56 protein-coding genes, 1 pseudogene and 1 riboswitch (1 of these 58 only partly in view) are annotated in these 55,946 nt (G+C 56.8%); of the genes and pseudogenes, 31 read left to right on the plus strand and 26 right to left on the minus strand.

What is annotated here, in order from left to right; genetic code table 11:
* Positions 1-1,045, plus strand: the 3' portion of a protein-coding gene (gene ptrB, locus MMW58_RS11090) for an oligopeptidase B (RefSeq protein WP_241723362.1). It extends 1,016 nt beyond the left edge of the window; the window shows 1,045 of its 2,061 coding nt (coding positions 1,017-2,061); the start codon falls outside the window, past its left edge; the stop codon is at positions 1,043-1,045.
* Positions 1,046-1,053: 8 nt separating this feature from the next.
* On the opposite strand, the gene exoX is transcribed toward ptrB, so the two are convergent.
* On the minus strand, positions 1,054-1,713 hold the full coding sequence (gene exoX, locus MMW58_RS11095) for an exodeoxyribonuclease X (protein ID WP_041146220.1): 660 nt from the start codon (positions 1,711-1,713) through the stop codon (positions 1,054-1,056).
* A 78-nt stretch (positions 1,714-1,791) separates the two neighbouring features.
* A complete protein-coding gene (locus MMW58_RS11100) occupies positions 1,792-2,022 on the minus strand; it encodes a DNA polymerase III subunit theta (protein ID WP_133598511.1) in 231 nt (76 codons plus the stop codon).
* A gap of 126 nt (positions 2,023-2,148) precedes the next feature.
* Here MMW58_RS11100 and yobA point away from each other — a divergent pair, with 126 nt between their 5' ends.
* From yobA to MMW58_RS11115, 3 genes are read left to right on the plus strand one after another with little or no spacing between them, the layout of a single operon-like run.
* On the plus strand, positions 2,149-2,523 hold the full coding sequence (gene yobA / locus MMW58_RS11105; RefSeq protein WP_133598509.1) for a CopC domain-containing protein YobA: 375 nt from the start codon (positions 2,149-2,151) through the stop codon (positions 2,521-2,523).
* Positions 2,524-2,526: 3 nt separating this feature from the next.
* Entirely contained in the window at positions 2,527-3,396 is an 870-nt protein-coding gene (gene copD, locus MMW58_RS11110) for a copper homeostasis membrane protein CopD (protein ID WP_159235711.1), read from the plus strand.
* Positions 3,397-3,412: 16 nt separating this feature from the next.
* Positions 3,413-3,751 carry a YebY family protein gene (locus MMW58_RS11115; protein WP_241723363.1) on the plus strand — a complete coding sequence of 113 codons (339 nt, stop codon included), beginning with the start codon at positions 3,413-3,415 and terminating at the stop codon, positions 3,749-3,751.
* A gap of 636 nt (positions 3,752-4,387) precedes the next feature.
* Here MMW58_RS11115 and MMW58_RS11120 read toward each other — a convergent pair.
* Both MMW58_RS11120 and MMW58_RS11125 read right to left on the minus strand, forming a co-directional pair.
* Positions 4,388-4,531 (minus strand): Ecr family regulatory small membrane protein, encoded by a 144-nt coding sequence (locus MMW58_RS11120; RefSeq protein WP_148070661.1) that lies wholly within the window; start codon positions 4,529-4,531, stop codon positions 4,388-4,390.
* A 105-nt stretch (positions 4,532-4,636) separates the two neighbouring features.
* Complete coding sequence (locus MMW58_RS11125; protein ID WP_241723364.1) at positions 4,637-5,596, minus strand: VirK/YbjX family protein; 960 nt, start codon at positions 5,594-5,596, stop codon at positions 4,637-4,639.
* 163 nt (positions 5,597-5,759) lie between these two features.
* Between MMW58_RS11125 and pphA the strand changes: the two genes are divergently transcribed.
* The gene (pphA, locus tag MMW58_RS11130) at positions 5,760-6,413 is read left to right on the plus strand and encodes a protein-serine/threonine phosphatase (RefSeq protein WP_133598495.1); all 654 of its coding nucleotides are present in this window, start codon (positions 5,760-5,762) and stop codon (positions 6,411-6,413) included.
* Here pphA and MMW58_RS11135 read toward each other — a convergent pair.
* The 5 genes from MMW58_RS11135 to yebS all read right to left on the minus strand — a co-directional run bounded on the left by MMW58_RS11135 (position 6,410) and on the right by yebS (position 12,500).
* A complete protein-coding gene (locus MMW58_RS11135) occupies positions 6,410-6,601 on the minus strand; it encodes a YdfD/YebW family protein (protein WP_133598493.1) in 192 nt (63 codons plus the stop codon). The genes pphA and MMW58_RS11135 overlap by 4 nt on opposite strands.
* Before the next feature lie 98 nt (positions 6,602-6,699).
* Positions 6,700-6,939, minus strand: coding sequence for a YebV family protein (locus MMW58_RS11140; RefSeq protein WP_045859185.1), 240 nt, complete (start codon positions 6,937-6,939; stop codon positions 6,700-6,702).
* A gap of 115 nt (positions 6,940-7,054) precedes the next feature.
* The gene (gene rsmF / locus MMW58_RS11145; RefSeq protein ID WP_241723365.1) at positions 7,055-8,488 is read right to left on the minus strand and encodes a 16S rRNA (cytosine(1407)-C(5))-methyltransferase RsmF; all 1,434 of its coding nucleotides are present in this window, start codon (positions 8,486-8,488) and stop codon (positions 7,055-7,057) included.
* Positions 8,489-8,614: 126 nt separating this feature from the next.
* Entirely contained in the window at positions 8,615-11,248 is a 2,634-nt protein-coding gene (locus tag MMW58_RS11150) for a PqiB family protein (protein ID WP_133598489.1), read from the minus strand.
* Positions 11,217-12,500 (minus strand): membrane integrity lipid transport subunit YebS, encoded by a 1,284-nt coding sequence (gene yebS, locus MMW58_RS11155; RefSeq protein WP_133598487.1) that lies wholly within the window; start codon positions 12,498-12,500, stop codon positions 11,217-11,219. Before yebS ends, MMW58_RS11150 begins: the two co-directional genes overlap by 32 nt.
* Positions 12,501-12,632: 132 nt before the next feature.
* Between yebS and MMW58_RS11160 the strand changes: the two genes are divergently transcribed.
* The 4 genes from MMW58_RS11160 (at position 12,633) to htpX (ending at position 17,092) form a co-directional block, all read left to right on the plus strand.
* Positions 12,633-13,130 carry a GAF domain-containing protein gene (locus tag MMW58_RS11160; RefSeq protein WP_133598485.1) on the plus strand — a complete coding sequence of 166 codons (498 nt, stop codon included), beginning with the start codon at positions 12,633-12,635 and terminating at the stop codon, positions 13,128-13,130.
* Positions 13,131-13,227: 97 nt separating this feature from the next.
* The gene (gene proQ / locus MMW58_RS11165) at positions 13,228-13,905 is read left to right on the plus strand and encodes an RNA chaperone ProQ (protein ID WP_041146207.1); all 678 of its coding nucleotides are present in this window, start codon (positions 13,228-13,230) and stop codon (positions 13,903-13,905) included.
* Positions 13,906-13,924: 19 nt separating this feature from the next.
* The gene (gene prc, locus MMW58_RS11170; protein ID WP_133598483.1) at positions 13,925-15,973 is read left to right on the plus strand and encodes a carboxy terminal-processing peptidase; all 2,049 of its coding nucleotides are present in this window, start codon (positions 13,925-13,927) and stop codon (positions 15,971-15,973) included.
* Positions 15,974-16,210: 237 nt separating this feature from the next.
* Entirely contained in the window at positions 16,211-17,092 is an 882-nt protein-coding gene (htpX, locus tag MMW58_RS11175; protein WP_041146205.1) for a protease HtpX, read from the plus strand.
* Between the two features lie 78 nt (positions 17,093-17,170).
* On the opposite strand, the gene MMW58_RS11180 is transcribed toward htpX, so the two are convergent.
* Positions 17,171-18,544 carry an MFS transporter gene (locus MMW58_RS11180; RefSeq protein WP_241723366.1) on the minus strand — a complete coding sequence of 458 codons (1,374 nt, stop codon included), beginning with the start codon at positions 18,542-18,544 and terminating at the stop codon, positions 17,171-17,173.
* 177 nt (positions 18,545-18,721) lie between these two features.
* Here MMW58_RS11180 and kdgR point away from each other — a divergent pair, with 177 nt between their 5' ends.
* Positions 18,722-19,513, plus strand: a complete 792-nt coding sequence (gene kdgR, locus MMW58_RS11185) for a DNA-binding transcriptional regulator KdgR (RefSeq protein WP_045859170.1) — start codon at positions 18,722-18,724, stop codon at positions 19,511-19,513.
* Positions 19,514-19,578: 65 nt separating this feature from the next.
* Here the strand turns inward: kdgR and MMW58_RS11190 are convergent, their stop codons facing one another.
* Complete coding sequence (locus MMW58_RS11190; RefSeq protein ID WP_041146202.1) at positions 19,579-19,818, minus strand: YobH family protein; 240 nt, start codon at positions 19,816-19,818, stop codon at positions 19,579-19,581.
* A 160-nt stretch (positions 19,819-19,978) separates the two neighbouring features.
* On the opposite strand from MMW58_RS11190, the gene mgrB reads away from it, so the two are divergent.
* From mgrB to rlmA, 6 genes and pseudogenes are all read left to right on the plus strand, one after another.
* Entirely contained in the window at positions 19,979-20,122 is a 144-nt protein-coding gene (gene mgrB / locus MMW58_RS11195) for a PhoP/PhoQ regulatory lipoprotein MgrB (RefSeq protein ID WP_041146201.1), read from the plus strand.
* A gap of 74 nt (positions 20,123-20,196) precedes the next feature.
* Positions 20,197-20,487 (plus strand): YebO family protein, encoded by a 291-nt coding sequence (locus MMW58_RS11200; RefSeq protein WP_045859168.1) that lies wholly within the window; start codon positions 20,197-20,199, stop codon positions 20,485-20,487.
* A gap of 634 nt (positions 20,488-21,121) precedes the next feature.
* Positions 21,122-21,266, plus strand: a pseudogene (locus MMW58_RS11205) (DUF2627 domain-containing protein).
* 12 nt (positions 21,267-21,278) lie between these two features.
* Positions 21,279-21,488, plus strand: a complete 210-nt coding sequence (gene cspE / locus MMW58_RS11210; RefSeq protein ID WP_001062678.1) for a transcription antiterminator/RNA stability regulator CspE — start codon at positions 21,279-21,281, stop codon at positions 21,486-21,488.
* Between the two features lie 191 nt (positions 21,489-21,679).
* Positions 21,680-23,425 carry a peptidoglycan glycosyltransferase FtsI gene (gene ftsI / locus MMW58_RS11215; RefSeq protein WP_132511958.1) on the plus strand — a complete coding sequence of 582 codons (1,746 nt, stop codon included), beginning with the start codon at positions 21,680-21,682 and terminating at the stop codon, positions 23,423-23,425.
* A 61-nt stretch (positions 23,426-23,486) separates the two neighbouring features.
* Entirely contained in the window at positions 23,487-24,281 is a 795-nt protein-coding gene (rlmA, locus tag MMW58_RS11220; protein ID WP_133598476.1) for a 23S rRNA (guanine(745)-N(1))-methyltransferase, read from the plus strand.
* A gap of 3 nt (positions 24,282-24,284) precedes the next feature.
* Here the strand turns inward: rlmA and mntP are convergent, their stop codons facing one another.
* The 5 genes from mntP to manX form a co-directional block, all read right to left on the minus strand.
* Positions 24,285-24,851, minus strand: coding sequence for a manganese efflux pump MntP (mntP, locus tag MMW58_RS11225; RefSeq protein WP_133598474.1), 567 nt, complete (start codon positions 24,849-24,851; stop codon positions 24,285-24,287).
* 116 nt (positions 24,852-24,967) lie between these two features.
* Positions 24,968-25,078, minus strand: a riboswitch (yybP-ykoY riboswitch).
* A 199-nt stretch (positions 25,079-25,277) separates the two neighbouring features.
* The gene (locus tag MMW58_RS11230; RefSeq protein WP_123709091.1) at positions 25,278-25,736 is read right to left on the minus strand and encodes a DUF986 family protein; all 459 of its coding nucleotides are present in this window, start codon (positions 25,734-25,736) and stop codon (positions 25,278-25,280) included.
* Between the two features lie 63 nt (positions 25,737-25,799).
* Positions 25,800-26,651: a PTS mannose transporter subunit IID gene (locus MMW58_RS11235; RefSeq protein WP_041146195.1), complete on the minus strand. Its 852-nt coding sequence runs from the start codon at positions 26,649-26,651 to the stop codon at positions 25,800-25,802.
* Between the two features lie 12 nt (positions 26,652-26,663).
* Positions 26,664-27,464: a PTS mannose/fructose/sorbose transporter subunit IIC gene (locus MMW58_RS11240; RefSeq protein ID WP_045859157.1), complete on the minus strand. Its 801-nt coding sequence runs from the start codon at positions 27,462-27,464 to the stop codon at positions 26,664-26,666.
* A 55-nt stretch (positions 27,465-27,519) separates the two neighbouring features.
* Positions 27,520-28,491: a PTS mannose transporter subunit IIAB gene (gene manX / locus MMW58_RS11245; protein ID WP_045859155.1), complete on the minus strand. Its 972-nt coding sequence runs from the start codon at positions 28,489-28,491 to the stop codon at positions 27,520-27,522.
* A gap of 448 nt (positions 28,492-28,939) precedes the next feature.
* Here manX and yoaE point away from each other — a divergent pair, with 448 nt between their 5' ends.
* Entirely contained in the window at positions 28,940-30,499 is a 1,560-nt protein-coding gene (gene yoaE / locus MMW58_RS11250) for a TerC family protein (RefSeq protein ID WP_241723368.1), read from the plus strand.
* Positions 30,500-30,537: 38 nt separating this feature from the next.
* Here the strand turns inward: yoaE and MMW58_RS11255 are convergent, their stop codons facing one another.
* From MMW58_RS11255 to pabB, 4 genes are all read right to left on the minus strand, one after another.
* On the minus strand, positions 30,538-32,115 hold the full coding sequence (locus MMW58_RS11255) for an EAL domain-containing protein (protein ID WP_159235717.1): 1,578 nt from the start codon (positions 32,113-32,115) through the stop codon (positions 30,538-30,540).
* Positions 32,116-32,239: 124 nt separating this feature from the next.
* On the minus strand, positions 32,240-33,604 hold the full coding sequence (gene sdaA / locus MMW58_RS11260) for an L-serine ammonia-lyase (RefSeq protein ID WP_241723716.1): 1,365 nt from the start codon (positions 33,602-33,604) through the stop codon (positions 32,240-32,242).
* A 278-nt stretch (positions 33,605-33,882) separates the two neighbouring features.
* Entirely contained in the window at positions 33,883-34,461 is a 579-nt protein-coding gene (locus MMW58_RS11265) for a CoA pyrophosphatase (RefSeq protein WP_133598466.1), read from the minus strand.
* Between the two features lie 3 nt (positions 34,462-34,464).
* Entirely contained in the window at positions 34,465-35,820 is a 1,356-nt protein-coding gene (gene pabB, locus MMW58_RS11270; protein WP_241723370.1) for an aminodeoxychorismate synthase component 1, read from the minus strand.
* Between the two features lie 87 nt (positions 35,821-35,907).
* Here pabB and MMW58_RS11275 point away from each other — a divergent pair, with 87 nt between their 5' ends.
* The gene (locus tag MMW58_RS11275) at positions 35,908-36,093 is read left to right on the plus strand and encodes a YoaH family protein (protein ID WP_133598462.1); all 186 of its coding nucleotides are present in this window, start codon (positions 35,908-35,910) and stop codon (positions 36,091-36,093) included.
* Positions 36,094-36,211: 118 nt separating this feature from the next.
* Here MMW58_RS11275 and MMW58_RS11280 read toward each other — a convergent pair whose 3' ends face one another.
* Together MMW58_RS11280 and MMW58_RS11285 are read right to left on the minus strand one after the other, a co-directional pair.
* Positions 36,212-38,209, minus strand: a complete 1,998-nt coding sequence (locus MMW58_RS11280; RefSeq protein ID WP_241723372.1) for a heparinase II/III domain-containing protein — start codon at positions 38,207-38,209, stop codon at positions 36,212-36,214.
* Complete coding sequence (locus MMW58_RS11285; RefSeq protein ID WP_241723373.1) at positions 38,209-39,447, minus strand: alginate lyase family protein; 1,239 nt, start codon at positions 39,445-39,447, stop codon at positions 38,209-38,211. The genes MMW58_RS11280 and MMW58_RS11285 overlap by 1 nt, the downstream gene beginning before the upstream one ends.
* A 527-nt stretch (positions 39,448-39,974) precedes the next feature.
* On the opposite strand from MMW58_RS11285, the gene MMW58_RS11290 reads away from it, so the two are divergent.
* From MMW58_RS11290 to MMW58_RS11310, 5 genes are read left to right on the plus strand one after another with little or no spacing between them, the layout of a single operon-like run.
* Complete coding sequence (locus tag MMW58_RS11290) at positions 39,975-41,264, plus strand: ABC transporter substrate-binding protein (RefSeq protein ID WP_241723375.1); 1,290 nt, start codon at positions 39,975-39,977, stop codon at positions 41,262-41,264.
* 11 nt (positions 41,265-41,275) lie between these two features.
* The gene (locus MMW58_RS11295) at positions 41,276-42,217 is read left to right on the plus strand and encodes a carbohydrate ABC transporter permease (RefSeq protein WP_241723377.1); all 942 of its coding nucleotides are present in this window, start codon (positions 41,276-41,278) and stop codon (positions 42,215-42,217) included.
* 9 nt (positions 42,218-42,226) lie between these two features.
* Entirely contained in the window at positions 42,227-43,066 is an 840-nt protein-coding gene (locus tag MMW58_RS11300) for a carbohydrate ABC transporter permease (RefSeq protein ID WP_133598455.1), read from the plus strand.
* 10 nt (positions 43,067-43,076) lie between these two features.
* A complete protein-coding gene (locus MMW58_RS11305) occupies positions 43,077-44,171 on the plus strand; it encodes an ABC transporter ATP-binding protein (RefSeq protein WP_241723380.1) in 1,095 nt (364 codons plus the stop codon).
* Between the two features lie 7 nt (positions 44,172-44,178).
* Positions 44,179-45,321 (plus strand): alginate lyase family protein, encoded by a 1,143-nt coding sequence (locus MMW58_RS11310; RefSeq protein WP_241723717.1) that lies wholly within the window; start codon positions 44,179-44,181, stop codon positions 45,319-45,321.
* A 62-nt stretch (positions 45,322-45,383) separates the two neighbouring features.
* Here the strand turns inward: MMW58_RS11310 and MMW58_RS11315 are convergent, their stop codons facing one another.
* On the minus strand, positions 45,384-45,728 hold the full coding sequence (locus MMW58_RS11315) for a RidA family protein (RefSeq protein ID WP_041146187.1): 345 nt from the start codon (positions 45,726-45,728) through the stop codon (positions 45,384-45,386).
* A 194-nt stretch (positions 45,729-45,922) separates the two neighbouring features.
* On the opposite strand from MMW58_RS11315, the gene MMW58_RS11320 reads away from it, so the two are divergent.
* From MMW58_RS11320 to rnd, 5 genes are all read left to right on the plus strand, one after another.
* Entirely contained in the window at positions 45,923-47,833 is a 1,911-nt protein-coding gene (locus tag MMW58_RS11320; RefSeq protein WP_133598448.1) for an ATP-dependent DNA helicase, read from the plus strand.
* Between the two features lie 67 nt (positions 47,834-47,900).
* A complete protein-coding gene (tsaB, locus tag MMW58_RS11325; protein WP_133598446.1) occupies positions 47,901-48,596 on the plus strand; it encodes a tRNA (adenosine(37)-N6)-threonylcarbamoyltransferase complex dimerization subunit type 1 TsaB in 696 nt (231 codons plus the stop codon).
* Between the two features lie 38 nt (positions 48,597-48,634).
* Entirely contained in the window at positions 48,635-49,237 is a 603-nt protein-coding gene (locus tag MMW58_RS11330; protein ID WP_159235723.1) for a Slp family lipoprotein, read from the plus strand.
* Between the two features lie 219 nt (positions 49,238-49,456).
* Positions 49,457-51,142 carry a long-chain-fatty-acid--CoA ligase FadD gene (fadD, locus tag MMW58_RS11335; protein ID WP_133598442.1) on the plus strand — a complete coding sequence of 562 codons (1,686 nt, stop codon included), beginning with the start codon at positions 49,457-49,459 and terminating at the stop codon, positions 51,140-51,142.
* Between the two features lie 81 nt (positions 51,143-51,223).
* The gene (gene rnd, locus MMW58_RS11340; protein ID WP_166646163.1) at positions 51,224-52,339 is read left to right on the plus strand and encodes a ribonuclease D; all 1,116 of its coding nucleotides are present in this window, start codon (positions 51,224-51,226) and stop codon (positions 52,337-52,339) included.
* 97 nt (positions 52,340-52,436) lie between these two features.
* Here the strand turns inward: rnd and minE are convergent, their stop codons facing one another.
* The 3 genes from minE to minC are packed head-to-tail and all read right to left on the minus strand — an operon-like array spanning position 52,437 to position 54,244.
* Complete coding sequence (gene minE / locus MMW58_RS11345; protein ID WP_041146181.1) at positions 52,437-52,706, minus strand: cell division topological specificity factor MinE; 270 nt, start codon at positions 52,704-52,706, stop codon at positions 52,437-52,439.
* A 3-nt stretch (positions 52,707-52,709) separates the two neighbouring features.
* The gene (minD, locus tag MMW58_RS11350; protein ID WP_041146180.1) at positions 52,710-53,522 is read right to left on the minus strand and encodes a septum site-determining protein MinD; all 813 of its coding nucleotides are present in this window, start codon (positions 53,520-53,522) and stop codon (positions 52,710-52,712) included.
* Between the two features lie 23 nt (positions 53,523-53,545).
* The gene (gene minC, locus MMW58_RS11355) at positions 53,546-54,244 is read right to left on the minus strand and encodes a septum site-determining protein MinC (RefSeq protein WP_159235853.1); all 699 of its coding nucleotides are present in this window, start codon (positions 54,242-54,244) and stop codon (positions 53,546-53,548) included.
* A gap of 126 nt (positions 54,245-54,370) precedes the next feature.
* Between minC and MMW58_RS11360 the strand changes: the two genes are divergently transcribed.
* The 3 genes from MMW58_RS11360 to MMW58_RS11370 all read left to right on the plus strand — a co-directional run bounded on the left by MMW58_RS11360 (position 54,371) and on the right by MMW58_RS11370 (position 55,941).
* Positions 54,371-54,649, plus strand: a complete 279-nt coding sequence (locus MMW58_RS11360) for a YcgL domain-containing protein (protein ID WP_123709073.1) — start codon at positions 54,371-54,373, stop codon at positions 54,647-54,649.
* Positions 54,650-54,741: 92 nt separating this feature from the next.
* On the plus strand, positions 54,742-55,401 hold the full coding sequence (locus MMW58_RS11365) for a fumarylacetoacetate hydrolase family protein (protein WP_045859128.1): 660 nt from the start codon (positions 54,742-54,744) through the stop codon (positions 55,399-55,401).
* 93 nt (positions 55,402-55,494) lie between these two features.
* Positions 55,495-55,941: a YcgN family cysteine cluster protein gene (locus MMW58_RS11370; protein WP_041146176.1), complete on the plus strand. Its 447-nt coding sequence runs from the start codon at positions 55,495-55,497 to the stop codon at positions 55,939-55,941.
* The last annotated feature ends 5 nt before the right edge of the window (positions 55,942-55,946 follow it).

A 55,946-nucleotide genomic window follows, 5' to 3' on the forward strand; every position in this document is an offset into this window, starting at 1 on the left:
CCTGCGGCAGATCAACCGTAAGACCCGGGAAGCGGTGGGGATTGCCTTTGATGACCCGGCCTACGTCACCTGGCTTGCCTATAATCCGGAGCCGGAAACCGCGCGCTTACGCTACGGTTACTCCTCGATGACCACGCCGGATACGCTATTTGAGCTCGATATGGATACCGGTGAACGGCGGGTGCTTAAGCAGCAGGAGGTTAAAGGTTTCGATGCCAGCCATTACCGCAGCGAGCATCTGTGGATCCGGGCCCGCGACGGCGTTGAGGTGCCGGTCTCGCTGGTCTACCGACACGAATATTTCCGCCGCGGCGCCAGCCCGCTGCTGGTCTACGCCTACGGTTCCTACGGCGCCAGCGAGGATGCGGATTTCAGCGCCAGCCGCCTGAGCCTGCTCGACCGCGGCTTCGTTTTCGCCATCGCCCACGTGCGCGGCGGCGGCGAGCTGGGGCAGCAATGGTATGAAGACGGCAAGTTTCTTTGCAAGAACAACACCTTCAACGATTACCTCGACGTCTGCGATGCGCTGCTCAAGCAGGGCTACGGCGATCCGCAGCTGTGCTACGGCATGGGCGGCAGCGCCGGTGGGATGCTAATGGGCGTGGCCATCAACCAGCGCCCGGAGCTGTTTCATGGCGTGGTGGCGCAGGTACCCTTTGTTGACGTGCTCACCACCATGCTCGACGAGTCCATTCCGCTAACGACCGGGGAGTTTGAAGAATGGGGCAACCCGCAGGATGAGACCTATTATCGCTATATGAAGGGCTACAGCCCCTACGATAACGTTACGGCTCAGGCCTATCCGCATATGCTGGTGACCACCGGGCTACACGACTCCCAGGTGCAGTACTGGGAGCCGGCAAAATGGGTCGCGAAGCTGCGTGCGCTGAAGACGAACGATAATCTGCTGCTGCTGTGTACCGATATGGACTCAGGGCACGGCGGGAAATCGGGGCGTTTTAAAAGCTATGAGGGCGTGGCTCTCGAGTACGCGTTTCTGATAGGCCTGGCGCAGGGCACGCTGCCAGGCCAGGCCGACGTCTAGGGGGGCGCTTAGTCCCCGAGATAGTGCTTGAGAGTTAAGCGCAGCTCGGGGCTCATCCGATCCAGATTGTTGAACAGCCAGCGAAGATAGCCCGGATCGTTTTCCGCCACTTCCGCCACCGGCTTGCCGCGATACTTGCCAAAGGTAAAGGTGGTCAACAGCGCCGGACGGCCGGTAATGGTCGCCATATCGTCAGGCGACCAGCCGGAGACGTTGATAATATCAAGCAGCAGCGCGGCGGTGATATAGCAGTCATAGAGCGCGCGGTGGTGATGCAGGCCGGCGGGCGTGGCGACGTTCAGCTTGCGCGACTTATAGAGCCCCATGTTGCTATATTTAATCCCCGGCCACAGGCGGCGCGCCAGCTTCATGGTGCAAATCCAGTCGCCGTGCATCTCCGGCAACACCCGCCGGTCAAAGCTGGCGTTGTGGGCGACGTACCACGGGCTGCCCAAATAGTGCGGGACAATCTCTTCAATCCACGGCTGGTCGGCGACCATCTCTTCGGTGATGTGATGAATGGCCATCGCCTGCGGGCTGATAGGGCGATCGGGGCGGACCAAATGGCTCATCGGATTGGTTATCTGGCCATCGACAATATCGACAGAGGCGATCTCTACGATGCCGCCCTGCAGTCCGCAGGTTTCTGTATCGATTACGCGTAGCATAGCGCGCTCCTGGTCAAAGGGGTCAGCGTAATAGAATGTGCCGGTCTTGCCAACCCGGGTCTCCACGGGAGGGCTGAATTATTTTGTTTTGGGTTCATAGGGCAGGCGCGAGAGTGAAACGGATGCCAGTCGATGGGCGATCAGGCGTTCGCGGAACCAGTCCCGAAGATGAGCAGGCTGCTCTCTTTCGACCAAATCGGCGACCACCGGCATATTATAACGTTCTTTAAAGGCGACGCTGGCCGCCGCAAGATCGACGTTGACCTTGTCCATCTCGTCCTGCGAGATTTTTGCCAGATTATTTTCCATTGGGTTTCTCCTGGATGATGCCGAAAGCTTGCCGAGCGTGACCTAAGACTGATACGCATGGCTCGACTACGCCATTATACAGGGTTATTCTCTGTGCTACATACATAACGAAAAGGAATGACGATTATGCGTATTCTCACCGCAGGCGCGCTGCGCGCTGCCGCTCTTCTCGCCGGTTTGCTGGCCAGCGCCGGAGCTTTGGCCCACGCGCACCTGCAGCAGCAAACTCCCGCCGCGGACTCGACGGTGAACGCCTCGCCGCAGGCGCTGACGCTGAGCTTTTCCGAGGGCATCGAAACCCGCTTCAGCGGCGTGACGCTTAGCGGCCCTCAGCAAAACGCGGTGGCGACCGGCAAGCTGGCGCTTAGCAATGATAATAAAGCGCAGCTGGTGGTCCCGCTGGCGCAGCCCTTAACGCCGGGTGACTATACCGTTGACTGGCACGTGGTCTCCGTCGACGGTCATAAGACCAAAGGGCAGTACCACTTTACCGTTAAATAAACGATGCTCGCGTCACTCTATATCACCCTACGGTTTGTACACTTCGGCTCGCTGATGGTGGCCTTCGGCTGCGTGCTGTACGGCGCGTGGTGGGCGCCATCGACGCTGCGTCGCCTGCTGATGCAGCGATTTTATCCGCTGCTGCGCCATCTGCTGTTGATTAGCGCGCTTTCAGCGCTGCTGATGCTAATGGTGCAGGGCGGCCTGATGGGCGAGGGCTGGCCCGATGTCTGGCAGCCCGCTATCTGGCAGGCCGTCGCCGGCACGCGATTTGGCAGCGTCTGGGTATGGCAAATTCTGCTGGCCTGGGTGACGCTTATCGTCGTCTGGCTTAAGCCGCACCATTCGGCGCGACTGCTGCTGGTGCTGCTTTGCGGCCAGCTGCTTTTACTGGCGGGCGTGGGCCATGCGGCGATGAGCGAAGGCGGGCTGGGGGCGCTGCAGCGCGCCAATCATGCCGTGCATCTGTTCTGCGTCGCCGGCTGGTTTGGCGGGTTGCTGCCGTTTATCTACTGCCTGCGTCTGCTGCAGGGGCGCTGGCGGCAGGCGGCAATTAGCGCCATGATGCGCTTTTCGCGCTACGGGCATCTGGCGGTGGCTGGCACCATTGCCAGCGGCATGGTGAATACGCTGCTGATCCAGGGCGGATTTTTCAGCGCTTCGCCGTGGGGCAGAATGCTGTTGATCAAATGTGCTCTGGTCGCGGGGATGGTGGCAATCGCGCTGGTGAATCGGTATGTTCTGGTACCTCGAATGTCGCTGAACGACGCGCGGGCAGAGCGGCTCATTTTGCGTACCACGCAGGTGGAGATGGCGCTGGGGGCGCTGGCGCTGCTGGCCGTCAGCCTGTTTGCTACCTGGGAACCTTATTGAATTAACTGGTTAAATCATGAAAAAAATTGTTCTGACACTGATGTTACTGGCAAGCTCCGGCGCCGCGTTTGCGGCCCCGCAGGTTATTACCGTTAGCCGCTTTGAAGTCGGTAAGGAGAGCTGGGCGTTTAACCGTGAAGAGGTGATGCTGACCTGTCGCCCGGGAAATGCGCTGTTCGCCATCAACCCCAGCACGCTGGTGCAGTATCCGTTAAATGATATTGCTATCGAGCAGGTTAAGGCCGGTAAAACCAGCGGTCAGCCGATTTCTGTGATCCAGGTCGATGATCCCCAGCATCCGGGGCAAAAAATGAGCCTGGCGCCCTTTATCGAGCGAGCGCAAAAACTGTGCTGATTTTTGGAACTATCTGACTGTATTAAAATGAAAAAACCGCCGTATTCCTGCGACAGGAACGGCGGTTTTTTTATGCGTTTCCGCGATTTTACCGGGAATTATTGGCCCACTTTTGTTGCGGACTGGAAAACCTGACGCGGTAAACTATTCTTATAAGGCAAGGCGACTTAGCCTGCATTAATGCCAACTTTTAGCGCACGGCTCTCTCCCAAGAGCCATTTCCCTGGACCGAATACAGGAATCGTGTTCGGTCTCTTTTTATCTGTATCTTTCAAGCAATTATCCAGGAAGGCCCGAGACGATCCCTCATTTCCCGACGCGACCTTTTCCCCTTATACCACAACAAAAAACGCATTCACATTTCCTTTACAGAAAAACAGCGTGCTGGATAGGCTTTCCACCTCTTGCGTTAGAGGAGATGGCGATCGCGCGTTTTGTGAAAAAGGCTCCCATTCGCCCATGTTCTGGCGACATTCATCGCTCAATAGCGGAGGCGGGTGGGCATAAATTTTTGTAAGATAAATGGAGTAAGGTGCTGTCAACGCGACCAGAGGCTTATTTTTACTTACTTTTATGCCGCGAAAAATGAGGGTGTGAGAAAAAAACGCGCATATAGCGTGTGTAAATAAAGAGGGGTTATTCCGGAGCGACTAAAGAGGGATATAGCCGCGTTTCCAGATAACTGACGAGGGACCAGATTTCGCCGCTGAAAATAAACCACAGGGAAGCCGTCAAAATAATCAGGACGATAGCCAACAGCACTGCTTCTGCTTTACTCATAACTTCAATGGCTACCTGAACGGAAACGAAGAAGTTATGATAGTAACGAAACCGCAGGATAAGATGCAAACGCCGTTGCGAAAACGGCGTTTATTTATTGGCAAGCTACGCCTGCCGGGAGCCGGCGGTGAGGGCGATAACCTCGGCATTCAGATCGTCGAGCAGCTGGAAGCGGCGGCGATACTCAGCCCGTTTTTTGCTGGCAATCTCGTCCAAAGACTTGCGCTCAAGGCGCAGCGGTAAACGCCAGCGCCACGCGCCGTCGGCCTCGCCCTCAATAGACTTCCAGAACTCGTCATAGCTGGCGTGGAAGTGGCGTCCTTTACTTAAGCGATAGCGCAATGCTCTGAAAACGTGGCCGTTATCGCTCACGCCATAAATTGCCTGGATATTGCTTTGCGCCGCCAGCGCCCAGATAAACTCCAGCAGCAGGCGCTTAGGAAACAGGCCGTAGCAGGCGCGGGTAGCCTGTTTGATCACCTCGTGCGGGACGTTGCGCCGCGGCCCCTGCAGCCCGCCGATGGTCAGCTGCCACTGCTCCTGGTCGCGCACCACGCTAAACGTCGCGCTGGCCAGCAGCGTCTGGTTCCCGTCGCGCAGCCAAAGCGTGGTTTCGCCTTCGCGCTCGGCTTTCCCGGCAGAGGAGGCCGACAGCGTAAACCGGGCGTCATCTTTGCCCCGCAGCTCCAGCAGCGGCATCTCCTGCACCGCGGTCATGGCGGCACCCAGCCGGCCGGCGGGTAAGGTATCGATATACTGATAGTGGCTGACGATCGCCGCGGCGCGCTGGCCGGCGTTGAGCCCGCGCCTCAGGTACTGACGATGAACTTTTCCCGGCAGCGTCACCTGAGCGGCGAGCAGCTGGCTGAAGTTGGGCCGCGCCGCGAGATTATCCAGCATGGTCCGGGTTGGCGTATAAAATAATGCGGTTCGCAGCAGGAACTTAAGCCGGTAATTACGCTTTTGCCAGATTGGCGCGGGAATAAGTCTGCCCATCACCAGATCGGTAATTAGATTTGTGTGTGGCTGTAGTACGTAGGCTGAATGCAGGCTATTGTCCGTCACGATGAATACCTCGGCGTTATTTAGCTTCTATTTTAATGAGAGTCAGGCGCGAGATTAATGCCCTGGCGGACTATATTTCCGTTTCGTTTAAATTTTATTGAAGTGTGTTTCAGGGAGGAGAACAGGAGAAATAGTTCGCTATAATTGTGGCAGGAGGATCAATATGTATCAGCATCTTGATGGTTCAGTCTGGCGTAATATTTGGCTCGTCGGAGACCTGCACGGCTGCCTTGCGCTGCTGGCGGCAAAGCTGCGGCTGCTCAGGTTTGACCCGTACCAGGATCTGCTTATCTCCGTGGGAGATCTGATCGATCGCGGGCCGCAAAGCGCGGCAACGCTGGGCCTCCTTGATCGTCGCTGGTTTCGCGCGGTGCGGGGCAACCACGAGCAGATGGCGCTGGAGGCGCAGGAGAGCGGGAAGATGGCGCTGTGGATGCTCAACGGCGGGCGCTGGTATCAGGAGAGTTCGTCGCAGGCGCGGCGGCAGATGGCGCCGCTCTTTGCCCGCTGTCGTCGGCTGCCGTTGATTATTGAGCTCCGCGCCGGCTCGCAGACCCACGTTATTGCCCACGCGGACTATCCGGCGGCGTGCTATCGCTGGCAGCAGCCGGTGGATGCTACCCAGGTCCTGTGGAACCGTCAGCGCCTGACGGACCATCTGGCCGGGCGACACGGGGCGATTGGCGGTGCCGATCATTTCTGGTTTGGCCATACGCCGCTCAGGCAGCGCTACGACGGCGATAACCAGCACTATATTGATACCGGAGCCGTCTTTGGCGGCGAGCTGACCCTCGTGCAGCTGCAGCAGGCAGGCTAGAAATCGCTGTATTCGCTGGCGGGGCGCCAGAAGCCGTCGATAAAGTCTTCTACCGGAAAGCAGCCGCCCTGGCGGATCCGCTGATCGTCCATCGCGACCACGCAGCGTCGTTCGTCGTCGTAAACATCCACGACAATATCCTCGCAGCCGCCGTCCAGGTAACAAATGAACAAAACTAAGGCAAACATCCTGGCCACATGTTCAGGTTAACATGCTAATAAGTATAGGGGAGTTTAGCGAGTGCGGGGGGTAAATAACCCGTCTCAGGCGACGGGTTCTTTTTGAGTCAGGCTACGCGCATGACCCAGGCGTCAGATTGTTGATCGTAGTGCTTACGGTAGAGAACGGAATGTCGGCCATCGAGAATGGCCGGAACGCTGGTGTCAGCATCCCAACCGTCGAGCTGCATACACAAATCCGGATCGGATTTGCAGGGAATGCTTAACGTTCGCTCCCCCTGCTGTTCAGCGTGCAGTTCGGCGTCGTCTATCTCAAACGCGCCGATGCGTATGTTTGTTTTACTCATAAATTCACCCCGTTTGTCTGCTGAATTGTGGTACGACCAGTTAGGGCCGCCATTTTTCAGCGTAGACAATGGGGCGCAAATAGCCAGTGAAAAAGTGCTGTTTTTTTGCGCTCAATCACACCTTGCCGGCAAATAGCTTCCCGTCACGCACCAGTTCGCGGGGATAGCTGTTCTTCAGGCGTGAACCCACTTTTTTCGCCAGACCAAGGGTTGCGCCCTGGTAAGTGACGATCGCTTCGTCCTGCTGCGGCGGGGTTTGCGGGTAAATATCGCGGCCGCGATACCACTCTTCGGCCTCACTCTCCGTCAGCGCAAAAGGCGTCCCGGATGCGGCAAGGGCGATGACCGCCTCGTGCTGCCAGCGGAAGCCCTTGTTGTGCGTTTCCGCCAGCCGGATGCCAATTCGTGAAAAGCGGATCCTGCCAATAAACGCTTCCATGGCCTGCGGGAACAGCCAAATTTCCTTATCGCGCTGCCAGAGGGTATGGCTCTCATCCCAGCGCAGACCCACGGCCGCCGCGGCGTCCGACACGGCGGCGCTTTCCCGGCGCTTCATCGGGATAAACGGAAACTTACCCACCTTGTAGCCCGGCGCCGGCAGCGGTTCAACGGCGGCGGTTTTACGCAGACGGGCAACGAAGAAGCCCTCGCAGTCATAAATCTGCGGGAAGACGTGAAGAAAGCCCTCCGCCGTCAGGGCCTCGCTGGCCTGGGGGAAGAGCGAGCCGAGAGGCAGCGTCTCCACCGCCTGCGGATAGCGCGCCAGCAGCCACTGCACCACGTCCTCATTTTCTTCGCGGTTCAGGGTGCAGGTTGAGTACACCAGCGTGCCGCCCGGTTGCAGGGCGTGAAAGGCGCTATCGATAAGCTCACGCTGGGTTGCCGCGATCTGCTGGTTGCTTTCCGGGGACCAGTTTTTCAAGGCCTCGGGATCCTTGCGCACCACGCCTTCACCGGAGCAGGGGGCGTCGAGCAGGATCGCATCGAAGCTCTCCGGCAGCGCGGCGCCAAATACCCGGCCATCGAAATGCGTTAGCGCAACGTTGCTTATTCCGCAGCGGCTGATATTGGCATGCAGGACCTTGACCCGGCTGGCGGAATATTCGTTGGCGAGGATCCCGCCTTTATTCCCCATCCTGGCGGCGATTTGCGTGGTTTTTGACCCCGGCGCGGCGGCGACATCCATCACCCGCTGCGGCATATCGCCATCGGCAAACAGGGCGGCCACCGGCAGCATTGAGCTGGCTTCCTGAATATAGAAGAGTCCGCTGAGATGCTCGGCGGTGCTGCCTAACGGCAGGGACTCCTCGTCCTCGCGCTCTATCCAAAATCCCTCTGCGCACCACGGCACCGGCGTAAGCTGCCAGCCGTAGGGGGCGACCAGCTGCAGAAAGTCGGCTACGCTGGTTTTCAGCGTGTTAACGCGGATGCTGCGGCGTAGCGGACGTTGGCAGGCGGCAATAAAATCATCGAAAGAGAGATGTGTCGGCATTGCCGCACGCATTTGAGCGAGGAATTTGTCAGGAAAAAAGACAGCGTTTTGAGCCACTGGAGCGCACCACAAGAAAAAAGGGTGCGCAGTTTACCATAAACGCTCCGGCATCGGACACCGGAGCGTTCAGCCAGCGCGGAGCTCAGGCGCCGGGGCGGCGGCTGAGCTCCAACAACCTGCGGGCTAGCGCGGCAGGGCGGTGCCCCATTCGCGCCACTCTTTCGGTTCGCTCTCCAGCAGCAGGAAGTGTTTATCATCCTGCGCTTTTGGCGCCAGCGGCGTGCCCGGCGGGGTGGCAAAGGAGATGCCGCCGCGAATGAACTGATTGAAGGTCCCGGTTTTCACCACTCCGCCAATCAGGCCAAAGTCGAGGTTGTAGCCGGAAGAGAGCCAGAACACCGAGTTGTTACGCACCAGATACTGGTAACGCTTGCTGATACGCAGTTTGACCATCACGCGGTCCGACAGCGATCCCAGCGTCAGCCCGGTGACCGTCCCCACCTCGAGGCCGCGGAACAGCACCGGCGTGCCGATATCCAGCGAACCGGCTTCCGGAACCTCAACCACGATGCTCAGGCCGTCGATATAGCGAGAGTCGCTAATGGTCGTTTCCTGGATTTCGAAGTCGCGGCGCGGCGTGCCCCGACCTGGCTCAACGTTGATATACGGCTGGAAGATGGTATCCAGGTGCTCAACGCCCGCCGCGGAAATTTGCGGGGTGATCACCGAGAATCGGGTGCCTCCGCGGGCGAAGGTATCCACGTACTCCGGGTAGAGCACGGCTTTCGCCTGCACTTCGTTTTTGGCGGTGATCAGGTTCAGCGATTGGATCTGGCCGATGTTAATCCCCAGGTAGCGGATAGGCATGCCGGAGGAGAGTTTTCCCGCATCGAAGGCGTGCAGGGTTATCTGCCCGCCCACCGCGCGGGCGGCGGTCTCTGAAGCGTACAGAATACGTTTATTACCGCTGCGTGCCCGGGCGCTGGTGCCGCTCAGATCGTCAAAGCTGATCGCCCCTTTAAGGGCGCGAGCCAGCGGCGAGGCCTGCACGGTCAGGCCGTTGCCGTCGAGCTGGACCTTCGCGCCGCCTTCCGCCCAGAACACACTATTGCCGGTGAGCAGATGACGATATTCTGGCTGAATGTGCAGATCGATATCAAACGCGTCGCTGCGCGGCCTGACGGAGGTCACCTCGCCAACGGCAAACTTGCGGTAGAGCACCACCGAGCCTTCCTGCACATCCGGCAGCGTTTCCGCCGTGAGGCTCAGGGTGGTGGTCGGGACGTCGCTCAGGCTATTCTCCTGCGCTTTTTCCATATTGGCATACAGCGGATAGCTGGACTGAATCGCCCCTTTGGCGCCTGGAATAATGCGGATACCGCCGTCAACCCATTCGCTGGCGCTGGCGCCAAGCACCTTAATGCCGTCGAGGCCAACCTTAACGTCGAGGCGGCTGTTAACCACAAATTTGCTGTCTCCGTGCACCAGATCGCGATATTCCGGCGTAATGGCCACCTGGAAGGTGACGCCTTTCGCCGTCAGCCTGCGCTCCAGCACCTGGCCGATTTTCACGCCGTGCAGCACCAGCGGCTGTCCGGCGTCAATGCCGAAGCTCTCCGCTGCCGTCAGCGTGATGGCGGCGACGTTGGGCTCCTCCAGCAGCGATTTATCCGCCGGCAGCACCACGAAGTGGCTGCGCGCCTCTCCCTCTCCCGGAACCAGCTCAAAGGTATTGCCGGTCAGCAGGGCGCTGAGGCTTGGGTTATCCAGCGAAATTTTCGGCTTTTTCATCTGAATAAGCGTCTTATCGCGCAGCAGGGTTACGACGCTGGGATCGACGGTCATCTCGCCGGTGACTTTACTCCCCGGCTGGAGGTTGAGCTTAGTCAGCTGTCCGACCTCGAGGCCCTGGTACATCAGCGGCGTAGAGCCGGCTTTCAGCCCCGCGCCGTCGGGTAAATCGAGCGTCACCAGTACGCCGCGCTGGCTGTGGGCCAAATCTTCGTACAGCCCGTACTCATCGTTTTGCTGAGCGACTTTGGAATCGTCGGGGGAATCGAAGGCAATCGCCCCGTTAACCAGGGCCGAAAGGCTTTCCAGCTCCACTTTAGCGCCGCTAATTCCGACGTCGGCCTTGACGCCGGAAACGTTCCAGAAGCGGGTGCCTTTTTTGACCAGATTGGTAAAGCGGCGCTCGATCAGCACGTCAATGGTGACGCCCTGGTTGTTATCGTTGAGCGCATAGTCGTAAACCCGGCCAACGGGAATTTTGCGGAAATAGACCAGCGACCCGCTGGTCAGCGAGCCGAGATCCGCGGCGTGGAGATGAATCATCAGCTCGCCGTTGTTGATACGGTATTTCGGCTGGGTATCGAGGGCGACAAAGTGGTCCTCAGGTTCGCCCCGACCCGGCATCATGCCGATATAGTTCCCGCCGACCAGCGCATCAAGGCCGGAAACGCCCGCCAGGGAAGCTTTCGGCGTGACCAGCCAGAACTGCGTGTCCTTGCGCAGGGCGTCTTTCATATCGCTTTTGACGCTGGCCGATACCTCTATCTTGCTCAGGTCTTTACTCAGCGAGATATTCTGCACCGTGCCCACTTCTACCCCCTGATAGCGGATAGGCGTGCGTCCGGGGACAATCCCGTTAGCCGACTGAAAGTCGATAGTGATCGTCGTCCCGCGATCGCTATAGCTGGTCCAGATCAGCCAGATGGCGATCATCAGCGCGATGACCGGCAGCAGCCAGAATGGCGAGATGCGACGTTTGGTTTTAATTTTGGCTTCAGTCGGCGAAGCGGGCGTTTCCTGACTCATGTGCGTCCCAAAGTAAGCGGCTGTCCAGCCATTCAACAGCAAGGATAGTTAATATTACCGCGGCGCCGAAATATACCGCAGCAGGCCCCATCGTAAAAGCGAGGAGTTGATCGCGGTTTATCAGCGACATGGTTAATGAGATAACGAAAAGATCGAGCATCGACCAGCGGCCAATCCAGGTAATCAGCCGCAGCAGCAGGATGCGGGTGCGCAGTCCCTGTTCGCACCTGAATTGTATGCTGACCAGCAGCGTAAACAACACAATAACTTTGGTAAACGGCACCAGAATACTGGCGATAAACACCACGCCGGCAATGGCGACGTTGCTGTTGGCCAGCGACATAATCCCGGAGAGGATCGTATCGTCCTGGCGCGCGCCGTTAACGTAGATAATCGAGATCGGCAGCAGGTTGGCGGGGAGCAGGAACATCACCGAGGCAATCAGCGCCGCCCAGCTCTTCTGCAGGCTCTGCGGCCGACGGTGGCGTAGCGGCGTATGGCAGCGACGGCAGCGTCCGCGGGAGTCGCGGTGCCCGGTGTAGTGGCAGCCGGTGCACACCTGTAGATTCGGGTCCGGGCGCAGCGCCGGGCGTTCGGGATAGAATCGCTCCCACAGCTCTTCGACGTTCATGTGAATGAGCGTGAGGATGCTGAGCAGCGTCAATGAGACAAAGGCGATAAGCCCGACGCCGGGCTGCAGGAACGCATAATCCTGGACCTTGATCGAGGCCACGCCGATGCCCACCAGGTAGATATCGAGCATCACCCACTCTTTAAGCCGCTCCAGCATCAGCAGCACCGGGCGCAGGTTCATCCCCAGCACGTTGCCTAGCCAAAGATAGGCGATGGAGATAACCAGCAGGGCCGGCGCGCCAATGGCACAAAATAGCACCATCGCCGCCGTCAGCGGATCCCCCTGGTCGGTCATTTGCCAGATGCCCTGTAATACGTTAGCGTCGATACGCACGCCGAGCAGGTGCAAACGCAGTAAAGGCTCCATCCAGGCGAAAGGCATCAGCAGCATCATGGCGATCGCCATACTGCCAAGGCGCGAAAGCGACCAGTCGCGGCCGTCGCGTATTTTGGCGCTGCAGCGTGGGCACCAGGCGCTCTGATTGCGCTTAAGCACCGGCAGGCGAAACAGAATGTCGCACTGCGGGCAGCGGTGATAGTGGGCCTGAGGCAGCGGCGAACCGACCGCATGTACGGTCATCTTTTTCGCTGGCGTGATCTGGGGTGTTTTTAGTGGCATTTATTACGTACGGCAATGAATGTATTTCACTATATTAACCCAGGAATGAATTCATCTTGAGCCTGAACGCATTTAATGCTTATTTTATTAGGCAGTCGGTGTACGAGAGTAAGACAACTAAGTGATTATATAATGAACAAAACAGAATTTTACGCGGATCTGAACCGTGATTTTCAGGCATTAATGGCAGGTGAAACCAGTTTTCTGGCCACGATCTCTAATACCAGCGCGCTGCTGTTTGAGCGGCTGACCGAGGTTAACTGGGCCGGGTTCTACCTACTCGAAGGCGATACGCTGGTGCTGGGGCCCTTCCAGGGCAAGCTGGCCTGCGTGCGAATTCCGGTTGGGCGGGGCGTTTGCGGTTCTGCCGTTTCGCAGAATCGCGTGCAGCGCGTGGAGGATGTTCACGCCTTTGACGGGCATATCGCATGTGATGCCGCCAGCAATTCGGAGATTGTCTTCCCGCTGCGGGTGAACGGTCAGATTATTGGCGTCCTGGATATCGACAGCACCGCGTACGCCCGCTTCACCGCTGAGGATGAACAAGGGCTTACGGAACTGGTAGCGCAGCTGGAAAAACTCATTTCTGCGACCGACTATCAAAAAATATTCACCCACGTCGCAGGATAATCAACGGATAACGTAGCATTTAGCGATGGCGTCATTATAATGGCGCCTGTTCATGCCTGCGGCTTGTTGGCTACGTCCGTTGTAATCAGGAAATTTCATGGAAAATCAACCTAAGTTGAATAGCAGTAAAGAAGTTATCGCATTTCTGGCCGAACGTTTCCCACAGTGCTTCAGCGCTGAAGGTGAAGCTCGCCCCCTGAAAGTCGGTATTTTTCAGGATCTCGTTGAGCGCGTTGGGGGTGAGATGAATCTCAGCAAAACCCAGCTTCGTGCCGCTTTACGTCTTTATACTTCGAGCTGGCGCTATCTGTACGGCGTTAAGCCTGGGGCGATTCGCGTCGACCTCGACGGCAACCCGTGCGGCGAACTGGAAGAGCAGCACGTTGCTCATGCCCGTCAGCAGCTCGAAGAAGCAAAAGCTCGCGTCCAGGCACAGCGTGCAGGCCAGCAGGCCAAAAAACGCGAAGCCGCAGCTGCCGCTGCAGGTCAGCAGGAAGACGGCACCCGTCGTGAGCGTAAGCCGCGTCCTCAGGTTCGCCGCAAAGAAGGCACCGAACAGCGTAAGCCGCGTCCTGCCGTTGCGAAAGCACCGCGCGAAGAGCGTCATACTCCTGTATCAGATCTGACCGTGCTGTCCGTCGGCCAGGCTCTGAAGGTGAAAGCAGGCAATAACGCAATGGACGCCACCGTTCTGGAAATCACCAAAGATGGCGTTCGTGTACAGCTGACTTCTGGTATGTCAATGATTGTACGCGCAGAACACCTGGTGTTCTGAAACGGAGGCCGGGCCAGGCATGAACACATTCTTTAAGCTCACCGCGCTTGCGGGCCTGCTAGCAATAGCAGGCCATGCGTTTGCCGCGGATGATATTACCCGAGCCGATCAAATCCCCGTGCTGAAAGAAGAGCCGCAGCACGCGACGGTGAGTGAGCGCGTAACCTCGCGCTTTACTCGTTCGCACTATCGACAGTTCGATCTCGATAACGCCTTCTCGGCAAAAATTTTTGACCGCTATCTGAACCTGCTGGATTACAGCCACAACGTGCTGCTGGCCAGCGACGTTGCCCAGTTTGCCGCCAGGAAAAATCAAATCGGCGACGAGCTGCGCAGCGGAAAACTGGACGTTTTTTACGACCTGTATAACCTGGGACAGAAGCGGCGTTTCGAACGCTACCAGTACGCATTGAAGGTGCTGGAGCGTCCGATGGACTTTACCGGCAACGATAACTTCAACCTTGACCGCAGCAAGTCGCCCTGGCCGAAAGACGAGGCCGAGCTGAACGCGCTGTGGGATGCCAAGGTGAAGTTTGACCAGCTGAGCCTGAAGCTTGCGGGTAAAGACGACAAAGAGATCCGCGAAACGCTGACCCGCCGCTATAAGTTTGCTATTCGCCGTCTGGCGCAAACCAATAGTGAAGATGTGTTCTCGCTGGTTATGACCTCCTTTGCCCGCGAAATCGACCCGCATACCAACTACCTGTCGCCGCGCAATACCGAGCAGTTCAATACCGAAATGAGCCTTTCGTTAGAAGGGATCGGCGCGGTGCTGCAGATGGACGACGACTATACGGTGATTAATTCGCTGGTGGCCGGCGGCCCGGCGGCGAAGAGCAAGTCAATTAGCGTTGGCGACCGTATCGTCGGCGTTGGCCAGGCCGGCAAGGGCATGGTTGACGTGATCGGCTGGCGTCTTGACGACGTGGTGGCGCTGATTAAAGGGCCGAAGGGCAGTAAGGTTCGTCTTGAAGTGCTGCCTGCGGGCAAGGGCGCGAAAACGCGCATCGTCACGCTAACCCGCGAGCGAATTCGTCTCGAAGATCGCGCGGTTAAAATGTCGGTGAAAACCGTTGGTAAAGAAAAAATCGGCGTGCTGGATATCCCCGGTTTCTACGTTGGCCTGACGGATGACGTCAAGGTTCAGCTGCAGAAGCTGGAAAAACAGAACGTCAGCAGTATCGTTATCGACCTGCGCAGCAACGGCGGCGGGGCGCTGACCGAGGCGGTATCGCTTTCCGGCCTGTTTATCCCGTCTGGCCCGGTAGTGCAGGTTCGTGATAACAACGGTAAAGTGCGTGAAGACAGCGATACCGACGGCGTCGTGTACTACAAAGGCCCGCTGGTTGTACTGGTTGACCGCTTCAGCGCTTCGGCTTCTGAAATCTTCGCCGCGGCGATGCAGGACTACGGGCGCGGACTGATCGTCGGTGAGCCAACCTTCGGTAAAGGCACCGTGCAGCAGTACCGCTCCCTGAACCGTATTTACGATCAGATGCTGCGTCCTGACTGGCCGGCGCTGGGTTCCGTGCAGTACACCATCCAGAAGTTCTACCGCATAAACGGCGGCAGTACTCAGCGTAAGGGCGTAACGCCGGACATCATGATGCCAACCGGCACCGAAGATCGCGAGACCGGCGAGCAGTATGAAGATAACGCCCTGCCGTGGGATAGCGTGAATGCAGCGACCTACGTCAAGTCCGGCGACTTAACGCCGTTCGGCCCCGGTTTGCTGAAGCTGCATGATGAGCGGATTGCCAAAGATCCGGAATTCCAGTACATCATGAAGGACATTGCTCGCTATAACGCGATGAAAGACAAGCGCAATATCGTTTCTCTGAACTACGCCCAGCGTGAGAAAGAGAACGAAGAGGATGATGCGACTCGTCTGGCCCGCATTAACGATCGCCTGAAACGTGAAGGCAAACCGCAGCTTAAGAAGCTGGACGATCTGCCGAAGGATTACCAGGAGCCGGATCCGTATCTTGATGAAACGGTCCATATCGCGCTCGACCTGGCCCATCTGGAGAAAGACCAGCCGGCGGTGGAGCCACCGGTTAGCAAATAAGCACCCGACGGGCACACATGTTGTGCCCGTTTTTTTATCCGATCCTGCCGTCAAAAACCTCGATTCCCCCGCGCGCGATGTCAATATATTATGCAGATGTCAGCGATATGCTACAAAATGTAAAGTTGTGTCTTTCTCGTGACTTAGCGGGGGAGGATGGTTGAAAATTAACGTTGTACCCCTACGATATGGGGAATCGCATAGTGCGTTTTGTTAAATCGAGGTTAGAAGAAAATTATGATGCGAATCGCGCTCTTCCTGTTGACCAACCTGGCCGTTATGGCGGTGTTCGGGCTGGTGCTAAGCCTGACGGGAATACAGTCAAGCAGCATGACCGGGCTACTGATCATGGCGCTGCTTTTTGGTTTTGGTGGTTCGATCGTTTCGCTGCTGATGTCGAAATGGATGGCGCTAAAATCGGTGGGTGGGGAAGTCATTGAGCAGCCGCGTAACGAAACCGAACGCTGGCTGATGAATACCGTCGCGCAGCAGGCGCAGCAGGCGGGCATCGGCATGCCGCAGGTTGCTATCTACCATGCGCCGGATATTAACGCCTTTGCTACCGGCGCACGCCGTGACGCTTCGCTGGTAGCCGTCAGCACCGGGCTGCTGCAAAACATGAGCCGTGACGAGGCGGAAGCCGTTATTGCCCATGAAATCAGCCACATTGCCAACGGCGATATGGTGACCATGACCCTGATTCAGGGGGTGGTGAACACCTTCGTTATCTTTATCTCGCGCGTTATCGCGCAAATCGCCGCAGGATTCCTTAGCGGCAACCGCGACGAAGGCGAGAGCAGCAACGGCAACCCGCTGGTTTACTTTGCCGTCGCTACCGTTCTGGAACTGGTGTTTGGGATTCTGGCCAGCATCATCACCATGTGGTTCTCGCGCTACCGTGAGTTCCATGCGGACGCGGGCTCTGCCCGTCTGGTCGGTCGCGAGAAAATGATCGCCGCCCTGCAGCGTTTGAAAACCAGCTACGAGCCGCAGGAAGCCAGCAGCATGATGGCGCTATGCATCAACGGCAAAGCGAAATCGATGAGCGAGCTGTTTATGACGCACCCGCCGCTGGATAAACGTATCGAAGCTCTGCGCAGCGGGGAATATCTGAAGTAACATTCTTCTTTAGAGCGCAGAAACAAAAACCGCAGCCTTAATCGGGCTGCGGTTTTTTTTGTGCCGTAATCGGGCGGGCTATTGTCCGGGGCGCGGCTGGGTGACGCGCAGGCCGCTAACGGTGGCCGCAACCACCGCCAGTCCTCCGGCCAGCAGCAGCGCGGTATGGGTGCCGCCGTTACCCTGCAGATTGAACAGCAGCGCGACCAGCGCCGCGCCGGTGCTTTGTCCCAGCAGTCGGGCGGTGCCGAGCATTCCGCTGGCCCCTCCGCTGCGGTGGCTCGGGGCCGATGAGACGATAGTGTGGTTATTCGGCGACTGGAACAGGCCGAAGCCCGCGCCGCAGAGCGCCATGCGCCAGATTATATCGAGGTCGGACGGCGATGAGGGCAGCAGCGCCAGGCCAAACAGACCGCAGGCCATGACCGCCAGACCGACCGCTCCCAGCAGCCCCGCGTGAATTTTCTCAATCAGATAACCCGCCAGCGGCGCCATCACCATGGTCGCGAGCGGCCAGGGCGTCAGCAGAAGTCCCGTCTCGACCTCGCTGCGTCCAATCGTCGCCTGCAGGAAGAAGGGCAGCGAAACCAGCGCCAGCATCTGGGCGCAGAAGGAGCAGATTGAGGTGCAGATGGAGAGCGAGAACAGCGGAATACGCAGCAGATCAACCGGCAGCAGCGGCACCGGCATCCGCAGCTGGTGGCGAATGAAGAAGAACCCGATAACCAGCATAGCGGCCAATTCAGCGAGCACCAGCCGGCCGGACTGCCCCTGCGCAAAGCCGCCGAGCGCGACGATCAGCAGGCCAAACGTCAGCGCATTCATGATAGCGCTGGGGAGATCGAAGCGGGTGATCCTGCTGCGGCCGCTGTTGGCCGGCAGGTAGCGCACGGCGAGCGTCAGCGAAATAATCCCCAGCGGAATGTTGATTAAAAACAGCCACTGCCAGGAGGCGACGGAGAGGATAGCGGCGGCAATCGTCGGGCCGGCCGCGGATGAGACGGCGACCACAAACGAGTTGATCCCCATTCCCCGTCCGAGGAAGCGCTTCGGGAAGATAAGACGAATGAGCGCGGTATTCACGCTCATCAGCGCGGCGCCGCCGAGGCCCTGGGCTACGCGGGCGAGAGTCAGCATCTCCAGCGAGTGGGAGAGGGCGCAGGCCAGTGAGGTAAAGGTAAACACCAGTAACCCGATTTTATAGATGCGTCGATAGCCGAACATATCACCCAGAAAGGAGAGCGGCAGGAGCGCAATGACGATGGCGATTTGGTAAGCGTTGACTATCCAGATTGAGGCGGCGGGCGAAGCGTTAAGGTCGGTGGCGATGGTCGGCAGGGCCACGTTGGCAATGGCGCCGTCGAGTACCGCCATCGCGATGCCTAAAACAATGGTCAGAATGGCGCCGTAACGCTGCGGCAGGGGTAGACCATCGGAAACGTTTTTATCCATGTTAAGCTTATGTCTTTATCGTAACTATTCTCTGGATAATGATTTTAGCATTGATTATTCGGCTGTATGTCGCAGATTTGTAACGAATGGGCAGAAGAACGATTGCGGGCATCGGGTTGCGAATTTATAATAAAAACCGGTTCTAATTTTTATAAAACAGTAGCGATGAGGTGATAAATGGCAGTTGCAGATTTGGATAAACAGCCAGATTCTGTCTCTTCAGTATTGAAGGTTTTTGGCATCCTGCAGGCGCTTGGCGAAGAGCGTGAAATTGGTATTACCGAACTATCTCAGCGCGTTATGATGTCAAAAAGCACCGTTTATCGCTTTTTGCAGACCATGAAGTCGCTGGGCTACGTTGCCCAGGAAGGGGAGTCTGAGAAATACTCCCTGACGCTGAAGCTGTTCGAGCTGGGCGCGCGCGCGCTGCAGAATGTCGATCTGGTGCGCAGTGCGGATATTCAGATGCGCGAGCTGTCGCGCCTGACGAAAGAGACTATTCATCTGGGCGCGCTGGACGAAGACAGTATCGTCTACATCCATAAAATCGATTCGATGTACAACCTGCGCATGTATTCGCGCATCGGCCGCCGCAACCCGCTGTACAGTACCGCCATCGGCAAAGTGCTGCTGGCGTGGCGCGACCGCGCCGAGGTAGAGCAGATCCTCGAAGACGTCGAGTATAAGCGCAGCACCGACCGGACGATTACCAGCACCGAAGAGCTGCTGGGGGTTCTGGACAGCGTTCGTCAGCAGGGCTACGGCGAAGACAACGAAGAGCAGGAAGAGGGGCTACGCTGCATTGGCGTACCGGTCTTCGACCGCTTTGGCGTAGTGATTGCCGGGTTGAGTATCTCTTTCCCGACGCTGCGCTTCTCGGAGGAGCGTCTGCATGAATACGTTGCAATGCTGCACACCGCGGCGCGTAAAATTTCTGAGCAGATGGGCTATAACGACTATCCGTTCTGACAGCGGCGGGCGCTAGCTGCGGCGGCTACAGCGAGAAGAGGCTTCCTGCTGTAGCCCGCAGTAGATTAACCTTTGTCGATAACGGTTTCGCTTTTACGCAGAACCGGACAGTCGGTCAGACCAATAATACCGCTGTCAGAGTGAACGTACTGCACGGTTGTGGTACCGCGAGCGGTCAGATATTTACACTGGAGGCCCAGCCCCGCTGCGTTCTCATTGCTGCCAATCAACATGCCGTAGCCGCTTAATAATACGCCAATCCATAAGATAGCCAGTACTACAATCGTACGAATGATCAATCGCATTGTTGCCTCATAATTTGTATTATCCTCGGCGTTTATTTTGACAGGTACACGAGTTGAAACAAGTCTATGATTCTGAAACTTGCGTTTCGTATTACAGTTAGCCGCGGTTTAAGATGAGCGTGCTATCCTGGCAACATCTGGTATTGATGCGGAGTGTGGAGTGAAAAAATTACGCTGGGTTTTGCTGATTGTTGTCATAGCGGGCTGTTTGTTGCTGTGGACTCAGATGCTTAACGTAATGTGCGATCAGGATGTGCAGTTTTTCAGCGGCATCTGCACCATCAACAAATTCATCCCCTGGTAAGACATTTTTATTACGACTGATTTTCTTCTGCTGCGCGGGTGGTAGAATAAACGCCTTCTCTTTGAGGTGGTGAAATGAGTGAGTTACTAAGTCCTGGGATCGTAAATCTGGCATCGCTGGCGCTTTCCATTGTGCTGTTGCTTGTCGGCCTGTTGTTATGGTTTTTTGTTAATCGCGCAAGTTCGCGCGCTAACGAGCAGATTGCGCTGCTGCAGGCTCTGCTGGATCAGCAAAAGCGCCAAAACGCGCTGCTGCGTCGTCTCTGCGAAGCCAATGAGCCTGAGAAGGAAGAGGTTGCCGAACCTTCAGCCGTTGAGAAGGGGAAGGACGACGACGACTTTATCCGTCTCGTCGCTGAACGGTAGCTGATAAACGGGTGTACACCGCGCTGGTGTACACCTGCCTCATCGCCTTACGCAATAACTTATTCTTATCCTTCCGCGCTTATTGCCACATTTCTTATGTCACTTAATGTGTTAGCGATCGCAATTTTATCCAATAAGCTATGGATTTTTGAGCTATTCAAATAAAATAATAACATCGTGATTTAATTGCATGATGAAAGTGTGTGTCATCGAAATTTCATTATTAAGATGCAATATAAACACTATTTGTCGCGTGGCTAACAGCATTTAATTAACCCTGCATATTCTCGGCCTAAGCCAATTTTCAACTATCAATATGCGCGTTTATGCGCATCGTTATGCAGCTATGCGCACGTAACCCCTCAAAATTGGCAGGGTGCATGCATGGCGGGCTGGACGGAGCGAAGTTGTTGAGCTGTGGTGAAAAAGTTGCAGCTATCATCCATGCATAATCGGATGTTTGCCGCGCGCCCCGGGATTAACAGCGGGCGAGAAAAGGCGCATAAACGTGCAGTTGGTCAAATGATTCCCTTATATTTTGTGCGAAGGATCGAGAGCCGTTTAAAAATGGCTTGCCATTATTAACGTTGTATGTGATAACACCTTTCGGGTTAAACGAGGTACAGTTCTGTTTATGTGTGGCATTTTCAGTAAAGAAGTCCTGAGTAAACACGTTGTCGTTGAATACCGCTTCTCTGCCGAACCTTATATTAGTGCCTCATGCAGTAGTGTGTCAGTTTTATCTATGTAAGCGCCTGCGGGCGAAGAAAACAGTCTAAGGAATTTTGCAAATGGCAAAGATTAAAGGTCAAGTTAAGTGGTTCAACGAGTCTAAAGGTTTTGGCTTTATTACTCCGGCTGATGGCAGCAAAGACGTGTTCGTACACTTCTCCGCTATCCAGGGTAATGGCTTCAAAACTCTGGCTGAAGGCCAGAACGTTGAGTTCGAAATTCAGGACGGCCAGAAAGGTCCGGCAGCAGTTAACGTAACTGCTATCTGATTCAAGACCACTCAGCTTGTAAAGAAAGCCTCGCCTTTGCGGGGCTTTTTAGCGTTTATTGCAAAACATTTCCGATTTCCCCCCTCCGTTGCGCTTTGTTGCAAAACAACACCTTTATTAGCACTGTTTCGCATCCTGTTTTGTCGATTTTCTGTTAAATCAGAGGGTTGCAAAATAATGCTGGAGCTACGGTGCAAAAGAACAAAACTAAGACAGGCGCGAATTTCACCCCGATTCGCTTTGGGCTACTGTGCGCAGCGATCCTCAGCTGCCTTGGGCTGCTTTTAGGCCGGGTGGGATGGCTGCAGATTGTCTCCCCCGATAATCTGGTTAAGCAAGAGGATATGCGTTCGCTGCGCGAAGAGCCTATTGACGTTCAGCGCGGGATGATAAGCGACCGCGAGAATCGCCCGCTGGCGGTCAGCGTACCGGTTAGCGCTATCTGGGCCGACCCGCAAACGATCCTCGAGAAAGGGGGCGTCGGCTATGGTCCGCGCTGGCAGGCGATGGCGGAAGCGCTGCACCTTAACCTGAGCGACCTGGCGAAACGGGTTCAGGCTCATCCCCATATGCGCTTTGTCTATCTGGCGCGCCAGGTTAACCCGGAGCAGGCCGAGTGGATCGATAAGCTGCATCTGCCGGGGATTAACCTGCGCGACGAATCCCGACGCTTTTATCCGGCTGGTCACGTTGCGGCCAACCTGCTTGGTTTTACCAATATCGATAATCAGGGCATTGAAGGGGTTGAAAAAAGCTTCAACGCCCAGCTGACCGGAAAGGCCGGGCGTCGGCTGGTGCGTAAAGATCGCCACGGCCACGTGATTGAAAATATCACCGAGGTGGCGGCGGTTCCGGCGCACAATTTACAGCTGAGTATCGACGAGCGGCTGCAGACGGTCACCGAGGATGCGCTGGATAATGCGGTCAGCTGGAACAAGGCCGAGTCCGGAGCGGCGGTGCTCATTAAGATTGATACCGGCGAAATCCTGTCGATGGCCAGCTATCCGGACTTTAACCCCAATAATCGCGATAACGCCCGGCTGGATGATTTCCGTAATCGCGCCATCAGCGATACCTTTGAGCCAGGCTCGACGGTGAAGCCGCTGGTGCTGATGACGGCGCTGCAGCAGGGGATTGTGCAGCCTGACAGCGTGGTGGATACCCATCCTTTCGTTCTTGACGGTCACCGCATTCGCGATGTCGGCTACTATCCGGAGCTGACCCTCACCGGCATTCTGCAAAAATCCAGCGATGTCGGCGTCTCGCACCTGTCTCTGGCTATGCCGGTCCAGCACCTGATCGACACCTATAAGGCCTTTGGCTTTGGCGACCCGACGGGCCTCGGGCTCACCGGGGAAAGCACGGGGCTGATGCCCCAGCGCCGCTACTGGGGCCAGTTGGATCGCGCGACTTTCTCTTTTGGCTACGGCCTGATGGTCACCCCGCTGCAGCTGGCGCACGTCTACGCCACCATCGGCGGCTTCGGCATCGAGCGGCCGCTGTCGATTACCCGCATCGATCCGCCGGTTATCGGCACGCGAGTGATGCCGGAACAGATCGTTCATGAAGTAGAGCATATGATGGAGAGCGTGGCGTTGCCGGGCGGCGGCGGGACAAAAGCGGCCGTCCGCGACTATCGGATTGCGGTAAAAACCGGGACCGCGAAAAAAATTGGCCCGGACGGCAAGTACATCGATAAATATGTTGCCTATACCGCGGGCGTGGCGCCGGCCAGCAACCCGCAGTTTGCGCTGGTGGTGGTGATCAACGACCCCAGCAACGGCTCCTATTACGGCGGGGCCGTTTCGGCGCCGGTATTTAGCCAGATAATGGGCGACGTCCTGCGTCTCGAAAACGTGATGCCGGACGGAATGCCGGCGGGCTCGGACAATCTTATCGTTATGCATAACGACGAGAGCCTGCCTCCGGCGCTGTAACAGTGGTCTGAAAGAGCGAATAACGCTACACTTTCGCTCTTTCAGCGACACCGGAGTTGTCATGTCTTACAGTTGCCCCCTTTGCCACGCGCCGCTTGAGCGCCGCGAAAATAGCTATATCTGCCCGCAGCGGCACCAGTTTGATTTAGCGAAGGAGGGATACGTTAACCTGCTGCCGGTGCAGTTCAAGCGCTCGCGCGATCCGGGCGACAGTGCGGAAATGATGCAGGCGCGACGCGCCTTTCTCGATGCCGGCCACTACCAGCCGCTGCGTGATGCGATCGGCGAGTTTCTGCAGACCTGTGCGCCCGCCGACCTGCTGGACATCGGCTGCGGCGAGGGTTACTACACCCACGCGTTTGCCGCTATTTCAGCCCGCTGCTGGGGCCTCGACGTCTCTAAATCAGCGGTTCGCGCGGCGGCCAAACGCTATCCGCAGGTGAATTTCTGCGTCGCTTCCAGCCAGCGTCTGCCGTTTGCTGATGCCAGCTTTGATGCGGTGGTGCGGATCTACGCGCCCTGCAACGCGCTCGAGCTGGCGCGGGTGGTCAGACCCGGGGGCTGGGTGGTTACCGCGACGCCGGGTCCGAAGCATCTGCTTGAGCTGAAAGGCCTGATTTACGACGAGGTGCATCTGCACGAGCAGAATACGGAAGAGATGACCGGTTTTTCCCTGCGCCATGAGCAGCAGCTGGCTTATCCCATGACGCTAAGCGGAAGTGAGGCCGAGGCGCTGCTGCAGATGACGCCGTTTGCATGGCGGGCGAAACCGCCGGTGCGTGAGACGCTGCGCCAGCAGGCGCTATTCGGCTGCCAGACCGATTTTATGATCCACTGCTGGCAGCGTGATGCCTGATAGCTAACCGGCGAAGTGGCTCCAGAGAATTTCTGCCCCGATCCCGATCAGCACAATCCCGCCGAGAATTTCAGCCCGTTTGCCAAGCAGCGGGCCGATAAACCGTCCCAGCATAATACCCAGCGTTGACATCACCATCGTCGCGCAGCCAATCGCCAGCGCGGTGGCAATGATGTTCACCTGCAGGAAGGCCAGACCGACGCCAACGGCCATCGCGTCAAGGCTGGTAGCAATGGCGGTGGTGACCAGCAGCCAAAAGCCGTGACGATGGGGCGCTTCGCACTCATCGTCAACGCCGCCGCGAAATCCTTCAATGACCATTCGGCCACCGAGGAAAACCAGCAGCACAAAGGCAATCCAGTGATTCCACTCGAGGACGAACTGGCTGGCAAGCATCCCCATTCCCCAGCCGACAAGCGGGGTCAGCGTTTCAATCGCGCCGAAGATAAGCCCGGTGCGTAACGCTTCGGAAAATTTAGGTTTGTGGAGGGTGGCACCCTTACCGATAGAGGCGGCGAAGGCGTCCATGGACATGCCAAAGGCCAGAAGAATCGTTGCGGATAAGTTCATGAGTGCGTCCTGACCGGGGATATTCCATATGACACATCGCTGCCCCCAGTAAATATACGCAATAACTCTAATGACTATATATTGCGCACCGCAGTGATGTGCCTATGGTCTCGCCTGATTGAATGCGTTCTTCAACCCGTACGTGCCACGTTTTGCAACGAGTATGTTGACACGTACATCTTCTGGCCTGGCGGACAGAAGATCGGCTACTCCCCAACGACGGGCGCAACCTTAACATATTTTGAGAATATAAAACAATAACACGATTTAGATATTTTAATAACCAAATGATAACGATTTTCATTTGAATTTAGGTGTCAAGAATTGGTTAATAAATATCAGTGAAGTGGGCAGAGGGAATATAGCAATGGCTATATATCTCTCTGCCGAAATGGGCTGAAATATAGCGCAGGCTATATTTTTAACTTATTGAGTGGAAACGAGAAGTTTGTATATTTTTTCCAGATCGTCGATATTTCGTACGCGAATAAGCAGGCGTCTTTGCTCTAATTGCATCACCAGCACGCCGTCTTCCGATAAATTCATCTCTTTAATACGCTTATATTCAATCCAGATATTGGCGAAGAAAAAGCCAGCCGGCTTGAAGATGATCTTTGGCGTGCGGATCCAGAACAGGTAGAGTCCCATTAATGCCAGAGCAGATAACAACCAGGTGGTGATGAGCGCGCCGTGGCTAACAATGTTGTTATAAATCAGGATGGCGGTGAGGCCGACGAAGATTATCCCGTCAACGCGGCTGCGGCGGAGCAGGGGAATGGCCAGCAGCTGCGGGCCGTTGCGGCGCGGCATAATAAACTGGTCATAAATCGCAAATGCCAGCAGAAGCAAAATAAACAGCACCAGCACCAGATCCGTGAGAGTCATCCATCCTCCGAACAAAAGCTAAAAAAAAAGCCGGGGGCAGGCCCCCGGCGTACAGCAGGATAATTACAGCCCCAGCAGGCCGATGGCGTAGCCAACGATACCGATGACGAAGAAGCCAACGATGATCCACAGGGCGTTAACTTTCTTACGCAGCAGCCACATACAGGCGAAGGTCAGCAGCAGAGGCACCAGGCCCGGCATCAGCTGGTCAAGGATAGTCTGCACGGTGGTCACGCGAGTCTGGCCATCCTGACCGGTGATGGTGGATACCACCAGCGGGATGTTCACGTGCGTCCACTTGTTAACCAGTGCCCCCATGACAAACAGGCCGAGAATCGATGCCCCCTCGGTCAGTTTCTGCAGGAAGCCGCCGCCCATATCCTTAACGATGTCGATACCTTTACGGTAACCGTACGCGACGCCGTAGTAACGGGTCAGCAGACGTACCGCGTTAAACAGGATAAAGAACAGCAGAGGACCGAGCAGGCTGCCGCTCATCGCGATACCGGCGCCCAGCGCCGCGAATACCGGACGCACGGTACCCCAGAAGATCGGGTCGCCTACGCCTGCCAGCGGACCCATCAGGCCGACTTTGATACCGTTGATGGCACCATCGTCGATCTCCGCGCCGTTAGCACGCTGCTCTTCCATCGCCAGCGTTACGCCGAGAACCGGCGCCGCAACGTAAGGGTGAGTGTTAAAGAACTCAAGGTGACGCTTAATCGCCTGTTTACGCGCATCGTTATTCTCCGGGTACAGGCGACGAATTGCCGGCACCATAGAGAAGCAGAAGCCCAGCGCCTGCATACGTTCGAAGTTCCATGAACCCTGGAACAGGTTAGAACGAATGAACACGCCACGAATATCACTCTGAGTGAGTTTTTTCTCGGTGGTATTTTTAGTCATATCAACCATTTCGCTCACCTGTTAGTCCAGTTCGTTATCGAGATCGTTATTACCAGCAGCCTGCGCTGGCGCACCCGCTACGCGGTTGTATTTCGGGCTAAGCTGGATGTAGAGGATGGCCATTACGGTACCAATCACGCCCAGAGCAACCAGGTTGAAGTTGGTGAACGCAGCGGTAACGAAGCCGAGGTAGAAGAACGGCATCAGATAGCCTGCGCGCATCATGTTGATGACCATCGCGTAACCAACGACCACGATCATGCCACCCGCGATGTTCAGACCGCCGGTGACCACTTCCGGAATGGCGTTCAGCAGGCCCTGGACTTCGCTGGTACCGACGGAGATAGCGACGATAACGGCCGGGATAGCGATACGCATGGCCTGCAGGAACAGAGACGAAACGTGAAGCCAGGAAATGGCCGTCAGGTTTCCGCTCTCCGCCGCTTTATCCGCAGCGTGCTGGAAGGCAACGGTGATCGTACGAACGATAATGGTCAGAACCTGGCCTGCTGCTGCCAGCGGGATAGCCAGCGCGATACCGGCACCAATGCTTTGGTGGCCGGCGATAACCAGCACGGTCGAGATGATGGACGCGAGGGCGGCATCCGGCGCAACGGCGGCGCCGATGTTCATCCAGCCCAGGGCGATCATTTCCAGGGTACCACCGATGATAATACCGGTTTTCATATCCCCGAGAACGGCGCCAATCAGCGTACAGGCCACCAGAGGACGGTGGAACTGAAATTCATCAAGTACCGACTCCATACCCGCAATACACGCGACGATGAACACCAGCACAATCTGAAGAAGGGTAATCTCCATTGTACTTCTCCTGTTGATTAAGTCTTAAGTTGAAAAGTCAGGCGCGAGCGCAGGGTTATTTATTAACCTTGGCGATCAGGTCCATCATTTTCAGTTTCTGGTCGGTGGAAACTTTGCGTGCTTCCAGTTCGATACCGCGGGCGTTCAGCTTCCTGAACGCTTCAATATCTTTCTCATCGACCGAAATCGCGTTGTTCACCTGCGTTTTGCCCTGGCGGAAAGCCATGCCGCCGATGTTAACGGTGGTGATATTCACGCCACCTTCAACAACGCGCTCAACGTCAGTTGGGTTAGTGAACAGCAGCATAATGCGCTCGCCGGCGTATTTGGGGTTGTTGTAGACGCGGATCATTTTAGCCACATCGACAACGTGGGCGGTGACGCCCGGAGGTGCAACCTGAGTCAGCAACGTTTTGCGTACGGTATCGGCGGCGACTTCATCGCTGACGACAATAATACGGGTGACGTTGGTTTCTTTGGTCCAGCGGGTCGCGACCTGTCCGTGGATAAGACGATCGTCGATACGCGCCAGGCCGATAACCATGTAATCGTTTGGACCCATCGGTTTAGCTGGGGTTGCCGCTCGCGGCGCTGCCGCCTGAACGGGAGCCGGAGCCGCTTTTTCTACCGCTTTCGCTTTCAGCGCCTTAACGCCTTCACGACCGGTTTCCACCGCTAACGCCACCAGCTCGTCGAACGACGGATCGTCGTCACGGGCCATCAGCGTTTCAACCAGCATTGGAATGTTAACGCCGGCGATGACTTCGTAGTGTTCTTTATCGACGACAATGCGGCTCGCCGCGTTGAACGGGCTGCCTCCCCACGTATCGACGAGAAACAACGCGCCTTTAGTCGTGTCCAGCTTCGCCAGCTGTGCGTTGTACTTCTCGATCAGCGTTTCGGCGTTTTCACCGGGAACGAAATCAATCCAGCCAACGTTTTCCTGCTCGCCCAACAGCATTTCTGCCGTCTTCAGCAGCTGTTCTGCAGCCCAACCATGTGTGCCTATTACAATAGCAATCGTCACTTGCTACCTCCTTTATTATGGTGAATGCATCATCTGTTGTGATACATCCTGAATCACTCTTGCGAACAAAATCGATTCAGTAAGGGTGTAAGATCTAAAATAATCACTACAGCGAATTATTTTAGATAGTGAAAAAATAATTAATGTGATGAAGATCCGTTAATCACGCATCTACGAATAATAATTTCGCGGCGCAAAAAATAGCCTTAGCTATTGCAAAAACAGGTAAATTTTTTTCCAATCCGCTTCTGTTTTTTGCTATGTTTAGCTTCCGTTTAACTACTCAGGAGTATAGGGCATAAGCCCGCTGTATGGACCCTCATCGACGTCTTTTCACCCTTTGGCACCTTTCTGCCACCGCTACCTGCTACGCTTTTTTACCAGCAACAATTGTCTCGCCTGTGCATGACATAGCGATGACTGCGTCCGTCGTTAACTGGAGCAACTCATGGAATTCTTAATGGATCCCTCTATTTGGGTCGGCCTGTTGACGCTGGTCGTCCTCGAGATCGTGCTCGGTATCGACAACCTGGTATTTATCGCCATCCTTGCGGATAAACTGCCGCCAAAGCAGCGTGATAAAGCACGCCTGATTGGCCTGTCGCTGGCGCTGTTCATGCGTCTGGGGCTGCTGTCGGTTATTTCGTGGATGGTGACCTTAACCAAACCGCTGTTTAGCATCGCTGATTTTTCCTTCTCCGGGCGCGATCTTATTATGCTGCTGGGGGGGATATTCCTGCTGTTCAAGGCGACGACCGAGCTGCACGAGCGGCTGGAAAACCGCCAGCACGATGCCGGTCATGGGAAAGGTTACGCCAGCTTCTGGGTGGTGGTGCTGCAGATTGTCGTGCTTGATGCCGTGTTCTCGCTGGATGCGGTGATTACCGCCGTGGGCATGGTGAACCATCTCCCGGTGATGATGGCGGCGGTGGTGATTGCGATGATGGTAATGCTGCTGGCCTCGAAGCCGCTGACCCGCTTCGTGAACCAGCATCCGACGGTGGTGGTGCTGTGCCTTAGCTTCCTGCTGATGATTGGCCTGAGCCTGGTGGCTGAAGGCTTTGGTTTCCATATACCGAAAGGCTACCTGTACGCCGCGATTGGCTTCTCGATAACCATCGAGTTCTTCAACCAGGTGGCGCGCCGTAACTTTATCCGCCATCAGTCGACGCTGCCGCTGCGCGCGCGAACCGCCGATGCGATCCTGCGCCTGATGGGCAGCCGCAAGCAGAATCAGGTCACGCACGATGGCGACATGCCTTCTGCGATACCGGTGCCGGAAGGCGAGTTTGCCGAGGAAGAGCGCTACATGATTAACGGCGTGCTGACGCTTGCCCAGCGCTCGCTGCGCGGCATCATGACGCCGCGCGGTGAAATCAGCTGGGTTGACGCTGAGCAGAGCGAAGACGAGATTCGCCGCCAGCTGCTCTCTTCTCCGCACAGCTTGTTCCCGGTGTGCCGGGGCGAGCTGGATGAGATCATCGGCATCGTTCGTGCCAAAGAGATGCTGGTGGCCCTGGAGGCCGGTGAGAACGTGGCGGCGCTCGCTTCGGCGTCGCCGGCGATTGTGGTTCCGGAAACCCTGGACCCGATCAATCTGCTGGGCGTTCTGCGCCGGGCCCGCGGCAGCTTCGTCATTGTCACCAACGAATTTGGCGTGGTGCAGGGGCTGGTGACGCCGCTGGACGTGCTGGAGGCGATTGCCGGCGAGTTCCCGGATGCCGATGAGACGCCGGAGATCGTTGCCGATGGCGACGGCTGGCTGATCAAAGGCTCGACCGATCTCCACGCGCTGCAGCAGACGCTGGGGCTGGATGATATCGTCAACGAAGAAGAGGATATTGCGACGGTTGCCGGGCTGGTTATCGCCGTCAACGGCCATATCCCGCGCACCGGCGACGTCGTTGAGCTGGCGCCGCTGCAGTTCACTATCGTTGAGGCTAACAGCTATCGTGTCGACCTGGTCCGCGTCGTCAAAACGCGCCACGAGCACGACGAAGAAGAGTAATCCCGCCGACCTGCCGGCCTCCGTAAGGGGCCGGCAGGCTATTCGCTATCCTTTTCCCCCACCGTCGCCAGGCTGTGCATCGCCAGCCATTGCGGGAATTCGTTTATCGGCATCGGCCGGGCGTAGCGAAACCCCTGCAGGATATCGACGCCCTGGTCACGCAAATACTCCGCCTGCTCTTGCGTTTCAACGCCTTCCGCGATAGTGACAATTTCCAGGCGATGCGCGAGGGCAATAATCATATCCGTTACCGTCGAATTTACGCTGTCGATGCCGATAGCGCTGGTGAAGGACTTATCAATTTTTAAGATATCGGGGCGCAGTTTTTTCAGCCATGACAGCGAGCTGTTGCCGGTACCGAAATCATCGATTGCCAGCTGCACGCCTTTGTAATGCAGGTGTTCGGCCATATGACGATCGCCATCCTGCAGCACGTCGCGCTCCGTCAGCTCCACCACCAGCTGCTGGATGGGATGAGCGCTAAACCAGTAGTGATGCAGATCGCGCAGCAGCTCGCCGTTAGCAAAGTGGCGGGCGGCGACGTTGATCGAAATATGGAAGCGCTTGTCCTGGGGGAAGAGGTTGAGCTGGCGCGCGGTCTCCGCGATGACGTAGCGGGTGAGGGGAACGATAAGATTGTAGCCCTCGGCAATGGGAATAAAAACGTCGGGGGAAATTTTCCCGCGACGCGGATTGTTCCAGCGCAGCAGGATCTCGACTCCGCAGCATCTTTGGCTGCGCGCATCCTCCAGCGGCTGGCACCAAAGCTCGAACTCGCGAGAAGCGATCCCGAGGCTGATTTCACGGGAGAAGCTGAGCCTGCCGGCGGTGGTTAGCCAGGCAATGCCGGTCATCAACAGCGTAAGGATCAGCGCCAGCGGCAGCTCGGCGGGCAGGTCGTTGAGGGCGATGGCCGAGGCGCCCGGGCCGCTGACGTTGATGGTAAAGGGAAACTGCGAAGAGCTCTGGCGATAGATAATGCGCTCGCCGGGAATGGCGTCGCGGTCCACCAGGCCGAGGCCGTAAATAAAGCTTTTATCTCCCACCTGCAGCCCAATACCGGTAATCAGCGGTGATTTCGCGTTGAGAATTAACTCCCCCAGCAGCTCAATGTTAATCATCAGCATGACGCCGTCGGCGCCGCTGAGAGAGACCGGATACCAGCGAATTAATACCGGCGAGCCGACCAGCAGCGACCCGTCGGTGGAGAAGGCCAGAAGAGGGCGGTTGCTCGGCAGCATGGGCTGCCGCTGATGAAGGTTAATATTACGTTCGCCATAAATACTGGAGCAGTAAAGAATATCGGATTTCACCAGCGCGATGGTGCGTACCGTCTGCAGCGAGGCCGCCAGCTTGCGTAAAGGCAGGTGAATATCCCGACACGGCTGGCCGACGAAACTGAGCATCGAGGCGTGGTGGCTCTCAAGCGGGAGAAGAATTTTATCCATGGCCAGCACCATCTGGTCGGTGACGGTCTGGATCCGCTGCTGATTTAGGCTACGCTGCGAAATAAATCGGATAACCAGCGTGGTTGTTAGCGTTAATAACGCAACAATCAAACAGACGGTAATACGTTTGCGGCGGTATGTCGTGATGACCTTATGTGCAGTCTGCATGCGCGACACCCTGTCGACTCTGAGTAACCTTCAGAATATCAATCGTCAGAGAGTAAGTGTAGTGGATGTAAATGAATAGCAGAAGAAAAATGCGCCGGTTAGGGCGCATTTCGTTTGAGATGGTTTAGTCACACTGTACTTTGATGGCCAGACCGCCGCGGGAGGTCTCGCGATATTTGGCGTTCATGTCCTTGCCGGTTTCGTACATCGTCTCGATAACTTTATCGAGGGAGACGCGCGGTTCGCTGGTGCGGCGCATCGCCATACGCGCGGCGTTAATCGCTTTAACCGATGCGATAGCGTTGCGTTCGATGCACGGCACCTGGACCTGGCCGGCGACGGGATCGCAGGTAAGGCCAAGATTGTGCTCCATGCCGATCTCTGCCGCCACGCACACCTGCTCCGGGCTGGCGCCAAGCAGCTCCGCAAGACCGGCGGCGGCCATCGAGCACGCCACGCCAACCTCGCCCTGACAGCCCACTTCCGCGCCTGAAATAGAGGCATTCATCTTGTACAGCGCGCCCACGGCGCCGGAGGCCATAAAGTAGCGAATGTAGATATCAGGGCTGACCGATTCAATAAAGTGGTCGTAGTAGGCCAGCACCGCGGGCACAATCCCGCAGGCGCCGTTGGTCGGGGCCGTAACCACGCGGCCGCCGGCGGCGTTCTCTTCGTTGACGGCGAGGGCAAACATGTTCACCCAGTCAATGACGTTCATCGGGTCGCTGGAGAGCTTATCGCTGGCCACCAGCAGGCGGCGCAGCGCCGAGGCGCGACGCGGTACGCGCAGCGGCCCTGGCAGTACTCCTTCGGTATTCATGCCGCGATCGATACAGGCGCGCATGGTCTGCCAGACGTTGGCAAAATAGTCTTCGATCTCTTTTTTGTCGTGCAGCGCCAGTTCGTTCTGCATCACCATTCCGGAGAGCGACAGTCCGGTCTCTTTGCAATAGCCAAGCATCTCCTGCGCCGATTTAAACGGGTAAGGTACGCTGAGCTCGCCCGCATTTTCTTTGCCGAAATGCTCTTCGTCGACGATAAAACCGCCGCCGATGGAGTAGTAAGTTTTGCTGTAGATTTCTTTGTCGCCGGCCCAGGCATGAATCGTCATCCCGTTCTCGTGCAGCGGCAGGTTGTCGCTGCGAAAACGCATGCCGTCATCCTGCGGGAAATCGACTTCCTGCTGCCCTTGCGCCAGCAGCAGGCGTCCGCGCGCTTCTATGTCGCGAATAAATGCCGGAATCGCGTCAATGTCGACCGTATCGGGCTGATTGCCCGCCAGCCCCATGATAATGGCGATGTCCGTGTGGTGGCCTTTGCCGGTTAATGAGAGCGAGCCGTAGACGTCAACCGCCACGCGCGTCACGTCATTAAGTAGTCCCTTTTCGACCAGGTCATCGACGAACTGTTTACCGGCCTTCATCGGCCCTACAGTATGGGAAGATGAGGGACCAATCCCCACCTTGAACATGTCGAATATACTAATCACCATAACACTCCAGTACAGGGTTGCCGCGGCTGCGGCAACGATGTGATAACTGCGCATAGTGTAAGAGGGAACCGTAGCATCAGCTTAACTATTCACATGAATTAAACTAATGGATAACCATGAATTTACTAATGCTGAGAGCGCCGTCATATTTAAGTATATACCCTGAGTAACGGGCCCGACGGGGGAGCCGCAAGAGGGGGGCGCAAAGGGCGGTGCGGGGGAGTTCGGCGAGCGAACGCAGCCGCAAGGAGGGCTGCGCAAAGTCGATTAAGGCGTCAGGGCTTGACGCCGATTTGCAGGGCCAGCTCGCGGATAATCCCCGCGGTCATTCCCCAGACAAAATAATGCTGATACCAGGAAAGCCAGACCCGATGCGAGTTCCCGCGGCGATGGATATCCAGAGGGTGATAGCGGCCCAGGCGCAGCGCTTCGGCCAGCGGCATTTCAAAGACCGCCGCCACCTCATCCTGGCTGGCGTGATAGCGCAGGTTAGGCGGAATGATCCCCACCACCGGGGTGACCTGAAAGCCGGTCACGCTATCCACCGGCGGCAGAACGCCGATGATTTCCACCTGTTCAGGGGGAATAGCCACCTCTTCCTGCGCCTCGCGGAGCGCGGCGGCAATCAGCGACGCGTCGCTGTTATCGACCGCTCCGCCCGGGAAGGCCACCTGGCCGGCGTGCTTACGCATCCGCGGCGAACGCTGGGTAAGCAGCAGCCCCGGCTGCGGGCGACGGACAATCGGTACCAGCACCGCGGCCTGGCGCTGATTGAGGGCGCCTTGCGAAGGCTGCGGGCGCAGTAATTGAAAGCGCGAAAGAAAGTCGTCCAGCTCAAGGGCGCTATCCGCCATATCTTAACTCTCCAGTTGGTGCAGAATGCGGTTAACTTTATCAAAGGTTTCCTGGTATTCAGCGTCTTCTTCGCTATCCGCGACAATCCCGCCGCCCGCAGAGCAGTATAGCTGCCCCTGCCACGCCGTCAGCGTGCGGATCGTAATGCTGGTGTCCATATTCCCGCACAGGCTGAGATAGCCGATGCTGCCGCACCACGCGTTGCGCCGCTGCGGCTCCAGGCTATCGATAATTTGCATCGCGCGCACCTTGGGGGCGCCGGTAATGGAGCCGCCGGGAAACGCCGCGCGCAGCAGGTCGCTGGCGTGAAGATGGGCCGGTAGCCTGGCGGTAATGGTGCTGACCAGATGGTGGACCGCCGGGAACGGCTCAACGACGAAGAGCTCGGGTACGCGAACGCTGCCGGGCTCGGCAACCCGGCCAATATCGTTGCGCATCAAATCGACGATCATCAAATTTTCAGCGCGATCCTTCGGCGAGTTAGCCAGCCTTTCTGCCTGGCGGGCGTCCTGCTGCGGATCGGCCAGCCGCGGTAGGGTGCCTTTAATCGGCCGGGTCTGGATTTCACCCTGATGGAGCCGGATAAAACGCTCCGGAGAGAGGCTCAGCACCGCGCCGTCCTCGAGGCGAATAAAGGCGCTGAACGGGGCTCTGTTAGCGCGGTTAAGCTGACAAAATGCCTGCCACTCGTCGCCCTGATAGCGGGCCTGGAAGCGCTGGGCCAGGTTGACCTGGTAGCAGTCACCGCTCTGCAGCCACGCCTGTACCTGGCGAAATTTCTCACCGTACTGCTCGCGGCTCATGTTAGAGCGCCAGGCCGAGGTCAGGCTAAAAGGGGCCGCCGCTGGGGCAGCTTGTGCCGTCAGCCAGCGCAGGCGCGCGTGGGGATCGTCGTAGCTCAGCAGAGAGACCTCACGCTGCTGGTGATCGACGATCAGCGCCCAGTCGTAAATACCGACCGCCATATCCGGCAGGGCAATATCCGCGTCGGCATGAGACGGCAGCTTTTCGAAGCGGCGCCCCAGATCGTAGCCGAACAGCCCCAGCGCGCCGCCAAGGAACGGCAGGTGCGGATGGGCCTGCGGCGCGAGTCCACACTGCGCCAGCTGCTGCGCCACTATTGTTAGCGGATCGTCAGTCGAAGTCGTCAACGTTTGGCCGTCGTTCACCGTGGTGATACCGCCGCGGGTCGTCAGGGTTGCGCGCGGCTCGGCGACGATAATATCAAAACGGTTGTGCGGATGATCGGCAAAGCCTGAGTGCAGCAGCATCGCCCAGGGCGCTGCGCTTATTGGCGCAAAGTAGCGCTCGGCGGCATCCGAATGCCAGGGCAGGGTAATAATAGCGGGGGACAACATCTTCCTCGATCCTGATCGTTACCGCCCGCTGGCTAATAAGGGGACGGCGTGAAATAATTACGCCCCACAATGTAGCAGGAGTCAGTTATGTTTGCAGGTTTACCTTCGCTGAGCCACGAGCAGCAGCAAAAAGCAGTAGAGCGTATCCAGGAGCTGATGTCGCAGGGGATGAGCAGCGGTGAGGCGATTCGCCTGGTGGCCAACGAACTGCGCGCCACGCATACCGGGGACCGGATCGTAGCGCGCTTTGAAGATGATGAAGACGATGAGTAAGTAAATAGCGTCTTTGATATATCAGCAGGGGAGCCCGTTCCCTGACAGTCCCCCCTTCAGGCCGATGATTACCGGCGAAAAAAGTTAAACGCGCCCTCCGTTACCGGAAGGCGGCGGGTCAAATAATCGCATCTGGCAGCAGGCCGGGATCTTCATGCAGCGTCACGTGGGTCACGCGCTCACCACGCCAGAAGTTCAACTGAGTACCGAGGGGCGTGTGATGTACGCTCACTTCGGTCAGCGGTGACGTTTTCGCCAGATCCCAAACACAACAAAAACGCGCCTGCGGTAGATGGTTGCGTAATACCAGATAGCTGAGGTCGTCGATCGCCGGATTATCGGGAGCCAGCCCTTGCCACAGTTCACCGTCACCGGCTAGCCAGAGGGCAAAGGTGTCGTTCTCGCGGGCAAAGTGGCGCGGCTGACAGCCGTGAAGTGGCGTCACGGTTGAGTCCCGCATATTACGCAGCGGCCCTTTGAGCGAAAAGGGTTGCGGCATGCCGCTTTGGTCGAGCGCCTTCGCGGCCAGATGCAGCGTCCAGTCGAGCTGCTGACGATGCGGGTTTTCCACCGTTGACAGGTCAATCAGCACATCCTCCAGCCACAGCAGGCGACGGCGAAAGCGCACTTCGCGCCATGCCTCGACATCCCATTCTACCCGCGTATGGCTGTTAAGCGTTGGCGGCGGCTTCTTCCAGTTAACTTCTGCGTCTATCCAGTGATAATCATCGCCCATATGCCAGCCTAAGACCTCGGTGTTGGCAGGCGGCTGATTGGTCTGGTTGACGGACAGCGTGTTGTGGGTGGCGCTGTTTTTGTAATAATCGTAGTGCATTTTCGCACCGTAGCCCGTGGTGCCGAGATCCGGGAGTAACCAGCCGTTGCGTTGCCACAGCATCAGACTCAGCCGATCGTAGTGATCGTGCTCGCCGCCCCAGGGGCTGTGTTTGATCAACACCGCCAACTGCTGCTGCGGGCGTCGCCACAGCGTCAGCCCGGCGCCCGGAGCAAAGATCGAGCGTTGCGGGATCGGATTGATTGCGGTTTCAGGCAGCGCCCGGTCGCGCCACAGCAGCGTCTCCCGCCAATCCGCGTCATCTTCAGTCAACTGCAGGACCGACGCGTAGAGCGGGTCATGCCAGATAAACCAGGCAAATTCGTACAGATCGCGGTGATACAGCTTCTCTTGTCCGGCGAGGCAATCGTTCAGTCGTGGGAAGGTACCGTCAGGGAGCACAAGCGAGAGTGGGAAACTGAGCATTCGTGGATACCACGGGCCATCAAGCAGGCTCCAGCGGGTGCCACGCGCCAGCTTCTCAAAGGCAAAGAACCCCTGCAGCGCGTAGTAGTGGTAGTGAATCGAACCTTCAAACCATAAACCTTCAGCCAGTAATCCATGCTCGAGCTGCCAGCGCAGGCCGTAGGGCTGATTTACGGCAAAATCCAGCAGGCGCTCATCTTCCAGCACAAACCCCAGCACCCCGAGCGCCGCGCTGATTTTCACTTCATGGTTATGGATTTGTGGGCTGCGATGCGCGCACAGAAACGTTGCCGCGCAGCGCAGCAGGGTCTCGCCAATGTGCTGCTGCTCATCGGGCGGTAAGCTGTCGCGAATAAAATCATATCCTAGCGCCATATCCAGAATGCAGTTGGCTTCGCACAGCGTCTGGGCATTCATTTTGCCAGGACCATTGTGCGGGATATCGCCATGGACTTTATAGTCGGGATAAACATCCGCATAGCCCATTAGCAGCGTGCGGACTTTGTCGCGGTACGGCGTTTCCCCGGTCAGACGCCAGAGCAGCCCCAGCTGCTGGCAGGCGCTGGCGTTGCGACCGTTCATTTCACGCCACCATGCGCCGTCCCAGGGCTCACCGCTGAATGTTTCGCCATCCACCGGGCAAGCGTGCTGGTGGGGAGAGTCCGCCAGCCACGTCAGCCGCACCCCATGGTGCGGACAAAAGTAGTAAAGATTCCAGCTGGCTATCCCGGTTTGCGGGATGCGAACGGCGGCTTCAAGTATCGGTTGTGCATCCTTCACGAGCCGTTCAATCTGCTCGACATTACCGGCTGCACGTCTGGCGATGTCGGGCCATAGCCCAGAAAATTGTTTCATTATTGGTTATCCCTGACCTCGGTTGACGCAGGAAGCGGGGCGATGAGCGTGGTGATATCGTCAGGATATTTCGCTCTCAGCCAGCGCGCTTTCTCGCTAAATAGCGGATTGTTCGGCCATGCGTGGGCGGCGCTCGCAATGTTGCGTAGCGCTTTTTTATCGTCCATTTTGTCGAGGTCTTTCCACGGCCACGGCGTACCGCTGTTAATAAAGCCAGCCACATATTGATAGCCTTTTTGCAGGCTATGGTCGTCGAGGGTAAAGTTCCAGATATCGACACCGGCTTTTTCGCCCAGACGTCCCAGACGGTTATAGGCTTCGAGGTTGAAGTTGCTGTAGTGCCACGGACGGGTGCGCTCAAGCTCAGCCATCTGGCGGCCTTGCATATCAAACTGCCCGGCGATACGGCGCAATTGAGTGATGTACAGGCGCTTTTTCGCTTCTTCGATTTTGCCGCTGAACAGCGCAAAGGTGGCGGCTTGCATATCAAAATAAGTGCCGTGATTGTTGTGCCAGTTCTCTTCTTCAAAGCCGTTCTGGCTGGTGGTCATCCAGTGATAAAACTCGCCGAACCACTGTTTAAGCGCCGTTACGTCCGTTTCACTCAGCGCGCTGGATGATTGCAGCAGGGCGATGGCATCAACCACCTCAACCAGCGCCCGGCTATCGATAATGCCAATGCCACGTCCGGTATTAATCCCGGGGATGGCCTGCGCGTATTGCAGGTTCGGGGTCATGCGGGTATTGGCGTCGAGGAACCAGCTTGTAATCTGTTGAACGGCCTTCTGCGCGTAGCGTTCATCCTGAGAGAAATACCATGCCAGCGCCAGCGTCGAGACATCGTTGCTCATTTTCACCAGGCGATTTTTATCAGTGGCATTACTGTTTGCGTCCGGGTTAGTTTGCCCATCTTTGCGGATGTACGGCAGACCGTCTTTGGTCTCCGGGTTTGGCCACCAGTACGGCGGAAAGCTGTAGTAATCGTGCTTATTGCCGCTGGCGGCGACCAGCGTTTTATCCATCACCGAAAGCAGCGGATGTTTAAGCGCCAGATCCGCCTTGTTGAACAGCGCGCTTGCTGCCTGCACGAACAGCGGGTCTTTAGCCGCTATCTGCTGGCGGCTATAGGCTAAATCTTTACCGTCAAGGGTATAGGGTTCAGCGGCATACAGGGATGCACTGACGCTACAACAGAGAAGCGTAATGCCTAATATTCCTCGGCGAGGTATTGAATACATAGTAATAACCCTTCTTCAAATATGAGAAAAGATAACAAGAGAATTATGCCTGTTGCGTATTTCCATGACGCAAAAGGTAGGCGGATTAATTAAAAAATAATGCTTTGATGAATAGCATGGCGTGCAGTGTAAAAGACAAAGTGATTTTTTTTGTGATGTTCATCATGATTGTTGTGGCGGATGAAAAATGACTCATTTAATGCGGTGTAGTTCACGGTTTTCGCTGTTTTTCAATTTTTATTGATAAATTTAACAAAATAAATAAGTTTATAACTGATTGATTTTTAAATATTAAGTTTTTATGTCACTTTTTATGTCACTCTTTTATGTGATCTGATTCAACTTTTAAGTTTTTGAAATGCGATTTCTTTTTTGTGCGGTTGTATTGAGAAATACATTTCTATTTAATGTTTGGAAATACTTTTTTATGCATATTGAATTAATGCCGCGATGTTAATCGCGCTCACAGAAAAACAGCTGTTGCGAATTTAATTACCGTTGTGCCCTACAATAAAGGATATGCAATCATGTCTGCGAATAAATTACGTTCATTATTACTTGTTACTGCTCTGGGCGTTGGCGTCGGGCAAAGCTACGCCGCCACGACCCTTAACGTGTGGATCCGTGCAAGCAATGACTCCAAAAATATCTATAAACAAGAGGCTGAAAAGTTCGAAGAGAATACCGGCATTAAAATTGAGTATTTCAACGCCACGACTGATTTTGAACAGCGCCTGGCGAGGGCGACGGCGGGCAACGCCTTACCGGACCTGATTTTTAACGATGCGGCATCGCTGGGACAGTTTATTCAACTGGGCATTGCGGAAGAGATCGACCCCTCAGGCATTAAGGGGGGTGACCAGCTGTATCAGACGGCCTGGAACAGTACCCGCTATATCGACGGCAAATACTATGGCGTTCCAACATCCGCGCAAACCTTCGCGCTATTTGTGCGTAAGGACTGGCGCGAGAAATTAGGCCTGCCGCAGCCGAAAAGTTGGGATGATATTCAAACGCTGGCCAAAGCCTTTACCACCCAGGACCCGGACGGGAACGGCAAAAACGACACTTACGGATTTGTTGTTCCGGCGTCCACGACCCGTGGCTATGCCAGCTGGTTTATGAGCAGCTTTATCTGGCAGGCGGGCGGTGATTTTGTCAAAGAGAATAACGGCAAGTTCAGCGCCTCGCTGCAAACCCCGCAAGTCGCGCAGGCGTTGACGTTTATGCGTACCATGATGTGTGAAAAAGTCACCCAGCCGGGGGCGATTAACGCCACCACCGCCGACGTTATCCCATCGTTCCGTTCCGGACAAAGCGGCATGTTCTTTAGCGGCCCATACCACATCGCGCTGTTTGATAAAGACCCGGGCAAAGACAACTTTGAGGTCTTGCCGGTGGTGGGGCCAAAAGGGGAAGCGACTCTGGCTGAAGGGACCTCCGTCTTTATGATGAAAAGCAGCAAGCAAAAAGAGGCGGCGCGTAAATTTATCGAATTTATGATTTCGACCGAAGGCCAGGAAATTGGCATGGGTAAAGGCAGCAAGCACATTCCGGTGGTGCGCCTGCCGGTAAATAAAAATGTCGATGTCAAAGCAGTCTATCAGGACCCGCGCTGGGAAACCTTCGCTCGGCTCTACAACGAGCAGGGCCGTTACGTACCGCAAATTCCGAACTGGACGCCGGTTCGTCAGGTGGCTGCCGATGGCTTTAACCGTATTTTCGCCGATTGCAACAGCGATATTGCCGCTGAGCTGAAAGCGATAGATGGCAAGGTCGACGCCGAGTTGCAAAAGCAAAATGTGCTGGCTAAGTGAGGGAGTAAGTTATGACGCTGCATGAGACGAAGTCTTCGCCGCTAAAGCAAACCGCTTCGCCTGACGCCACCGGATGGTTGACGCCAAAGCGCAAGCGGGCGCTGATTCCGTGGCTGTTTTTAGCCCCGGCGCTGATTATTTTTAGCTGGTTTAAGTTCATCCCGATGATTCAGGGGCTAGTGATGAGCTTTTACAAGGTTAACTTTAACCAGCCGGACGAGTGGGTGGGATTGGCGAACTTTACCCGCGCTTTCGCCGACGTTGAGCTACATGCGGCAGTGGTGAATACCCTGCTGTACGTGGTGGTGACCATGTTTGCCGCCGCAATCCTGGCGTTTTTCCTCGCCATGCTGCTTGAAGGGCCAGCGCGCCACCTGCGATTTATTCGCACCGCCATCTTTTTACCGGCAGTGACCAGCGCGGCAATTGTCGCCGAAATGTGGCGCATCCTGTTTAACCCTACGCCAAACGGGGTGGTAAACCATATTCTGAGCTGGTTTGGCGTAGCCGATCAGGGTTTCCTTGCCAGCTCCGATCAGGCGCTGGGGGTTATCATGTTGCTGCATATCTGGAAAGCAGTGCCCTACAACATGGTGATTTTTATTGCCGGGCTGGCGGGCATCAGCCGCGATCTGTACGACGCCTCGAACGTTGACGGCGCAAACTGGTGGAACCGTCTGCGTTACGTCACCTTGCCCGGAATGATCCCGGCGCTGTCGGTGGTGCTGATGCTCTCCTTTATTCGTGGTTTCCGTGTCTTTGCGGAAGTGTACGCCACCACCGGCGGCGGGCCTTCTAACGCCACGGAAATGGTCATGACCCACATCTATAAACTGGGTTTTGAGCAGTTCGACTATGGCTACGCCTCGGCGGTGTCGTTCCTGCTGTTCACCTTTACGGTGATCTTAACCATCTGTCATTTAACGCTAAAAAAACGTATTGCACGTTACTAAGGAGCCGTGATGTTAAGTAAACGTTGGGATACCGCAGGACGCTGGTGCATTTACGCGCTGTTGTTGATTGTTTTTGTCGGCCCGTTCTGGGGCATCGTCGCCACCGCGTTCAGCGGCGCGCCGGTCAAGCCGGGCGAACTGTTGGCCTGGCCGCATCAGTTCTCCTTCGATAACTTTATCTTCGCCTGGATGGATATCGGCGTCTGGCAGTACCTGCTGAACTCAGTGCTGGTGGTGTTCTTCGGCACAGTTTTGCAGGTCTCGGTGAGCGCGCTGGCGGCCTACGCGCTGGCACGCAAAAAGTTTCGCGGCGTGGCGCTGGTCAGTCTGGTGATTTTGTCCACCATGATGCTGCCGGAAGAGGTTATCGCCATTCCGCTGTACATGATTATTAACTGGCGGCTGCCGTTTATCGATGCGTCGCTCTACAACAGCTACCTCGGGATGATTCTGCCGGTGGTGGGCTGGGCATTCTCCATCTTTGTGCTGACCGAGTTTATGTCGGCCATTCCGAAAGAGCTGGAAGAGGCGGCACGCATCGACGGCGCTAACGAATGGCAAATCTTCTTCCATGTGATCCTCCCGCTGGTGAAACCGGCGCTCGGCACGGTAGTGACCTTTGGCTTCATCATGATTTGGGACCAGTACCTGCTGCCGCTGATTGTGGTTAACCAGGACAGCCTGAACACCATTCCGGTGATCCTCGGTACGCTGCGTACCGATGAGAGCATCACACCGAACATTTTTATCGCCATTACGCTACTGGCGATGCTGCCAAGCATCATCGTCTATCTGGGTCTGCAAAAACATTTCAACCGCGGGATTATGTCCGGCGCGGTCAAAGGATAAGGAGTTACCTATGGGATCTGTTGTATTGAATAGCGTGCGGAAGTCTTATGGTGATGCGCACGTCATTAAAGACGTGTCGCTGACTATCCCGGACGGTGAGTTCTGCGTCCTTGTCGGGCCAAGCGGCTGCGGCAAATCGACCCTGCTGCGCATGATTGCCGGGCTGGAAGAGATATCCGCTGGTGAAGTGCATATTAATGAACGCAACGTCACCGATGTGGAACCGAAGCGGCGTGATATCGCGATGGTGTTCCAGAGCTACGCGCTGTATCCGCAGATGACGGTGCGCGAAAACATGGGCTTTGCGCTGAAAATGTCGCGGTTGCCGAGGGCGGAAATCAACCAGAAGGTTAACGATGCGGCGGCGCTGTTGGGGCTGGAACCGCTGCTTGAGCGTTTGCCAAAAGATCTCTCCGGCGGTCAACGCCAACGTGTGGCGATGGGACGCGCCATTGTACGTAAGCCGCAGGTATTCTTGTTTGATGAACCGTTATCAAACCTCGATGCCAAGCTGCGTACCCAGGTGCGCGGTGAAATCCGCGAGCTGCATCGTCGGTTGAAAACCACCTCGGTATACGTGACGCACGACCAGATTGAAGCCATGACCATGGGGCAAATGATCGTCGTGCTGCGCGACGGGCGAATCGAGCAGGCGGGCACCCCGCTGGCGCTGTACGACCAGCCGGCGAACCTGTTTGTCGCCGGTTTTATCGGCTCACCGGAGATCAACCAGCTGCAGGGCGAAGTGGTGCTTAACGGCAACATCGCCGCTCTGCGTCTGAAGGACGGTTCGCTGCTGGCGCTGCCTGCGGGATCGCGGGTGCAAAACGGGCAGCAGGTGGTCTACGCTATTCGCCCGGAGCAGGTCAACGTGGTGCACGAAGCGCGCGACGACGCGCTGGCGGCAAAGGTCACGGCGGTGGAGAATACCGGCTCGGATATGCAGCTGTTCTGCGATACCGGCGGCGGGGCATTCACTTCGGTGTTCAAACAGCGTCTGGCGGTCAAGGAGGGCGATAATATCTGGCTGCAGCCGAAGCTTTCCGGCGTGCATCTGTTTGATGCGCAAAGCGGCCTGCGCATCGCCTGTGCGGAGGATGAATAAGGTGGCGATGAAGCTGTACACCCTTGATGAAAGCTGTCTTGAGAATGCCCGCGCGGGACTAAAGCAGCCATTTTCTCCACTCCAGCAGGCGCTCGGGAAACTGGTGACGGAAGCGGACTTGCTGCGCCGCGAGCCGCCGGAAAGCGTGGTGCATAAAAAACTTCGTCCGGCGAGCGGCGACGCCCATGATTACTACAGTCTTGGTACCTACTGGTGGCCTAATCCGCGGCGGCCCAGCGGGCTGCCCTATATTCGCCGCGACGGGCATATCAATCCGCAGTGCGAAAATAACGACACCGACACCACGCGCATTATCCGCATGTGCGAACGTTGCCTGACGCTGGGGCTGGCCTGGTATTTCACCGGCCAGCGACAGTACGCGCAGGCCGCCGCGCAGCAGATCCGCTGCTGGTTTCTTGATGCGGATACGCGGATGAACCCGCATCTGAACTACGGTCAGGCGATCCCGGGGATTGTCTCCGGTCGCGGTACCGGGCTTATCGACACGCGCCTGCTATGGATGGTGGTTGACACCATCGGACTGATTAATGCGGCAAGCGTGCTGGATACGGATGATATCATCGGCCTGCACCAGTGGTTCCGCGACTTCAACCATTGGATGTATTACAGCGAAATAGGCCATTCTGAGTATGTCTGGCACAACAACCACGGCACCTGGTATGACGCCCAGCGTGCGGTGAACGCGCTGTTCTATGGCGATAAAGGCCTGGTGGCGCGGATAATCGAGCAGGGCATTACCCAACGGATGGCGGCGCAAATCGACCAGGACGGCAAGCAGACGATGGAACTGGAGCGCACCATTCCGTTTCACTATTCGCTGTTTAACCTGGAAGCGCATCTGCTGCTTAACCGCTACGCTGAACACGTCGAGTTCGATCGCTGGAATACAGTCCGCGACGGGCGAGGGGTGAAGCAGGGGATTGATTATCTGGTGCCGTTTATCCGTGAGCCGGACCTGTGGCCGTATAGCGACTTGCAGGGAATTGTCTGGGATAGCGCGCTAAGAGTGTTATTGCAGTCGGCGCGTGGATATCCACAGCAGTTGACAACCTATCGCGAAGCCCTGAAGTGCTTGCCTTCGGAGACGTTACCGTTAAAAGAGCAGTTGATGTGGTGCCCGGCCAGATAGGGCAGGCACCTTTCCGGGCGAGGCGCTTGCGCCGACCCCGGAAAGGCTCAGCGTAAAAGTGCTTACACCGCGGCGATAATTTTAATTTCGACCTTGTATTCTGCTTTCATCAGCGCGGCCTGCACGGTGCAGCGAACCGGCGCGTGACCGGCAACAACCCAGGCGTCCCAGGCTCTGTTCATCGCGGCAAAATCGCTTTTGTCCGCAAGGAAAATGGTGGCGTCGAGAATACGCGACTTGTTGCTGCCCTGTTTCTCAAGCACCGCGTCAATCTGCGCCAGGGTGTTGGCGGTTTGCTCTTCAGCGCCGGCGTCGAGATTTGCCGGCACGCCGGTGTAGTACAGGGTCTGGTTGTGGATCACCACATCAGACCAGCGGGCTTCCGCATCGATACGCGTAATAGTCATTTCAGTTTCCTCTCAATCCAATGAATTTCAGGCGGCGTTGCCGGTAGAACCGGCGCGGGAACCGCCCGAAAGACGACGGGTATGTCCGTTTGACGGGGGCAAGACTGCCATAATGTTCCGCTCGCGTCACTACCCGGGCTGGTGAAAAGAGCTCCTCCCTGACATAATCACTGTCCAAATAACCAGGGGGCATTGTGATCGACGATTTTGCAGCAGACGGCCAGTTGGCCAACGCGATTCCGGGATTCAAACCGCGCGAGCCGCAGCGCCTGATGGCGGTGGCGGTGACGCAGGCTATTGAGGAAACGCGGCCTCTGGTGGTTGAAGCGGGGACCGGAACCGGTAAAACCTACGCCTACCTGGCGCCCGCGCTGCGGGCCAACAAAAAGGTGATTATCTCCACCGGCTCGAAGGCGCTGCAGGATCAGCTCTACAGCCGCGACCTGCCTACCGTCGCTACGGCGCTGAAATTTACCGGCAAGCTGGCGCTGCTGAAAGGGCGGTCGAACTACCTGTGCCTGGAGCGTCTCGAGCAGCAGGCGCTGGCCGGGGGCGATCTGCCGGTGCAGGTTCTGAGCGATGTCATCCTGCTGCGATCGTGGTCTAACCAAACGATTGACGGCGACGTCAGCACCTGCGTCAGCGTGGCGGAGGACTCGCAGGCCTGGCCGCTGGTCACCAGCACCAACGACAACTGCCTCGGCAGCGATTGCCCGCTGTATAAAGAGTGCTTTGTGGTTAAGGCGCGTAAAAAGGCGATGGATGCCGACGTGGTGGTGGTCAACCATCACCTGTTCCTCGCCGATATGGTGGTTAAAGAGAGCGGCTTCGCCGAGCTCATCCCCGAGGCTGAAGTGATGATCTTCGATGAAGCGCATCAGCTGCCGGATATCGCCAGCCAGTATTTTGGCCAGTCGCTCTCCAGCCGCCAGCTGCAGGACCTGGCGAAAGACATCACCATCGCCTACCGCACCGAACTGAAAGATACCCAGCAGCTGCAAAAATGCGCCGATCGCCTGGCCCAGAGCGCGCAGGATTTTCGCCTGCAGCTCGGGGACCCCGGCTATCGCGGCAACCTGCGCGACCTGCTGGCCGATAGCCATATCCAGCGCGCGCTGCTGCTGCTCGATGACGCGCTGGAGCTCTGTTACGACGTGGCGAAGCTCTCCCTTGGGCGCTCCGCGCTGCTGGATGCCGCCTTTGAGCGGGCAACGGTCTATCGCGCGCGGCTCAAGCGGCTGAAAGAGATTAACCAGCCGGGCTTCAGCTACTGGTACGAGTGCACCTCGCGCCACTTTACGCTGGCCTTGACCCCGCTGACCGTCGCCGAAAAGTTTAAAGAAGTGATGGCGCAAAAGCCCGGCAGCTGGATTTTCACCTCGGCAACGCTGTCGGTAAATGACGACCTGCGCCACTTTACCTCTCGCCTCGGGATTGAAGAGGCCGAGTCGCTGCTGCTGCCCAGCCCGTTTGATTATGCGCACCAGACGCTGCTCTGCGTGCCGCGCAATCTTCCGCTGCCGAATCAGCCCGGCGCGGCGCGTCACCTGGCGGCGATGCTCAAGCCGCTGATTGAGGCTAACGACGGGCGCTGCTTTATGCTGTGCACCTCCCACGCTATGATGCGCGATCTGGCGGAGCAGTTCCGCGCCACCATGACGCTGCCGGTTCTCCTGCAGGGGGAAACCAGCAAAGGCCAGCTGCTGCAGCAGTTCGTCAGCGCCGGCAACGCGCTGCTGGTGGCGACCAGCAGCTTCTGGGAAGGGGTCGACGTGCGCGGCGATGCGCTCTCTTTGGTGATTATCGACAAGCTTCCCTTCACCTCTCCCGACGATCCGCTGCTGAAAGCGCGAATGGAAGACTGCCGGCTGCGCGGCGGCGACCCGTTCGACGAGGTTCAGCTGCCGGATGCGGTGATCACCCTCAAGCAGGGCGTAGGGCGACTGATCCGCGATATTGACGACCGCGGCGTGCTGGTCATTTGCGATAACCGTCTGGTGATGCGCCCCTACGGCGCGGTATTCCTCGCCAGCCTGCCCCCGGCGCCGCGAACCCGCGATATCCGCCGGGCGGTGCGCTTTCTCGCCGTGCCGCCGGGGCGGTGATCCGGCGTAAAATGTGATAAACTGCGCGCCATTTTGTCAATCTGCTATAGCGAGAGCGCGACAACCCATGCGAATTTTAGCTATCGATACCGCCACGGAGGCCTGCTCCGCGGCGCTGTGGAATGATGGCACCCTTTGTGCTCATTTTGAAATCTGCCCCCGCGAACATACGCAACGTATTCTGCCTCTGGTGCAGGATGTCCTTAACGAAAGCAACGTCCTGCTGACCGACCTGGATGCGCTGGCGTTCGGCCGCGGGCCGGGTAGCTTTACCGGCGTGCGCATCGGCATCGGCATTGCGCAGGGCCTGGCGCTTGGCGCCGAACTGCCGATGATCGGCGTTTCTACGCTGGCCACCATGGCGCAGGGCGCATGGCGTAAAACCGGCGCCACCCGCGTGCTGGCAGCCATTGATGCCCGCATGGGCGAGGTTTACTGGGCGGAATATCAGCGCGACGAACGGGGCGTCTGGCACGGGGAAGAGACCGAAGCGGTCCTCAAGCCGGAGGCCGTCAGCGAGCGTCTGCAGCAGCTGGAGGGAAGCTGGGCAACGGTTGGCACCGGCTGGCCGGCGTGGCCCGATCTGGCGAAGGACTCCTCGCTGACCTTAACCGACGGCGAAATTGAGCTGCCGGCAGCGGAAGACATGCTGCCGCTGGCCTGTCATCTGCTTTCCGTTGGAAAAACCGTTGCCGTAGAGCACGCCGAGCCGGTTTATTTGCGTAACAACGTGGCCTGGAAGAAACTTCCTGGCCGTGGATGAATCTCAGTAAGCATAAGACTGAGAGAAGGAGTCGCATCATGGCGGGTCAAACTAAAGTAGTACGTTGGCTGTTGGCGGGCGCCGCTGCCGCCGCGTTAAGTGGCTGCGTTTCGGTACCGGATGCCATCAAAGGCTCAACCCCGACGCCGCAGCAGGATTTAGTGCGGGTTATGGCCGCACCGCAGCTGTACGTTGGCCAGGAAGCTCGCTTTGGCGGCAAAGTGGTCAACATCACGAATCAGCAGGGCAAAACCCGCTTAGAAATTGCCACGGTGCCGCTGGACAGCGCCGCCCGGCCGGAGCTGGGTGAGCCTTCGCGCGGGCGTATCCTCGCCGACGTTAACGGCTTCCTCGACCCGGTCGACTTCCGCGGTCACCTGGTGACGGTAGTTGGCCCGATTACCGGCGTTGTCGACGGTAAGGTCGGCGGCACGCCGTACAAGTTTATGCAGATGAACGCCACCGGCTATAAGCGCTGGAACGTTGTGCAGCAGGTGGTTATGCCGCCGCAGCCGATTGACCCGTGGATGGTCGGCCCGCGTCCGTGGCGCTACGGCTACGGTTATGGCGGCTGGGGCTACGGTGGAATGGGCTGGTATAATCCGGGTCCTGCGGAAGTAAGAAATGTGGTAACCGAATGATTTTGCGGTTTTTATAAGCTATTTGAAAGCTAAAAGAAACAGCGGCCTGCCCGCTGTTTCGTCATTTTTGGTCTGATAAGAAAAATAAATAGTGACGCGCTTCGCAACCTGCAAAACGCCTAATTAATAAACTGGTACGCTGAGTTAATATAATGTTAACAGAATGTTTGTTGATCAGGGGCTGTGATGACGACGAATAACTATTTCAGAGGTGATGCAGTGAAAAAGGTTTGGCTAAACCGTTATCCCGCCGATGTTCCTGCGGAGATAAATCCTGACCGCTATCAATCCCTGGTTGAATTGTTTGAACACGCCGCCACGCGCTATGCCGACCAGCCGGCGTTTATCAACATGGGTGAGGTGATGACCTATCGTAAGCTGGAGGAGCGCAGCCGCGCCTTCGCCGCTTACCTTCAGCAGGGACTGGGGCTGCAAAAGGGCGACCGCGTGGCGCTGATGATGCCTAACCTGCTGCAGTACCCCATTGCGCTGTTCGGGATCCTGCGCGCCGGGATGATCGTGGTTAACGTCAACCCGCTGTATACGCCGCGCGAGCTTGAGCATCAGCTTAACGACAGCGGCGCCGCGGCGATTGTGATCGTCTCAAACTTTGCGCATACCCTCGAGAAGGTGGTCGATAAAACCCAGGTCAGGCACGTTATCCTGACGCGAATGGGCGATCAGCTGTCGACGGCGAAAGGGACCCTGGTTAACTTTGTCGTCAAGTATATCAAGCGGCTGGTGCCGAAATATCATCTGCCCGACGCTATTTCGTTTCGCAGCGCGCTGCAGCACGGCTACCGGATGCAGTACGTCAAACCGGAAATCGTCTGTGAAGACCTGGCGTTCCTGCAGTACACCGGCGGGACGACCGGCGTAGCGAAAGGGGCCATGCTGACCCATCGCAATATGCTGGCCAACCTTGAGCAGGTCAACGCCACCTACGGGCCGCTGCTGCACCGGGGCAAAGAGCTGGTGGTGACGGCTTTACCGCTGTACCACATTTTTGCGCTGACCATGAACTGCCTGCTGTTTATCGAGCTTGGCGGGCAGAACCTGCTGATTACCAACCCGCGTGACATTCCGGGGCTGGTGAAGGAGCTGGCTAAATATCCGTTTACCGCGATGACCGGGGTCAATACCCTGTTTAACGCCTTGCTGAATAACAAAGAGTTTCAGCAGCTCGATTTCTCCACGCTGCACCTCTCCGCCGGCGGCGGGATGCCGGTCCAGCAGGTGGTGGCCGAACGCTGGGTGAAGCTCACCGGACAGTATCTGCTGGAGGGCTACGGCCTCACCGAGTGCGCGCCGCTGGTTAGCGTTAACCCGCACGATATTGACTACCACAGCGGAAGCATCGGGCTTCCGGTGCCGTCGACCGAAGCGAAGCTGGTGGACGATGACGATAACGAAGTCGCCCCGGGCGAGCCGGGCGAGCTGTGCGTGAAAGGCCCGCAGGTGATGCTGGGTTACTGGCAGCGTCCGGACGCCACCGCGGAAATCATCAAAGACGGCTGGCTGCACACCGGCGATATCGCGGTGATGGACGACGATGGCTTCCTGCGGATTGTCGATCGTAAGAAAGATATGATTCTGGTTTCCGGATTTAACGTCTACCCCAACGAAATTGAAGACGTGGTGATGCAGCACTCCGGCGTTCAGGAAGTGGCTGCGGTCGGCGTACCGTCCGGCAGCAGCGGCGAAGCGGTGAAGATTTTTGTCGTCAAGAAAGAGGCGACGCTGAGCGAAGAGGCGCTGATCGCCTTCTGCCGCCGCCAGCTGACGGGCTATAAGGTTCCCAAGCTGGTTGAGTTTCGTGATGAGCTGCCAAAATCGAACGTCGGGAAAATTTTACGGCGAGAACTTCGTGACGAAGCTCGCGCTAAAGTAGACAATAAAGCCTGAGCTAAGAGTGAATCGCCAGACGCCGGCTAAGCCGGCGTTTTTTATGGGCGCCAGTTAAGAGAGCATGATTTGAACTATCAGATGATTACCACCAACGACGGTCTTCGCGCCGTCTGTGAAGCGGCAAGCGCGGCAGCTGCGGTTGCGCTGGATACGGAATTTGTCCGCACCCGTACCTATTATCCACAGCTGGGACTGCTGCAGCTGTTTGATGGCGAGCAGGTTTCGCTCATCGATCCGCTGGAAATCACCGATTGGGCACCGATGCGTGAACTGCTGCTGAATCAAAACGTCACCAAATACCTCCACGCCGGCAGTGAAGATCTGGAAGTATTCCTCAACACCTTCAGCCTGATGCCGCAGCCGCTGATTGACACCCAAATTCTGGCGGCCTTCTGCGGGCGCCCGATGTCGTGGGGCTTTGCCTCGATGGTCGAGGAGTACTCCGGCGTGGCGCTGGATAAGAGCGAGTCGCGTACCGACTGGCTGGCCCGCCCGCTGACCGAACGCCAGTGCGACTATGCCGCGGCGGACGTCTGGTACCTGCTGCCCATCGCCAGCAGGCTGATGGCCGAAACCGAAGCCGCCGGCTGGCTGCCCGCTGCGCTGGACGAGTGTCGCCTGATGCAGCAGCGCCGCCAGGAAATACAGGACCCGTCGCAGGCGTGGCGCGAGATCGGCAACGCCTGGCAGCTGCGCACCCGCCAGCTCGGCTGCCTGCAGCTGCTGGCGGAGTGGCGGCTGCGCAAAGCGCGCGATCGCGACATGGCGGTGAATTTCGTCGTGCGTGAAGAGCATCTGTGGAGCGTGGCGCGCTATATGCCCGGCAGCCTCGGCGAGCTCGATAGCCTCGGGCTGTCGGGCAGCGAAATTCGTTTTCACGGCAAGACGCTGATAAGCCTGGTAGCGAAGGCGCAGGAGCTGCCGGAAGAGGCGTTGCCTGAGCCGCTGCAAAACCTGATCGATATGCCGGGATACCGCAAGGTCTTCAAAGAGATTAAGGCGCTGGTGCAGGAAGTGAGTAGCGAAACGGGGCTAAGCGCCGAGCTGCTGGCGTCAAGAAGGCAGATTAACCAGCTGCTGAACTGGCACTGGCAGCTGAAGAGCGGAAATGCGCTGCCGGAGCTGATTTCCGGCTGGCGTAGCGAACTGATGGCCGATCGCCTGCGGGCGCTGCTCAGCGAATATCCGCGCTAGGTCACGGCAGCGCTAAGCTACGGCAAATAGCCCGGGAGATCTCCGGGCTATGCAACAAACTGGCCCGACGGCGCGAGGCTATCGGGCGCATCCAGCGTCAGGATTTCGACTCTTCCGGTTCTGGTAAAGTCACGTTCAACTCCAGAATCGAAATATCACCGTCTCGCTGCTCCAGCTGCACGCTGACCATTTCCGGGTCGATCTGCACGTACTTACAGATGACTTCCAGAATATCTTTTCGTAGCTGCGGCAGGTAATGCGGTTCAGCATCGCCGCGACGACGCTCCGCAACGATGATTTGCAGGCGCTCTTTCGCAATGTTGGCCGTGTTCTTTTTCCGCGAGAGAAAAAAGTCGAGTAATGCCATAATTTATCCTCCGAACAGGCGTTTGAGGAAACCTTTCTTCTCTTCTTCAATGAAGCGGAAAGGACGTTCTTCTCCGAGCAGACGTTCGACGGTGTCGGCATAGGCCTTACCTGCGTCCGACGCATCATCCAGAATAACCGGCTCACCCTGGTTTGACGCGCGCAGCACGGACTGATCTTCCGGGATCACGCCTACCAGATTGATACGCAGGATCTCCAGCACGTCTTCCATGCTCAGCATGTCGCCCTTATTGACGCGACCTGGGTTGTAGCGGGTCAGCAGCAGATGCTCTTTAATCGGCTCTTCGCCATTTTCCGCACGGCGGGATTTGGACGCAAGAATACCGAGGATGCGGTCGGAGTCACGAACGGAGGAGACTTCCGGGTTAGTGGTGATGATGGCTTCGTCAGCGAAGTACAGCGCCATCAGCGCACCGGTTTCGATGCCTGCAGGGGAATCGCAGACAACAAAATCGAAATTCATTTTTTTCAGTTCTTCAAGAACCTTGTCTACGCCTTCGCGGGTCAGCGCGTCTTTATCACGCGTCTGGGAAGCGGGGAGGATGTAGAGGTTTTCGGTGCGCTTATCTTTGATTAACGCCTGGTTCAGCGTGGCGTCACCCTGAATAACGTTAACGAAGTCATAAACCACCCGGCGCTCGCAGCCCATGATCAGATCAAGGTTACGCAGGCCAATGTCGAAGTCGATAACGACGGTCTTCTTTCCCTTCTGGGCCAAACCAGTAGCGATGGCCGCGCTGGAGGTGGTCTTGCCAACGCCCCCTTTACCCGAAGTCACAACAATAATGCGTGCCATAGAAATTCCTTGTTAAAAAGGGACTAACTCAACGGTTGAATAGTCAAAGCGTTATCGCCCAGACGCAGACGCGCCGCTTTGCCATAAAATTCGGCCGGGATATTATCACTCAGCCAGTATTCCCCAGCGATGGACACCAGCTCCGCCGCGAGGTGTGAACAAAATATTTGGGCTTCCCTGTCGCCGCCTGCGCCTGCGAGTGCGCGACCTCGCATCGTGCCATATACATGGATATTACCGTCGGCGATAAGTTCCGCACCGGCACTCACATGGTTTGTAACAATTAGATCACAGTGTGGTGCATAAATGCGCTGACCGGAACGTACCGGCAGGTCAATCAAACGCGTTTTTGTGATCTGATTAACAACTGGCGGGGCGACAACCGGTTCTGGCGGCGCCTGACGAGGCATTTTTTCTTTCCCTTCCGTCAGTAAAGGGATCCCGGTGCGGTCGATTTCTGCTTTCAGCCGCGGGACCTTGCAGCCGCTCACGCCGATAATACGTAAACCGGTGGTGGCGATGGCTTCCTGCATGGCGCGCCAGTCGACGACATTTTCGATGCTGCTAATATTCACAACGACCGGGGCGTGACGTAAAAACGCGGGGGCCTGGGCGATTTTGTCTTCTAACGCCTGACGAATAACCTCGGGATTTGCGTCGTGCAAATGAACGACAGATAAGGTGAAGCTACTGCCCTTAAGTTCGATTGGCGTATTTGACATCCTGGCCTTACTCAATTTGCTGTTTATCACCTGCCGAAGTGCGGTGATATTCCGAAGACTAAAAGGCATGTTATAGTCACTCATATATTGAGGCAAGTGACCACGGGTCTAATTCCGAGTAAAACTATGTTTTGTGTGATCTATCGAAGTACTAAACGTGAGCAAACCTATTTATATGTCGAAAAAAAGGACGATTTCTCACGCGTGCCCCCGGAATTAATGAGCAGCTTCGGCACGCCGAAAATGACCATGCTGCTGCCGCTCGACGGGCGTAAAAAACTGGCTGGCGCTGACCTGGAAAAAGTAAAACAGGCGTTGAGCGAACAGGGCTATTATCTGCAGATTCCTCCACCGCCTGAGAATTTACTCAAGAAGCATCTGGCGGAACAGGGGAATAATCCTTAAATAATTCAGACTGCGGGAAGGGGAACGTCGTTCGCGCCGGAGCAGCCTGAAGGAAAAGGGTATCACTCTGATTCACCCACTAAGGGGAAATAATGTACCAACATCATAACTGGCAGGGAGCATTACTGGATTTTCCGGTAAGCAAAGTCGTTTGCGTGGGCAGCAACTATGCAAACCACATCAAGGAAATGGGCAGTGCGACGCCGGAAGAACCGGTGCTGTTTATTAAACCTGAGACGGCGTTGTGCGATATCCGCCAGCCGTTGGTGCTTCCTGAGGGGCTGGGGTCGGTGCATCACGAAGTGGAGCTGGCGGTGCTGATTGGCAGCACGCTGCGTCAGGCGACCGAAGAGCACGTGCTCAAAGGGATCGCGGGCTACGGCGTGGCGCTGGATCTGACCCTGCGCGATCTGCAGGGCAAGATGAAAAAAGCCGGCCAGCCGTGGGAGAAGGCCAAGGGGTTCGACAACTCCTGCCCGATCTCCGGTTTTATTCCCGCCGCCGAGTTCCACGGCGACCCGCAGAGCACCGCGCTGAGCCTGAAGGTGAACGGTGCTGTCCGCCAGCAGGGCACGACTGCCGATATGATCCATAAAATTGTGCCGCTGATTGCCTATATGTCGCGCTTCTTTACCCTGAAGGCCGGCGATGTGGTGCTGACCGGCACTCCGGAAGGCGTCGGCCCGCTGAATAGCGGCGACGAGCTCGAAGTCGGTTTTAACGGTTTCTCCCTGTCGACCCGCGTGCTGTAACCTCCTGTTGCCGCCTTCAGAGGCGGCAAAACTTGCATCGGCGTGCCAGACTGGTTATAAGGTGCACCCTGAATTGCAATGACGGACATCCCTATGAGCGAACAACTCTTCTGGCAACATAAAACGCTGGAGCAAATGACCGACGCGGAGTGGGAATCACTGTGCGACGGCTGCGGACAGTGCTGCCTGCATAAGCTGATGGATGAGGATACTGACGAAATCTATTTTACTAACGTCGCCTGCCGTCAGTTAAATATTAAAACCTGCCAGTGCCGTAACTATGAACGGCGCTTCGAGTATGAGCCGGACTGCATCAAGCTTACGCGGGATAATCTGCCGACCTTTGAGTGGCTGCCGCCAACCTGCGCCTATCGCCTGCTGGCGGAAGGCCAGCCGCTGCCGCACTGGCATCCTCTGCTGACCGGCTCGAAGGCGGCGATGCACGGCGAGCGCATTTCCGTGCGCCATATCGCGGTGAAAGAGTCCACCGTTAACGACTGGCAGGACCATATTTTAAACAAGCCTGACTGGGCGCAGTAGCGTCC

The organism is Klebsiella sp. HC6, assembly GCF_022605325.1.
GTDB lineage: Bacteria > Pseudomonadota > Gammaproteobacteria > Enterobacterales > Enterobacteriaceae > Klebsiella > Klebsiella terrigena.

What these genes read in the sequence shown, in the direction of transcription:
- exoX (WP_041146220.1), bottom strand. Translation starts at nt 1,713, where the DNA reads ATGCTACGCGTAATCGATACAGAAACCTGCGGACTGCAGGGCGGCATC.
- MMW58_RS11100 (WP_133598511.1), bottom strand. Translation starts at nt 2,022, where the DNA reads ATGGAAAATAATCTGGCAAAAATCTCGCAGGACGAGATGGACAAGGTC.
- yobA (WP_133598509.1), top strand. Translation starts at nt 2,149, where the DNA reads ATGCGTATTCTCACCGCAGGCGCGCTGCGCGCTGCCGCTCTTCTCGCC.
- copD (WP_159235711.1), top strand. Translation starts at nt 2,527, where the DNA reads ATGCTCGCGTCACTCTATATCACCCTACGGTTTGTACACTTCGGCTCG.
- MMW58_RS11115 (WP_241723363.1), top strand. Translation starts at nt 3,413, where the DNA reads ATGAAAAAAATTGTTCTGACACTGATGTTACTGGCAAGCTCCGGCGCC.
- MMW58_RS11120 (WP_148070661.1), bottom strand. Translation starts at nt 4,531, where the DNA reads ATGAGTAAAGCAGAAGCAGTGCTGTTGGCTATCGTCCTGATTATTTTG.
- pphA (WP_133598495.1), top strand. Translation starts at nt 5,760, where the DNA reads ATGTATCAGCATCTTGATGGTTCAGTCTGGCGTAATATTTGGCTCGTC.
- MMW58_RS11135 (WP_133598493.1), bottom strand. Translation starts at nt 6,601, where the DNA reads ATGTTTGCCTTAGTTTTGTTCATTTGTTACCTGGACGGCGGCTGCGAG.
- MMW58_RS11140 (WP_045859185.1), bottom strand. Translation starts at nt 6,939, where the DNA reads ATGAGTAAAACAAACATACGCATCGGCGCGTTTGAGATAGACGACGCC.
- MMW58_RS11150 (WP_133598489.1), bottom strand. Translation starts at nt 11,248, where the DNA reads ATGAGTCAGGAAACGCCCGCTTCGCCGACTGAAGCCAAAATTAAAACC.
- yebS (WP_133598487.1), bottom strand. Translation starts at nt 12,500, where the DNA reads ATGCCACTAAAAACACCCCAGATCACGCCAGCGAAAAAGATGACCGTA.
- MMW58_RS11160 (WP_133598485.1), top strand. Translation starts at nt 12,633, where the DNA reads ATGAACAAAACAGAATTTTACGCGGATCTGAACCGTGATTTTCAGGCA.
- proQ (WP_041146207.1), top strand. Translation starts at nt 13,228, where the DNA reads ATGGAAAATCAACCTAAGTTGAATAGCAGTAAAGAAGTTATCGCATTT.
- prc (WP_133598483.1), top strand. Translation starts at nt 13,925, where the DNA reads ATGAACACATTCTTTAAGCTCACCGCGCTTGCGGGCCTGCTAGCAATA.
- htpX (WP_041146205.1), top strand. Translation starts at nt 16,211, where the DNA reads ATGATGCGAATCGCGCTCTTCCTGTTGACCAACCTGGCCGTTATGGCG.
- MMW58_RS11180 (WP_241723366.1), bottom strand. Translation starts at nt 18,544, where the DNA reads ATGGATAAAAACGTTTCCGATGGTCTACCCCTGCCGCAGCGTTACGGC.
- kdgR (WP_045859170.1), top strand. Translation starts at nt 18,722, where the DNA reads ATGGCAGTTGCAGATTTGGATAAACAGCCAGATTCTGTCTCTTCAGTA.
- MMW58_RS11190 (WP_041146202.1), bottom strand. Translation starts at nt 19,818, where the DNA reads ATGCGATTGATCATTCGTACGATTGTAGTACTGGCTATCTTATGGATT.
- MMW58_RS11200 (WP_045859168.1), top strand. Translation starts at nt 20,197, where the DNA reads ATGAGTGAGTTACTAAGTCCTGGGATCGTAAATCTGGCATCGCTGGCG.
- cspE (WP_001062678.1), top strand. Translation starts at nt 21,279, where the DNA reads ATGGCAAAGATTAAAGGTCAAGTTAAGTGGTTCAACGAGTCTAAAGGT.
- rlmA (WP_133598476.1), top strand. Translation starts at nt 23,487, where the DNA reads ATGTCTTACAGTTGCCCCCTTTGCCACGCGCCGCTTGAGCGCCGCGAA.
- mntP (WP_133598474.1), bottom strand. Translation starts at nt 24,851, where the DNA reads ATGAACTTATCCGCAACGATTCTTCTGGCCTTTGGCATGTCCATGGAC.
- MMW58_RS11230 (WP_123709091.1), bottom strand. Translation starts at nt 25,736, where the DNA reads ATGACTCTCACGGATCTGGTGCTGGTGCTGTTTATTTTGCTTCTGCTG.
- MMW58_RS11235 (WP_041146195.1), bottom strand. Translation starts at nt 26,651, where the DNA reads ATGGTTGATATGACTAAAAATACCACCGAGAAAAAACTCACTCAGAGT.
- MMW58_RS11240 (WP_045859157.1), bottom strand. Translation starts at nt 27,464, where the DNA reads ATGGAGATTACCCTTCTTCAGATTGTGCTGGTGTTCATCGTCGCGTGT.
- yoaE (WP_241723368.1), top strand. Translation starts at nt 28,940, where the DNA reads ATGGAATTCTTAATGGATCCCTCTATTTGGGTCGGCCTGTTGACGCTG.
- MMW58_RS11255 (WP_159235717.1), bottom strand. Translation starts at nt 32,115, where the DNA reads ATGCAGACTGCACATAAGGTCATCACGACATACCGCCGCAAACGTATT.
- MMW58_RS11265 (WP_133598466.1), bottom strand. Translation starts at nt 34,461, where the DNA reads ATGGCGGATAGCGCCCTTGAGCTGGACGACTTTCTTTCGCGCTTTCAA.
- pabB (WP_241723370.1), bottom strand. Translation starts at nt 35,820, where the DNA reads ATGTTGTCCCCCGCTATTATTACCCTGCCCTGGCATTCGGATGCCGCC.
- MMW58_RS11275 (WP_133598462.1), top strand. Translation starts at nt 35,908, where the DNA reads ATGTTTGCAGGTTTACCTTCGCTGAGCCACGAGCAGCAGCAAAAAGCA.
- MMW58_RS11280 (WP_241723372.1), bottom strand. Translation starts at nt 38,209, where the DNA reads ATGAAACAATTTTCTGGGCTATGGCCCGACATCGCCAGACGTGCAGCC.
- MMW58_RS11285 (WP_241723373.1), bottom strand. Translation starts at nt 39,447, where the DNA reads ATGTATTCAATACCTCGCCGAGGAATATTAGGCATTACGCTTCTCTGT.
- MMW58_RS11290 (WP_241723375.1), top strand. Translation starts at nt 39,975, where the DNA reads ATGTCTGCGAATAAATTACGTTCATTATTACTTGTTACTGCTCTGGGC.
- MMW58_RS11295 (WP_241723377.1), top strand. Translation starts at nt 41,276, where the DNA reads ATGACGCTGCATGAGACGAAGTCTTCGCCGCTAAAGCAAACCGCTTCG.
- MMW58_RS11300 (WP_133598455.1), top strand. Translation starts at nt 42,227, where the DNA reads ATGTTAAGTAAACGTTGGGATACCGCAGGACGCTGGTGCATTTACGCG.
- MMW58_RS11305 (WP_241723380.1), top strand. Translation starts at nt 43,077, where the DNA reads ATGGGATCTGTTGTATTGAATAGCGTGCGGAAGTCTTATGGTGATGCG.
- MMW58_RS11310 (WP_241723717.1), top strand. Translation starts at nt 44,179, where the DNA reads ATGAAGCTGTACACCCTTGATGAAAGCTGTCTTGAGAATGCCCGCGCG.
- MMW58_RS11315 (WP_041146187.1), bottom strand. Translation starts at nt 45,728, where the DNA reads ATGACTATTACGCGTATCGATGCGGAAGCCCGCTGGTCTGATGTGGTG.
- tsaB (WP_133598446.1), top strand. Translation starts at nt 47,901, where the DNA reads ATGCGAATTTTAGCTATCGATACCGCCACGGAGGCCTGCTCCGCGGCG.
- MMW58_RS11330 (WP_159235723.1), top strand. Translation starts at nt 48,635, where the DNA reads ATGGCGGGTCAAACTAAAGTAGTACGTTGGCTGTTGGCGGGCGCCGCT.
- rnd (WP_166646163.1), top strand. Translation starts at nt 51,224, where the DNA reads ATGATTACCACCAACGACGGTCTTCGCGCCGTCTGTGAAGCGGCAAGC.
- minE (WP_041146181.1), bottom strand. Translation starts at nt 52,706, where the DNA reads ATGGCATTACTCGACTTTTTTCTCTCGCGGAAAAAGAACACGGCCAAC.
- minD (WP_041146180.1), bottom strand. Translation starts at nt 53,522, where the DNA reads ATGGCACGCATTATTGTTGTGACTTCGGGTAAAGGGGGCGTTGGCAAG.
- minC (WP_159235853.1), bottom strand. Translation starts at nt 54,244, where the DNA reads ATGTCAAATACGCCAATCGAACTTAAGGGCAGTAGCTTCACCTTATCT.
- MMW58_RS11360 (WP_123709073.1), top strand. Translation starts at nt 54,371, where the DNA reads ATGTTTTGTGTGATCTATCGAAGTACTAAACGTGAGCAAACCTATTTA.
- MMW58_RS11365 (WP_045859128.1), top strand. Translation starts at nt 54,742, where the DNA reads ATGTACCAACATCATAACTGGCAGGGAGCATTACTGGATTTTCCGGTA.
- MMW58_RS11370 (WP_041146176.1), top strand. Translation starts at nt 55,495, where the DNA reads ATGAGCGAACAACTCTTCTGGCAACATAAAACGCTGGAGCAAATGACC.